At 73.7% G+C, this 55,254-nt stretch carries 52 protein-coding genes and 2 pseudogenes (1 of these 54 only partly in view); 26 read left to right on the top strand and 28 right to left on the bottom strand.

Annotation, left to right across the window (positions count from 1 at the left end; genetic code table 11):
- Positions 1-562, bottom strand: partial view of a DMT family transporter gene (locus tag IE245_RS07410; RefSeq protein WP_189945938.1) — the 5' portion only. Its footprint begins 374 nt before the window's first position; 562 of the gene's 936 nt are visible here — the first part of the coding sequence; its start codon is at positions 560-562; its stop codon lies off the left edge, out of view.
- A gap of 115 nt (positions 563-677) precedes the next feature.
- Positions 678-1,289, bottom strand: a complete 612-nt coding sequence (locus IE245_RS07405) for a dihydrofolate reductase family protein (RefSeq protein WP_189945937.1) — start codon at positions 1,287-1,289, stop codon at positions 678-680.
- A 185-nt stretch (positions 1,290-1,474) separates the two neighbouring features.
- On the opposite strand from IE245_RS07405, the gene IE245_RS07400 reads away from it, so the two are divergent.
- Positions 1,475-2,221 carry an SDR family oxidoreductase gene (locus tag IE245_RS07400; RefSeq protein WP_189945936.1) on the top strand — a complete coding sequence of 249 codons (747 nt, stop codon included), beginning with the start codon at positions 1,475-1,477 and terminating at the stop codon, positions 2,219-2,221.
- 313 nt (positions 2,222-2,534) lie between these two features.
- Here the strand turns inward: IE245_RS07400 and alc are convergent, their stop codons facing one another.
- Together alc and allB are read right to left on the bottom strand one after the other, a co-directional pair.
- Positions 2,535-3,650, bottom strand: a complete 1,116-nt coding sequence (gene alc / locus IE245_RS07395; RefSeq protein WP_189945935.1) for an allantoicase — start codon at positions 3,648-3,650, stop codon at positions 2,535-2,537.
- Positions 3,651-3,653: 3 nt separating this feature from the next.
- Positions 3,654-4,991, bottom strand: a complete 1,338-nt coding sequence (allB, locus tag IE245_RS07390) for an allantoinase AllB (protein ID WP_189945934.1) — start codon at positions 4,989-4,991, stop codon at positions 3,654-3,656.
- 326 nt (positions 4,992-5,317) lie between these two features.
- Here allB and IE245_RS07385 point away from each other — a divergent pair, with 326 nt between their 5' ends.
- Complete coding sequence (locus tag IE245_RS07385) at positions 5,318-6,124, top strand: IclR family transcriptional regulator (protein WP_189945933.1); 807 nt, start codon at positions 5,318-5,320, stop codon at positions 6,122-6,124.
- 63 nt (positions 6,125-6,187) lie between these two features.
- Here IE245_RS07385 and IE245_RS07380 read toward each other — a convergent pair whose 3' ends face one another.
- Together IE245_RS07380 and IE245_RS07375 are read right to left on the bottom strand one after the other, a co-directional pair.
- Positions 6,188-6,868 (bottom strand): ABC transporter ATP-binding protein, encoded by a 681-nt coding sequence (locus IE245_RS07380; protein WP_189945932.1) that lies wholly within the window; start codon positions 6,866-6,868, stop codon positions 6,188-6,190.
- Positions 6,865-7,941, bottom strand: coding sequence for an ABC transporter permease (locus IE245_RS07375; protein ID WP_189945931.1), 1,077 nt, complete (start codon positions 7,939-7,941; stop codon positions 6,865-6,867). Before IE245_RS07375 ends, IE245_RS07380 begins: the two co-directional genes overlap by 4 nt.
- A 112-nt stretch (positions 7,942-8,053) precedes the next feature.
- Here IE245_RS07375 and IE245_RS07370 point away from each other — a divergent pair, with 112 nt between their 5' ends.
- Together IE245_RS07370 and IE245_RS07365 are read left to right on the top strand one after the other, a co-directional pair.
- Positions 8,054-9,214 carry a sensor histidine kinase gene (locus IE245_RS07370; RefSeq protein WP_189945930.1) on the top strand — a complete coding sequence of 387 codons (1,161 nt, stop codon included), beginning with the start codon at positions 8,054-8,056 and terminating at the stop codon, positions 9,212-9,214.
- On the top strand, positions 9,211-9,837 hold the full coding sequence (locus IE245_RS07365) for a response regulator (RefSeq protein WP_189945929.1): 627 nt from the start codon (positions 9,211-9,213) through the stop codon (positions 9,835-9,837). Before IE245_RS07370 ends, IE245_RS07365 begins: the two co-directional genes overlap by 4 nt.
- Positions 9,838-9,867: 30 nt before the next feature.
- Here the strand turns inward: IE245_RS07365 and IE245_RS07360 are convergent, their stop codons facing one another.
- The gene (locus IE245_RS07360; RefSeq protein WP_229851128.1) at positions 9,868-10,179 is read right to left on the bottom strand and encodes a DUF5955 family protein; all 312 of its coding nucleotides are present in this window, start codon (positions 10,177-10,179) and stop codon (positions 9,868-9,870) included.
- 180 nt (positions 10,180-10,359) lie between these two features.
- Here IE245_RS07360 and IE245_RS07355 point away from each other — a divergent pair, with 180 nt between their 5' ends.
- From IE245_RS07355 to IE245_RS07345, 3 genes are all read left to right on the top strand, one after another.
- The gene (locus IE245_RS07355) at positions 10,360-10,995 is read left to right on the top strand and encodes a nucleotidyltransferase family protein (protein WP_229851127.1); all 636 of its coding nucleotides are present in this window, start codon (positions 10,360-10,362) and stop codon (positions 10,993-10,995) included.
- A gap of 252 nt (positions 10,996-11,247) precedes the next feature.
- Positions 11,248-12,879 carry a malate synthase A gene (aceB, locus tag IE245_RS07350; RefSeq protein ID WP_189945926.1) on the top strand — a complete coding sequence of 544 codons (1,632 nt, stop codon included), beginning with the start codon at positions 11,248-11,250 and terminating at the stop codon, positions 12,877-12,879.
- Between the two features lie 202 nt (positions 12,880-13,081).
- Positions 13,082-14,227 carry a GDSL-type esterase/lipase family protein gene (locus IE245_RS07345; RefSeq protein WP_189945925.1) on the top strand — a complete coding sequence of 382 codons (1,146 nt, stop codon included), beginning with the start codon at positions 13,082-13,084 and terminating at the stop codon, positions 14,225-14,227.
- Positions 14,228-14,233: 6 nt separating this feature from the next.
- On the opposite strand, the gene IE245_RS07340 is transcribed toward IE245_RS07345, so the two are convergent.
- The 3 genes from IE245_RS07340 to IE245_RS07330 all read right to left on the bottom strand — a co-directional run bounded on the left by IE245_RS07340 (position 14,234) and on the right by IE245_RS07330 (position 19,110).
- Entirely contained in the window at positions 14,234-16,051 is a 1,818-nt protein-coding gene (locus IE245_RS07340) for a hypothetical protein (RefSeq protein ID WP_189945924.1), read from the bottom strand.
- A gap of 88 nt (positions 16,052-16,139) precedes the next feature.
- Positions 16,140-18,050, bottom strand: coding sequence for a hypothetical protein (locus IE245_RS07335; RefSeq protein WP_189945923.1), 1,911 nt, complete (start codon positions 18,048-18,050; stop codon positions 16,140-16,142).
- Between the two features lie 124 nt (positions 18,051-18,174).
- Positions 18,175-19,110: a fibronectin type III domain-containing protein gene (locus tag IE245_RS07330; protein WP_229851126.1), complete on the bottom strand. Its 936-nt coding sequence runs from the start codon at positions 19,108-19,110 to the stop codon at positions 18,175-18,177.
- 159 nt (positions 19,111-19,269) lie between these two features.
- Here IE245_RS07330 and IE245_RS07325 point away from each other — a divergent pair, with 159 nt between their 5' ends.
- On the top strand, positions 19,270-19,869 hold the full coding sequence (locus tag IE245_RS07325) for a hypothetical protein (protein WP_189945921.1): 600 nt from the start codon (positions 19,270-19,272) through the stop codon (positions 19,867-19,869).
- Positions 19,870-19,958: 89 nt separating this feature from the next.
- Here the strand turns inward: IE245_RS07325 and IE245_RS07320 are convergent, their stop codons facing one another.
- The 8 genes from IE245_RS07320 to IE245_RS07285 form a co-directional block, all read right to left on the bottom strand.
- Positions 19,959-21,308 (bottom strand): nucleobase:cation symporter-2 family protein, encoded by a 1,350-nt coding sequence (locus IE245_RS07320; RefSeq protein WP_229851144.1) that lies wholly within the window; start codon positions 21,306-21,308, stop codon positions 19,959-19,961.
- A gap of 396 nt (positions 21,309-21,704) precedes the next feature.
- Entirely contained in the window at positions 21,705-23,093 is a 1,389-nt protein-coding gene (locus IE245_RS07315; protein WP_189945919.1) for an 8-oxoguanine deaminase, read from the bottom strand.
- A 48-nt stretch (positions 23,094-23,141) separates the two neighbouring features.
- A complete protein-coding gene (locus IE245_RS07310) occupies positions 23,142-24,560 on the bottom strand; it encodes a nucleobase:cation symporter-2 family protein (RefSeq protein ID WP_189945918.1) in 1,419 nt (472 codons plus the stop codon).
- A 92-nt stretch (positions 24,561-24,652) separates the two neighbouring features.
- Positions 24,653-25,576 (bottom strand): factor-independent urate hydroxylase, encoded by a 924-nt coding sequence (pucL, locus tag IE245_RS07305; RefSeq protein ID WP_189945917.1) that lies wholly within the window; start codon positions 25,574-25,576, stop codon positions 24,653-24,655.
- 5 nt (positions 25,577-25,581) lie between these two features.
- Positions 25,582-25,989: a hydroxyisourate hydrolase gene (uraH, locus tag IE245_RS07300; protein ID WP_189945916.1), complete on the bottom strand. Its 408-nt coding sequence runs from the start codon at positions 25,987-25,989 to the stop codon at positions 25,582-25,584.
- A complete protein-coding gene (uraD, locus tag IE245_RS07295; RefSeq protein WP_189945915.1) occupies positions 25,986-26,501 on the bottom strand; it encodes a 2-oxo-4-hydroxy-4-carboxy-5-ureidoimidazoline decarboxylase in 516 nt (171 codons plus the stop codon). Before uraD ends, uraH begins: the two co-directional genes overlap by 4 nt.
- Positions 26,502-26,656: 155 nt before the next feature.
- Positions 26,657-26,977 carry a helix-turn-helix domain-containing protein gene (locus IE245_RS07290; protein ID WP_189946141.1) on the bottom strand — a complete coding sequence of 107 codons (321 nt, stop codon included), beginning with the start codon at positions 26,975-26,977 and terminating at the stop codon, positions 26,657-26,659.
- Between the two features lie 44 nt (positions 26,978-27,021).
- Positions 27,022-27,282, bottom strand: a complete 261-nt coding sequence (locus tag IE245_RS07285) for a YkoF family thiamine-binding protein (RefSeq protein ID WP_189946140.1) — start codon at positions 27,280-27,282, stop codon at positions 27,022-27,024.
- Positions 27,283-27,422: 140 nt separating this feature from the next.
- On the opposite strand from IE245_RS07285, the gene IE245_RS07280 reads away from it, so the two are divergent.
- From IE245_RS07280 to IE245_RS07265, 4 genes are all read left to right on the top strand, one after another.
- A complete protein-coding gene (locus IE245_RS07280; RefSeq protein WP_189945914.1) occupies positions 27,423-28,256 on the top strand; it encodes a TIM barrel protein in 834 nt (277 codons plus the stop codon).
- 47 nt (positions 28,257-28,303) lie between these two features.
- Positions 28,304-29,194, top strand: a complete 891-nt coding sequence (locus IE245_RS07275) for a 2-hydroxy-3-oxopropionate reductase (RefSeq protein ID WP_189945913.1) — start codon at positions 28,304-28,306, stop codon at positions 29,192-29,194.
- A 193-nt stretch (positions 29,195-29,387) separates the two neighbouring features.
- Entirely contained in the window at positions 29,388-30,845 is a 1,458-nt protein-coding gene (locus tag IE245_RS07270) for a catalase (RefSeq protein ID WP_189945912.1), read from the top strand.
- Between the two features lie 486 nt (positions 30,846-31,331).
- The gene (locus IE245_RS07265) at positions 31,332-31,997 is read left to right on the top strand and encodes an HNH endonuclease family protein (RefSeq protein ID WP_189945911.1); all 666 of its coding nucleotides are present in this window, start codon (positions 31,332-31,334) and stop codon (positions 31,995-31,997) included.
- On the opposite strand, the gene IE245_RS07260 is transcribed toward IE245_RS07265, so the two are convergent.
- Positions 31,933-33,165, bottom strand: a complete 1,233-nt coding sequence (locus tag IE245_RS07260; protein WP_189945910.1) for an MFS transporter — start codon at positions 33,163-33,165, stop codon at positions 31,933-31,935. The two genes, IE245_RS07265 and IE245_RS07260, sit on opposite strands and share 65 nt — an antisense overlap.
- 125 nt (positions 33,166-33,290) lie before the next feature.
- Here IE245_RS07260 and IE245_RS07255 point away from each other — a divergent pair, with 125 nt between their 5' ends.
- Positions 33,291-34,283, top strand: coding sequence for an ArsR/SmtB family transcription factor (locus IE245_RS07255; RefSeq protein ID WP_189945909.1), 993 nt, complete (start codon positions 33,291-33,293; stop codon positions 34,281-34,283).
- Here the strand turns inward: IE245_RS07255 and IE245_RS07250 are convergent.
- Entirely contained in the window at positions 34,280-34,681 is a 402-nt protein-coding gene (locus IE245_RS07250) for a hypothetical protein (protein ID WP_189945908.1), read from the bottom strand. The two genes, IE245_RS07255 and IE245_RS07250, sit on opposite strands and share 4 nt — an antisense overlap.
- A gap of 153 nt (positions 34,682-34,834) precedes the next feature.
- Positions 34,835-36,622: a glyoxylate carboligase gene (gcl, locus tag IE245_RS07245; RefSeq protein WP_189945907.1), complete on the bottom strand. Its 1,788-nt coding sequence runs from the start codon at positions 36,620-36,622 to the stop codon at positions 34,835-34,837.
- A gap of 265 nt (positions 36,623-36,887) precedes the next feature.
- Here gcl and IE245_RS37910 point away from each other — a divergent pair, with 265 nt between their 5' ends.
- From IE245_RS37910 to IE245_RS07230, 3 genes are all read left to right on the top strand, one after another.
- Complete coding sequence (locus IE245_RS37910) at positions 36,888-37,961, top strand: hypothetical protein (RefSeq protein ID WP_373305289.1); 1,074 nt, start codon at positions 36,888-36,890, stop codon at positions 37,959-37,961.
- Between the two features lie 92 nt (positions 37,962-38,053).
- Positions 38,054-38,815 (top strand): TIGR04222 domain-containing membrane protein, encoded by a 762-nt coding sequence (locus tag IE245_RS07235; protein ID WP_189945906.1) that lies wholly within the window; start codon positions 38,054-38,056, stop codon positions 38,813-38,815.
- A gap of 19 nt (positions 38,816-38,834) precedes the next feature.
- Positions 38,835-39,380 (top strand): GNAT family N-acetyltransferase, encoded by a 546-nt coding sequence (locus IE245_RS07230; RefSeq protein WP_189945905.1) that lies wholly within the window; start codon positions 38,835-38,837, stop codon positions 39,378-39,380.
- On the opposite strand, the gene IE245_RS07225 is transcribed toward IE245_RS07230, so the two are convergent.
- Positions 39,377-40,972, bottom strand: coding sequence for an AMP-binding protein (locus tag IE245_RS07225; RefSeq protein ID WP_189945904.1), 1,596 nt, complete (start codon positions 40,970-40,972; stop codon positions 39,377-39,379). The genes IE245_RS07230 and IE245_RS07225 overlap by 4 nt on opposite strands.
- Positions 40,973-41,078: 106 nt before the next feature.
- Positions 41,079-42,620, bottom strand: coding sequence for an AMP-binding protein (locus IE245_RS07220; RefSeq protein ID WP_189945903.1), 1,542 nt, complete (start codon positions 42,618-42,620; stop codon positions 41,079-41,081).
- A gap of 306 nt (positions 42,621-42,926) precedes the next feature.
- Here IE245_RS07220 and IE245_RS07215 point away from each other — a divergent pair, with 306 nt between their 5' ends.
- Complete coding sequence (locus IE245_RS07215; RefSeq protein ID WP_189945902.1) at positions 42,927-43,766, top strand: helix-turn-helix transcriptional regulator; 840 nt, start codon at positions 42,927-42,929, stop codon at positions 43,764-43,766.
- 80 nt (positions 43,767-43,846) lie between these two features.
- On the opposite strand, the gene IE245_RS07210 is transcribed toward IE245_RS07215, so the two are convergent.
- Entirely contained in the window at positions 43,847-44,950 is a 1,104-nt protein-coding gene (locus IE245_RS07210; protein WP_189945901.1) for a winged helix DNA-binding domain-containing protein, read from the bottom strand.
- Between the two features lie 246 nt (positions 44,951-45,196).
- Between IE245_RS07210 and IE245_RS07205 the strand changes: the two genes are divergently transcribed.
- The 3 genes from IE245_RS07205 (at position 45,197) to IE245_RS07195 (ending at position 47,600) form a co-directional block, all read left to right on the top strand.
- Positions 45,197-46,303, top strand: a complete 1,107-nt coding sequence (locus tag IE245_RS07205; RefSeq protein WP_189945900.1) for a magnesium and cobalt transport protein CorA — start codon at positions 45,197-45,199, stop codon at positions 46,301-46,303.
- 401 nt (positions 46,304-46,704) lie between these two features.
- On the top strand, positions 46,705-46,917 hold the full coding sequence (locus IE245_RS07200) for a hypothetical protein (RefSeq protein WP_189945899.1): 213 nt from the start codon (positions 46,705-46,707) through the stop codon (positions 46,915-46,917).
- Positions 46,914-47,600, top strand: a complete 687-nt coding sequence (locus IE245_RS07195; protein ID WP_189945898.1) for a restriction endonuclease — start codon at positions 46,914-46,916, stop codon at positions 47,598-47,600. Before IE245_RS07200 ends, IE245_RS07195 begins: the two co-directional genes overlap by 4 nt.
- A gap of 131 nt (positions 47,601-47,731) precedes the next feature.
- On the opposite strand, the pseudogene IE245_RS36740 reads toward IE245_RS07195, so the two are convergent.
- Positions 47,732-47,830: pseudogene (locus IE245_RS36740) on the bottom strand (integrase); the annotation flags it as partial.
- A 139-nt stretch (positions 47,831-47,969) separates the two neighbouring features.
- Between IE245_RS36740 and IE245_RS07190 the strand changes: the two are divergent.
- The 3 genes and pseudogenes from IE245_RS07190 to IE245_RS07180 form a co-directional block, all read left to right on the top strand.
- Positions 47,970-48,248: pseudogene (locus IE245_RS07190) on the top strand (serine hydrolase domain-containing protein); the annotation flags it as partial.
- Between the two features lie 163 nt (positions 48,249-48,411).
- Positions 48,412-48,996 (top strand): hypothetical protein, encoded by a 585-nt coding sequence (locus IE245_RS07185; RefSeq protein WP_189945897.1) that lies wholly within the window; start codon positions 48,412-48,414, stop codon positions 48,994-48,996.
- Positions 48,993-49,694: a hypothetical protein gene (locus IE245_RS07180; RefSeq protein ID WP_189945896.1), complete on the top strand. Its 702-nt coding sequence runs from the start codon at positions 48,993-48,995 to the stop codon at positions 49,692-49,694. The genes IE245_RS07185 and IE245_RS07180 overlap by 4 nt, the downstream gene beginning before the upstream one ends.
- A 66-nt stretch (positions 49,695-49,760) precedes the next feature.
- Here IE245_RS07180 and IE245_RS07175 read toward each other — a convergent pair whose 3' ends face one another.
- A complete protein-coding gene (locus IE245_RS07175) occupies positions 49,761-50,600 on the bottom strand; it encodes an alpha/beta fold hydrolase (RefSeq protein ID WP_189945895.1) in 840 nt (279 codons plus the stop codon).
- A 72-nt stretch (positions 50,601-50,672) separates the two neighbouring features.
- Here IE245_RS07175 and IE245_RS07170 point away from each other — a divergent pair, with 72 nt between their 5' ends.
- The 3 genes from IE245_RS07170 (at position 50,673) to IE245_RS07160 (ending at position 54,015) form a co-directional block, all read left to right on the top strand.
- Positions 50,673-51,623, top strand: a complete 951-nt coding sequence (locus tag IE245_RS07170; protein WP_189945894.1) for a GlxA family transcriptional regulator — start codon at positions 50,673-50,675, stop codon at positions 51,621-51,623.
- A gap of 136 nt (positions 51,624-51,759) precedes the next feature.
- Positions 51,760-52,650: a DUF8832 domain-containing protein gene (locus tag IE245_RS07165; protein WP_229851125.1), complete on the top strand. Its 891-nt coding sequence runs from the start codon at positions 51,760-51,762 to the stop codon at positions 52,648-52,650.
- A gap of 105 nt (positions 52,651-52,755) precedes the next feature.
- Positions 52,756-54,015, top strand: a complete 1,260-nt coding sequence (locus tag IE245_RS07160) for an MFS transporter (protein WP_189945893.1) — start codon at positions 52,756-52,758, stop codon at positions 54,013-54,015.
- 53 nt (positions 54,016-54,068) lie between these two features.
- Here the strand turns inward: IE245_RS07160 and IE245_RS07155 are convergent, their stop codons facing one another.
- Positions 54,069-54,635: a DM13 domain-containing protein gene (locus tag IE245_RS07155; protein WP_229851124.1), complete on the bottom strand. Its 567-nt coding sequence runs from the start codon at positions 54,633-54,635 to the stop codon at positions 54,069-54,071.
- 112 nt (positions 54,636-54,747) lie between these two features.
- Positions 54,748-55,254 (bottom strand): RICIN domain-containing protein (locus tag IE245_RS36735; RefSeq protein ID WP_229851123.1); only part of this gene is annotated, 507 nt, incomplete at its 5' end.

Raw genomic sequence — 55,254 nt, 5'->3', positions numbered from 1 at the left:
TCACGGCCTTCGTCCTGGCCATGGCGAGGACGTGCACGGTCCTGGCGAGGGCCGCCAGGAGGATCAGCAGGTCGCCGGTGGACGGCGCGGTGAACCCGGCGCCCTGGGTGAGCAGCACGACGCCGCCGACGGAGAGGGCGGCGGCGCCGAGGAAGCCCCGCGACGGCGCCGTCCGGGTGACGGCGGCCTCGGCGAGCGGGGTGAGGATCATGGTGAGGCTGATGATCAGTCCCGCGTTGGTGGCGGAGGTGTGGACGACGCCGTACGTCTCCAGGAGGAAGATCCCGGCGAGGATCAGCCCGAGCAGCCCGGCCCCTCGCCACTGCGCGCCGGTGAGCGCCCGCAGGCCCTTCCACCCGGCGGCGACGAGGACGGGCACGACGAGCGCGAAGCGCAGTACGAGGACGGCGACGACGGTGTGGCTCGTGGTGATGCCCTTGGCCGCGAGGTAGCTGCCGCCCCAGAAGACGGCGACGAGCAGCAGCGGCAGGTCGGTGAGCCAGGCGCGGCGGGTCCCGAAGGGGACGGTGACGGCGGGCGCCGGGGCGGACGGAGCGGCCATGTCGGACCGGGTCTCCCACTCTTCCGAAGGGGTGGAGACGTCGGCGGCTCGCACACGGGAGGCTCACCGTACCCGGCACCGCCCGTGGTGACTACATCTTTCTCCCTCCCCCTCCTCAGGCGTAACTGCCGTACGTGGGGCGGCCGGCGCGCTCGTACGTGTGGAGGGCGACGCCCTTGCCGGTGACGGTCGACTCGGTGAGCCGGAAGGCGGTCGGCCGGGCGCCTTCGGCGAAGAGCCGGAAGCCGGTGCCGAGGACCACGGGGAAGACGTGCAGGTGGAGGGTGTCGATGAGGTCGTGGGCGAGGAGGGTGCGGGCGAGGCCCCCGCTGCCGTGCATCTGGATCTCGCCGTCGAGGCGCTCCTTCAGCGCGGTCACCTCCTCGACGGCGTCGCCGCGCAGCAGGGTCGTGCCGTTCCAGTCGGCGGAGTCGAGGGTGGTGGAGACGACGTACTTGGGCAGCGCGTTGAGCCTGCTCGCGACGGGGTCGGCGGGGTCGTCGTGCTTCGGCCAGTACCCGGCGAAGATGTCGTAGGTGCGGCGGCCGAGGAGGAAGGCGGCGGGCCGGGTGAAGATCTCCTCGATGCGGCGGAGGAAGGTCTCGTCGCCGAAGGGCACGGACCAGCCGCCGTGCTCGAAGCCGCCGCTGCGGTCCTCGTCGGGGCCGCCGGGGGCCTGGTACACGCCGTCGAGGGTGAGGAACTGGGTCAGGCTGAGAGTGGCCATGGCGGTCGCCTTTCGGGAGTGCGGGGACGTCGTGCCCCATGCGTATCGACCGGGCGCGGATCCGAAACTCATCGGTCCGCGCCGCGCCGCCGAGGACGGCGTCCGATGGCCGCCGGTGCGGGCGTCCCGCCCCGGGTTTCCTTGAGTCCGCAACCGGTTGTGACGATCGAGGAGGCGACGGAACGATGTCCACGACGAGGATGGACGGGACGGCGGCACTGGTGACGGGCGGCAGCCGCGGGATCGGCGCGGCGACGGCGGTCCGGCTCGCCCGGGAGGGCGCGGACGTGGCCTTCACCTACGTACGGGACGAGGCGGCGGCGGAGGAGGTCGCGGCCCGCATCGAGGCGACCGGCCGCCGGGCGCTGCCGCTGCGCGCCGACGCGGCGGACCCGGGGGACGCGGCGGGGGCGGTGCACCGGGCGGCGGACGGCCTCGGCCGCCTGGACGTCCTCGTGAACAACGTCGGCGTCGGCGTCCTCGGCCCGCTGGCCGAGCTGACGCTCGCGGACGTCGACCGGGTGCTCGCGGTGAACGTCCGGGCGACCTTCCTCGCCTCCCAGGCGGCGGCGGAACGCCTCCCGGACGGCGGCCGCATCATCACGATCGGCACCTGCATGACCCAGCGGGTCGCCGGCCCCGGCGGCACGCTGTACACCCTGAGCAAGTCGGCCCTGGTGGGCCTGAACCGGGCCCTGGCCCGGGAACTGGGCGCCCGCGGCATCACCGCGAACCTCGTCCACCCGGGTCCGGTCGACACCGACCTCAACCCGGCGGACGGCCCGTACGCGGCCGGCCAGACGGCCCTGACGGCCGTGGGCCGCTTCGGCACCCCGGACGAGATCGCCGCCGCCGTCGCCTACCTGGCGGGCCCGGAGACCCGCTACGTCACGGGCGCCGAACTTTCGGTGGACGGCGGCCACGCGGCCTGACGCGGAACGACGCGCGACGGGCCCGACCCGACGGGCGGGACCGGCGCGTGAGCCGAAGGGGGCGCGCCGGGGGAACGGCCCCGAGCGCGCGCGGGCCCGGGAGGAACGAACGGGCCGGGCACGGTCGGGGCCGTGAGCCCGGCTTTCAGCGCCCGGAGGCGAACCGAGCCGCGAGAAAGGGGTTCGCGAGGGCGCACCGGTGCTGTCGGGTCGGTGCGCCCTCGCGGGCCGGGCGGGGTGTCGTGCCCGCCCAGTTCTTGCCGGGGGCCGGTCGGTGTCGGCCGGCTCGGCCCCCGGGGTCGTACGGGCCCGGTCAGCCGCCGAGTTCCTGGTGGCGGGCGGTGAGGCGGGTGGTGCCCGCCTCGGTGAGGGAGCCGTAGAGGCGGAGGCGGGAGATGCCGCCGTCCGGGTAGATGTCGATGCGCACGCGGGAGCCGACCGCCGGGGTGTCGAGGACGAAGCGGTGGTTGGTGTCGGGCTGGAGGCGGGTCCGGGGCAGGATCTCGGTCCAGTCCTCGGAGCCTTCGGCGGCGACGGAGAGCGCGGCCCAGCCGGCGCTGTTGCCCTTGAGGTACGCGGTGTCGATCTCGACGGCGCGGATCGCGGACTCGGCGACGAGGGAGTAGCGGATCCAGTCGTTGCCCTTGTCGCGGCGGCGGCGGGTCTCCCAGCCGTCGTCCATCTTGCGGGAGCGGCCGGGCTGGATGGTGTTGGTGGCCGGCGAGTAGAAGCGGTCGGAGGCGTCCTCGACCCGGCCGCCGTTCTCCAGGGCGGCGAGGTCGAAGGTGCCGAGGACGTTCAGCCACGCCGGGTCGGGGGCGACCTCGCCGTACACGCGGAGGCGGGCGATGCCGCCGTCGGGGTGCTGGTTGACGCGGAGGTGGGTGAAGCGCTGTTCGACGTCGACGGCGAAGCCGTTGGCGGCGTGGCCGCCGATGGCGGTGCGCGGGACGAGGGTGGTCCACTTCACGTCGTCGGCGAGGAGGTCCTCGGGCGAGGGCGAGCCGGGTACGGAGGTGGCCTCGACGGAGACGGCCTGCGGGTAGTTGCCGCGGAAGTGGGCGGTGTCGACGACGATGCCGCGGATGACGCCGGGGGCGCCGAGCCGGACGAGGGCCCAGTCGTGGTCCTCGGCGGTGGGGTGCGGTTCGGCGGCGGAGACGCCGCGCCGGCGGCGGGTCTCCCAGCCGTCCATGATCTTGCCCTTGTGGCCGAAGTGCTCGGGGTCGAACTCGGCGGCCTCGGGCTTGAGGAGGTTCTCGCGCTCGGCGAAGAACTCGTCGTTCGCGGCGATGACGCCGGCGCCGAGGCGGCGGTCGGCGAGGTCCGCGTACTGCGTGAAGGGGAACTCGGCCGTGCGGTAGTCGGCGTACGGGTCACCGCCGCCGTAGGGGCTGGCGTCGCCGGTGAAGGAGGGTATGCCGGTCACGGGTCAGTTGTTCCTTTCGAGGAGACGGCCGGAGGGCTCGGCCAGGGTGCCGCCGTCGTTGATCCTGCGGCCGTGGAGCCAGGTGGACTTGACGACGCCGTGGAGGGTCTTGCCGGCGTAGGCGGTGATGCGGTTGCGGTGCTGGAGCTCGGCCGGGTCGACGGTGAAGGTCGCGTCGGGGTCGAGGACGGCGAAGTCGGCGTCGCGCCCGGCCTCGATGGCGCCCTTGCGGTCGAGGCCGGCGAGGCGGGCGGGGCCCTCGGACATCCAGCGGACGACGTCGGTGAGGTCGAAGCCGCGGCGGCGGGCCTCGGTCCAGATGGCGGGCAGGCCGAGCTGGAGGGAGGAGATGCCGCCCCAGGCGGAGGAGAAGTCCGGCGTCTTGAGGTCGGCGGTGGACGGCGAGTGGTCGGAGACGATGCAGTCGATGACGCCGTCGGCGAGTCCCTGCCACAGCGCGTCCTGGTTGACGGCCTCGCGGATGGGCGGGCAGCACTTGAACTCGGTGGCCCCGTCCGGGATCTCCTCGGCGGTGAGGGTGAGGAAGTGGGGGCAGGACTCGACGCTGACCTTGACGCCCTCGGCCTTGGCGGCGGCGATGAGCGGCAGCGCGTCGGAGGAGGAGAGGTGGAGGACGTGGACGCGGGCGCCGAGGCGGCGGGCCTGGTCGATGAGGTTCGTGATCGCGGTGTTCTCGGCGTCGCGGGGCCGGGAGGCGAGGAAGTCGGCGTACTGGGACGAGGACTTCTGCGGGGCGGCGGCGAGGTGGTGGGGGTCCTCGGCGTGGACGATCATCAGCCCGTCGAAGCCGGCGATCTCGGCGAGGGAGCGGGCCAGCTGCTCCTGGTCGAGCTCGGGGAACTCCTCGACACCGGAGGGCGACAGGAAGCACTTGAAGCCGTAGACGCCGGCGTCGTGCAGGGGGCGGAGGTCCTTGACGTTGTCGGGCAGGGCGCCGCCCCAGAAGCCGACGTCGACGTGGGCCTTGGGGCGGGCGACGTCCTGCTTGACGCGCAGGTTCTCGACCGTGGTGGTCGGCGGCAGCGAGTTGAGCGGCATGTCGACGATGGTGGTGATGCCACCGGCGGCGGCCGCGCGGGTGGCGGTCCAGAAGCCTTCCCACTCGGTGCGGCCGGGGTCGTTCACATGGACGTGGGAGTCGACGAGGCCGGGGAGGACGACGTCGTCGCCGACGTCCTCCAGGACAGCTCCGGCGGGCACCTCGGCGTCGTACGGCAGGACCGCCGCGATCGTTCCGCCCGAGACGGCGATGGCCGCCGGCCGTGTGCCCTCCGGGGTGATCACCCGAGTCGAGCGCAGTACCAGGTTGACGTCCACCATGCCCCTTTCCGTTCCGCTTCCGGGAAGCAGGAATTCAACGAACTGTTGAAGGAGTGTGCGGCCGGGACGACATGTCGTCAAGAGTGGGCCCCCGTGGGTCGCGCCCGGCCGCACCCACTTAGATGTTTCCACAAAGTGGAATCAATATTTCGTACAGTAGAAGGTAGCTCCGCACAGGCGGGGTGGTCCAGACCCACGCCGAGCAGCCGCAGACAACGGACAAACACCCCGCTGACCGGCCGGTTCGCCGGGCCCCGCACACTGTGCCCGGCCCGGCGGCCCGGTAGGCTGCTGACTTGCCCGCCTGCCCCGAAAGGACCGTTGACGTGCCGACGTCCAGCGCCAGCACCACCGACGCCGCCAAGCCCGCCACGAGCGGGGGCGTCCAGTCCCTCGAGCGCGCCTTCGACCTTCTGGAACGGATGGCCGACGCGGGGGGCGAGGTCGGGCTCAGCGAGCTGTCCGCGAGCAGCGGGCTTCCGCTGCCGACCATCCACCGCCTGATGCGCACCCTGGTCGCCTGCGGCTACGTCCGCCAGCAGCCGAACCGGCGGTACGCGCTCGGCCCCCGGCTCATCCGCCTCGGCGAGTCCGCCTCCCGCCTCCTCGGCACCTGGGCCCGGCCCTACCTGGCGCGGCTCGTCGAGGAGACCGGCGAGACGGCGAACATGGCGCTCCTCGACGGCGACGAGATCGTGTACGTCGCGCAGGTGCCGTCCAAGCACTCCATGCGCATGTTCACCGAGGTCGGACGGCGGGTGCTGCCGCACTCCACCGGTGTCGGCAAGGCGCTCCTCGCGCACACGCCGGACGAGGAGGTGCGGGCGCTGCTCGCCCGCACCGGCATGCCGGCGGCGACCGAGAAGACCATCACCACGGCGGACGGCTTCCTCGCGGCGCTCGCGGACGTGCGGGAGACGGGGTACGCCGTCGACGACAACGAGCAGGAGATAGGGGTCCGCTGCCTCGCGGTCTCGGTCCCCGACTCGCCCACGGCGGCGGCGATCTCCATCTCGGGCCCGGCGGGCCGGGTCACCGAGGCGGCGACGGAGAGGATCGTGCCCATCCTCCAGCAGGTGGCCCGCGAACTCTCCACGGCCCTCGCCAACACCACGGGCAACGGCCAGGCGTAACGCCGCCGCCGTCCCGTCGTGGGCGATCGCCCACGACGGGACGCATGCCCGCACGGGGGCGCGTCAGGCCCGGCCGGCCACGGTCAGGCGGCCGTCCTGGACCGTCGTCACCGTGTCGGCGACGGACAGGTGGGCCCGGTCGTGGGTCACCAGGACCGTCGCCGTGCCCCGGTCGCGGGTCAGCGTGGCGAGCAGTGCCACGACCGCCGCCCCCCGCTCGTGGTCCAGCGCGCTCGTGGGTTCGTCGACCAGCAGCAGCGCCGGCTCGTTCATCAGGGCCCGTGCGATGTTGACGCGCTGGCGCTGCCCGCCGGAGAGCTGGTGGGGGCGGCGGGCGGCGCGGTCCGCGAGGCCGACCGCGTCGAGGAGTTCCATGGCCCGTTCGCGTACCGAGGCCGGCGGGCGTCCGGACAGGTGCGCCATGACCTGGAGCTGTTCGACCGCCGTCAGCGAGGGCAGCAGGTTCGGCTGCTGGAAGACGATCCCGATGGAGGTGCGGCGGAGCTCCGCCCGCGCGGCCGCGTCGAGTCCTGCCGTGTCCGTGCCCGCGACGACGACCCGGCCCCGGTCGGGGGCGACGAGGGTCGCGGCGACGGCGAGCAGGCTGGACTTGCCGGACCCGGAGGGGCCGACGACGGCCGTGAGGCGGCCGGCCGGGACGGTGAGGGAGACCTCGTCGAGGGCGGTGAGCCGCCCGTCGCCGTCCGGGTAGGTCAGGGTCACGGCATCGAGGGCGAGGCTCATCGGACGCTCCCGAGCGCGGTGAGGGGGTCGACGGCGGTGATCCGCCGGATGGACAGGGCGGAGCCGATCGCGCCGAGCACGATGATCACGCCGGCCGGGCCGAGGACGGTCAGCGGCGAGAGGACGAAGGGGACGTCGCCGCCGGAGACCAGCGCGCCGATGCCGAGGGCGAGGCCGGTGCCGAGCAGGGTGCCCGCCACCAGCATCAGCACCGCCTGGCCGAGCGCGTCGCGCAGCAGGTACGGGGTGGAGGCGCCGAGCGCCTTCAGGACGGCGACGTCACCGCTGCGCTGGATGGTCCACACCGTGAAGAAGGCCCCTATGACCAGCGCGGAGATCGCGAAGAGGAAGCCGCGCATGAGCTGGAGGGAGCCGTTCTCGGCCTGGTAGGACCCTATGGCGGTGAGCGCGCCGTCGACGGTCCGCGCCTCCGTGCCGGCCGCCGCGTCGCCGGCCGCCCAGTCGGCGCCGTCGCCGCGCAGCACGACGACCGTCGCCCGCTCCCCCGCCGTCGTGCCGCCCTGCCCGAGCTCCTGCCAGTCGTCGAGGGAGGTCCAGACGACGGGCGTGTGGCTGTACGAGGCGTCGCCCGCGACCGCCGAGACGCGGGCCTCCAGCGGACCGAGCCGGACCGTGTCCCCGGGGCGCGCGTCCAGTTCCTCCGCCGCCGACCCGGACAGGACGGCCTCGCCGGGCGCCACGGCGCCGGGCGCGAGCCCGTCGCCGGGCCGGGTGCCGAAGGCGGAGACGGCGGCGGTCCGCTCGCCCGCGACCGCGTTGAGGGTCCGGATGCCGAGCGGTGCCGCCGCGGTCACTCCGGGCCGCCGCGCCCAGCCGGTCCACTGCTCCTCCGTCACCGTCGAGTTGGTGAAGGAGACCGACTGCCCGGCGGGCGGGGCGGCGAAGGCGACACGGTCGGCGGGCAGGCCGGTGATCGCGGAGACGTTCTCCCGCGCGAGTCCGGCCGTCAGCCCGGAAAGGAGCCCCACGAGCAGGGTGATCAGCACGATCACCGCGCCCATGAGGGCGAACCGCCCCTTGGCGAATCTCAGGTCTCTCCATGCCACGAACATGGGACCCAGCCTGGTGCCCGCGCCCGGTCGCGGGCATCGCGCCACGGATGGCTCCCCCATCAAACTTTTGGTTGACCCGGTGGCCCCCGCCGCTGTCTACGCTGGTGGGGTCATGGATCCACGCAGTCTGACCCCCGTCCTCCGCGCCCTCCGGCTCTGTCTGCACCTGCTGGTGGCGGGGCTCCTCGTCCTGGCGGCGGTGCGCGACCGCTCGACCGCGGGCACGGTCCTGGCGGCCGTCACGGGCGCCGTGTACGCGGCCGGGGCCTGGCTCCCCTCCGTACGGCGCTCGCAGCGGGCGGCGGCCGGCTGGCTCGCGGTCCTCGCGCTGTCCTGGCTGGCGCTGCTGTGCGCGACGCCGGACGCGCTGTGGCTGGCGTTCCCGCTGTACTTCCTGCAGCTGCACCTGCTGCCGGCCCGCTGGGCGCTGCCGGCGGTGGCGCTGACGGCGGGCGCGGCGGTCCTCTCGTACGTGGGTCACGGCGCGGCCCTGAACCCCGGGGTCTTCATCGGGCCGTTGCTGGGCGCCGCGGTGGCGGTGGCGACGGTCCTCGGCTACCAGGCGCTGTACCGGGAGAGCGAGGGGCGGCGGCACCTGATCGAGGAGCTGATCACGACCCGGGCGGAGCTGGCGGCGGCGGAGCGGCACGCGGGGACGCTGGCCGAGCGGGAGCGGCTGGCCCGGGAGATCCACGACACGCTGGCGCAGGGGCTGTCGTCGATCCAGCTGCTGCTGCGGGCGGCGGAGCGGGCGCTGCCGGAGGGGTCCCCGGCGGCCGGACACATCGACCGGGCGCGGCGGGCGGCGCAGGAGAACCTCGCGGAGGCGCGCCGTTTCGTGCGGGCGCTGACGCCGCCGGATCTGGAGCGGGGTTCGCTGGCGGCGGCCCTGGAACGGCTGTGCGAGCCGGGCGCGGGACCGCGGGTGCGGTTCTCGGTGAGCGGGACGCCGGTGGAGCTGCCGACGCCGTACGAGGTGGCGCTGCTGCGGATCGCGCAGTCGGCGCTGGGGAACACGGTGCGGCACGCCTCGGCGTCCCGGGCGGAGATCACCTTGTCGTTCATGGACGCGTCGGTGACCCTGGACGTGGTCGACGACGGCCGGGGCTTCGACCCGGCCTCCGTGCGCCCGTCCTCGGACGGCGGTTTCGGGCTTCCGGCGATGCGCTCGCGGGCGGAGTCGCTGGGCGGCACGTTCACGGTCGAGTCGGGCCCCGGCCAGGGCACCGCCGTCGCCGTCTCCCTCCCCCTCCCCGCCGGAGCCGCCGCGTGACCGTCCGACTTCTCCTCGCCGACGACCACCCGGTGGTCCGGGCGGGGCTGCGCGCCGTGCTCGACACCGAGCCGGACTTCACGGTGGTCGGCGAGGCGGCGACGGCGGAGCGGGCGGTGGCGCTCGCGGCGGCCGGGGGCGTGGACGTGGTCCTGATGGACCTCCAGTTCGGCGCGGGCATGCACGGTTCGGAGGCGACGGCGGCGATCGCGGCCGTGCCGGGCGGGCCGCGGGTGCTGGTGCTGACGACGTACGACACGGACGCCGACATCCTGGCGGCGGTGGAGGCCGGGGCCTCGGGCTATCTGCTGAAGGACGCGCCGCCGGAGGAGCTGGCGGCGGCGGTGCGGACGGCGGCGGCCGGCCAGTCGGCGCTGGCCCCGGCGGTGGCGCACCGGCTGATGGACCGGATGCGGACGCCGGCGGAGGCGCTGACGAAGCGGGAGCTGGAGGTGCTCCAGCTGGTCGGCGAGGGGCTGTCGAACCAGCAGATCAGCAAGGTGCTGTTCCTCAGCCAGGCGACGGTGAAGTCCCATCTGGTGCACGTCTTCGCGAAGCTGGGCGTGGACTCGCGGACGGCGGCGGTGGCGGCGGCCCGCGAGCGGCGGCTGATCCGGCGGTAGCGCGTACGCCCGCCGGCTCGCGCGCGCCGGTCAGCGCGGGGACGGCGGGCCGGGCGGGCCGAACAGCTCGACGGCGTTGCGGACGCCGGTGAGCGCCTGGGAGAGGGCGCTGACGGAGCCGAGCGAGCCGGCCACGAGGAGCAGGCTGCGGCGCAGCCGCCACACCTCGGGGGTGCCGCCGGCGGCCATGGCGTCGAGCGCGGCGAGTTCGTCCTCGGCGATCTCGCGGTCGGCGAAGTCCACCCGGTGTCCGGCCAGTTCGCGCCGGAGCCGGGCCACGGCGGACCGCAGTCCGGCCACCCTCGGGTCCACTGCCTCGCCGGTCACTCGCCTCTGCCCCACGCTCCGCACCACGGTCTCCCCCCACGCCGAGACGTCCGTCCAGGTGCCCCGGGACGGCGGTCGGGCGCCCGGAGTGCGGACAGTTAACTCCCCGGCCGCCCGGCGGGGAAGAGGCGGTGCGGCGCATTCATGCGACCGTGTCATTCCGTGTCATGCGGTATGCAGTCCTCCATGACTCCCATGACTCCCACGACTCCCCTGACTCCTGAGACCCGGAGGACGCCCGTCGTCGCCGGGCTGCTGCTCGCGGCCGGAGGCGGCCGCCGGCTCGGCGGGCGGCCGAAGGCGCTGCTGCCGTACCGGGGCCGGCCGCTGGTCGAGAACGCGGTGCGGGTGCTGCGCGAGGGCGGCTGCCCGGTGGTGCACGTGGTGCTCGGCGCCTCGGCGGAGCTCGTCCGGGAGCGGGCCGGACTGGCGGGGTGCGTGGTGGTGGAGAACCCGGAGTGGGCCGACGGGATGGGTTCCTCGCTGCGGGTGGGACTCGCCTCGCTGGCGGCGGATCCGCGCGGGGTGGACGCGGCGCTGGTGTCGCTGGTGGACCAGCCGGGGATCGGCGCGGCGGCGGTGGCGAGGGTGCGGGGGGCGTACCGGGGGCGGGACGCGCTGGCGGCGGCCTCGTACGACGGGAAGCGGGGGCATCCGGTGCTGTTCGGGGCGGACCGGTGGGCCGGGATCGCGGCGGGCGCGGAGGGCGACCGGGGCGCGCGGGCGTACCTGGCGGCGCACCGGGAGGCGGTGGCGCTGGTGGAGTGCGGGGACGTGGCGGAGCCCTTCGACATCGACACGGAGGCGGATCTGTACCGGCTCGACGGGTGAAGGGGACCCGGGGCGGGCACCTGGAGTGAGGGGGCTGGCACCCGGAGCCATGATCTGTCGACCCGAAGAATCTCGACATCAACAAACGATTGAACTTCCACCATGAGGAAACTAATATCCACTGCATAGAAGCGCCTCACCCCTTGCGAGGGCGCTCGCGGCCGTATCTCGGCATCGCGGCACTCCGTGCCGTCCGTGACGCCCGGCGGCCGCCAGGCACCGCCCGTAGTCCGCTGAAGGAAGTGACAGTTCATGTCCGCACCAGCGCCGTCCCCCCTGGTCGTCGTCGACGCCGAGCCCCTGCCGCGCCAGGAGGAGGTGCTGACGGAGGCGGCCCTCGCCTTCGTCGCCGAGCTCCACCGCCGCTTCACCCCGCGCCGGGACGAGCTGCTCGCCCGCCGCGCCGAGCGCCGCGCCGAGATCGCCCGCACCTCCACCCTCGACTTCCTGCCGGAGACCGCGGCGATCCGCGCCGACGACTCCTGGAAGGTCGCGCCGGCCCCGGCGGCCCTGAACGACCGCCGCGTCGAGATCACCGGTCCGACCGACCGCAAGATGACGATCAACGCGCTCAACTCCGGCGCGAAGGTGTGGCTCGCGGACTTCGAGGACGCCTCGGCCCCCACCTGGGAGAACGTGGTCCTCGGCCAGGTCAACCTGATCGACGCCTACACCCGGAACATCGACTTCACCGACGCCCGCACCGGCAAGTCGTACGCCCTGCGGCCCGCCGAGGAGCTCGCCACCGTCGTCATGCGGCCGCGCGGCTGGCACCTGGAGGAGCGTCACCTCGCCTTCGAGGGACGCCCGGTGCCCGGCGCGCTCGTCGACTTCGGCCTGTACTTCTTCCACAACGCGCGGCGCCTGATCGACCTCGGCAAGGGCCCGTACTTCTACCTGCCGAAGACCGAGTCGCACCTGGAGGCCCGCCTCTGGAACGACATCTTCGTCTTCGCCCAGGACTACGTCGGCATCCCGCAGGGCACCGTCCGCGCCACCGTCCTCATCGAGACGATCACGGCCGCTTACGAGATGGAGGAGATCCTCTACGAGCTCCGCGACCACGCCGCCGGCCTCAACGCGGGCCGCTGGGACTACCTCTTCTCCATCGTCAAGAACTTCCGTGACGGCGGGCGGAAGTTCGTCCTCCCGGACCGCAACGCGGTCACGATGACGGCCCCGTTCATGCGCGCGTACACCGAACTCCTCGTCCGCACCTGCCACAAGCGCGGCGCGCACGCGATCGGCGGCATGGCGGCCTTCATCCCGTCCCGCAAGGACGCCGAGGTCAACAAGGTCGCCTTCGAGAAGGTCAAGGCCGACAAGGACCGCGAGGCCGGCGACGGCTTCGACGGCTCCTGGGTCGCCCACCCCGACCTGGTCCCGATCGCCATGGCCTCCTTCGACGCCGTCCTGGGCGACAGGCCGAACCAGAAGGACCGCCTCCGCGAGGACGTCTCCGTGGCGCCCGGCGACCTCATCGCCATCGACTCGCTCGACGCCAGGCCCACCTACGAGGGCCTGCGCAACGCGATCCAGGTCGGCATCCGCTACATCGAGGCGTGGCTGCGCGGTCTCGGCGCCGTCGCCATCTTCAACCTGATGGAGGACGCGGCCACCGCCGAGATCTCCCGCTCGCAGATCTGGCAGTGGATCAACGCCGGGGTCGAGTTCGAGCACGCCGGGGAAACGGTGAAGGCCACCCCGGAACTGGCCCGAGAGGTCGCCGCCGAGGAACTCGCCGCCCTCCGCGCCGACATCGGCGACGAGGCCTTCGCGGCCGGCAAGTGGCAGCAGGCCCACGACCTCCTCCTCCACGTCTCCCTCGACGCGGACTACGCGGACTTCCTCACCCTCCCCGCGTACGAGCAGCTCGTCGGCTGATCTCCGACGCACCCCCGTACAGGGCCCGGCCCCCCGGTGAACGCACAGCTCCGGGGCCCGGGCCCTGTCGTGTCACAGGGGAAGTGACGCAACCGAGACATGCGGCTACCTAGCGGTAACAAGTCGGCGCGTGCGAGATTCCGCCATGCCACCGGCCGGCGGCTGTCCCCCACGTCACCGCGTACCGCAGGAGCACACAGCCATGCCCTCGCCCCCCCACCGCGCGCTGCGCGCACTCCTGGCACTGTGTACCGCCGCCGGACTGGCCACCGCCGCCGCCCCCGCCGCCCAGGCGTCCCCCGGCAGCGGCCCCACCGCCGTCGTCGCCATGGGCGACAGCTACATCTCCGGCGAGGCCGGCCGCTGGCTCGGCAACAGCCTCACGAACACCGGCGGCCGCGACGGCACCGACCGCGCCTGGACGGGCAGCGGCCACGACCCCTCCCGGGTGTACGGCTCCACCGCCGGCGGCTGCCACCGCTCGGACGTCTCCGAGGTCAGGAGCGCCGGACCGGTCGCGAGCTCCCTGATCAACCTGGCCTGCTCCGGGGCGACCACCGAGAACGTCTTCCGCGCCGCCCAGGGCGGCCGGGCGTACAAGGGAGAGGCCCCCCAGGCCGACCGGCTGGCCGCCGTCGCCGCCTCCCACGACGTGGAGCTCATCGCCCTGTCGATCGGCGGCAACGACCTCGGCTTCGCCGACATCATCACCACCTGCGCCACCGACTACATCGTCTGGTACTCCTACTGCCACGACGACCAGCAGGCCGAGGTCGACGCCCGGATCGACGCCGTGATGGCCTCGGTCGGCAAGGCCGTCGACGAGGTCCGCGCGGTCATGACCGGCGCGGGCTACACGGCCTCCGACTACCGGATCGTGCTCCAGTCCTACCCCTCGCCGCTCCCCCGCGCCGCCGAGAACCGCTACTCCGAGAGCGGCTGGTCGCGCACGAACACCGGCGGCTGCCCGTTCTGGAACAAGGACTCCGACTGGGCGCGGGACTCCCTCGTCCCGCAGCTCTCCGGGCGGCTGCGGCAGGTCGCCGTGGCGAAGGGCGCGCAGTTCCTCGACCTGCAAGGCGCCCTCCAGGGGCGCGAGGTGTGCGCGAAGGCCAGCCGTCAGGTGACGGCGTCCCTGCCGCCGTCGGGGGCGTCCAGCGAGTGGGCGCGGTGGATCGACAGCCAGTCCACCCAGGGGCTCGTCCAGGAGTCCATGCACCCCAACGCGTACGGCCAGCAGGCCCTCGGGCGCTGCCTGGCGCTGATCCACGCCGTCCCGTCGGGCCACCGCGCCTGCCGGAACACGGCGGGCGCGGGCCCCTCGGGGATGTACCTCACGACGGGCTGACGCACCTCACGGCAGCCTGATGCCCAGCGGGCCGAGGACGCGTTCCGTGCCGTGCCGGTCGGCCTCGGCCATCATCCGGACGAGGGCGGCCGAGCCGCCCGGCCACTCGGCGGCCGCCGCGTCGAAGGCGGCCCGCCGGGACTCCAGCGGTCCCTTCTTCCCGGGCAGCCGGTCCAGCAGGTGCAGGGCGCGGGCGGAGGCCGGCACCTGCACCGGGTCGGCCTCCTCGCCGCGGGCGCGCAGCGCGTCCAGCGCGTGGGCGCCGACCACCGGGTCCCGGAGCGCGCCGCGCAGCGCGCCGGGCGGAGCGGTGGCGGTGTCGAGGAGCCCGAACAGGGCGCGCACGTCGGCCCCTTCGGCGGCGTGGGCGTGGACGGAGCCCAGCGCGGCCAGCAGCTCCGTCCAGGCGTCGGCGGTGTCCCCGCGGGCGTGCAGCCACGCGGCGAGCACGCGCGCGGCGGGCGCGTGCGGCCACCGCGCGGCGGCGGCCACCAGCTCCGCGGCCGGCCAGGCGACCGCCTCGGCCGTCGTGGGCGCGGCGACCCGGCGGGCCCGGAGGAGGTAGCGGACGGTGGCGGCGCCGCGCGGGGTGAGTCCGAAGGCGTCGCCGGAGCGCAGCACGAGGCCGGTGGCGGCCAGCCGGTCGGCGACGGCGGCGAGTTCGCGGGCGGGGCGCTCCAGGCGGGCCCGGTCGTCCTCGCCGAGTCCGGTGGAACCGAGCAGCCGGACCAGCTCGGGCACGGGCGGGGTGACGTAGGCGCCGGTGGCGCCCTCCGGGACGGTGACGGGGACGTCCTCCAGGGCCGGGTCGACGGTCCAGTCCTCGTACTCGGCGGCGCGCCGGGCGACCGAGTCGGCGGCGCAGCCGCGCTGGTAGAGCGCGTACAGCAGGTGCGGGGCCTCGCCGCCGTAGGGCTCGTGCTCCTCCTCGGCCAGCTCCTCGACGGCGCCGAGCAGGGCGTCGGCGTCCCGCTCGACGTCGTCCGCCGCCGCGGGCCCGGCGACCGGCTCGGCGGCGACGGGCGGCGGGACGGGGATCGAGGGGTCGCCGTAGTAGTCCATGTGCTCGTCGAGGAGGGCGTCGGCGAGGACGAGGTGCGGGAAGTCGTCGGGGCCGGGCGCGAAGCGGGCGTAGGCGCCGGCGAGCTGGTCGGCGAGGCCGGCCGCGGTCCAGCGGTCGAGGAGCGCGGCGGCGACCCGGCCGACGCCCTCGGCCACGGCGTGGTCCGTGAGGAGCGGCCCGGCGGCGGACGGCTCCTCGGCGTCCCGGACGTAGGCGCGGGCGACGGCCTCGGCGAGCACGGTGTCCGCGAGCGCGGTACGGCCCATGAGGTCGGCGCGGAGGACCCCGTCGGGCAGCGGCGCGCCGTCGAGGGCGCCGATCCGCCGCCGTACGTCCTCGGCGTCCGCGAGGTCGGTGCCGACGGTCCGCAGCAGCGAGGCGTACCACCGGTACCAGGTGAGGTTCCCGGGGTCGGCCATGGCGCGCTCGAAGTCCCCGGCGCTCTCCTCGACGACGGCCGCGATCCGCTCGCGCAGCCCGTCGTCGAACCGCCCGGCGAGCTCGCCGACGACCGCCCGGTAGCCGGCCAGCTCGCCGGGGGCGACGTGGACGAAGGCGGGCAGGTCCTCGACGAGGAGGCGCCGCACCAGCTCCGGCGTGGGCTCGGGCAGCCCGCCGGCCCGGTCGGCGCCGCGCAGCGAGAGGAGGCCGAGGACGACCTCGGCGGCCCGGCGGAACGCGGGGTCACGGTGCTCCGGCCTGCCGTCGAGCAGCTCCAGGAACCTGTCCAGCCCGGTATTGGTGAGAACGGTCTCGGCCACGGTTCCAGGGTAGTTCGGGGGCACCGGTAACGGCCTGAGGGACACCCCCGGGCGGGGGCGGGCCTCCGTCCGTGCCGGGCCGTCCTCCTCAGCCGGAGCGGCCGTCGCCCCGGGCGTCCCCGGTGGTCCTCGGTCGTGCTCCTCCGGTACGGGTCCGCCGGCGTCGTCCCGGAGCGCCCCGCCGCCGGTCCGACAGCGCCGCGCGGATCTCCTCGGCCTGCCGCAGGGCGTCGCGGGGCACCGGGCGGCCGTCGGCGAGACGGCCGGCGAGGCGGGCCCGGCGCTCCGGGTCCGCGAGGGCGTCCGGTGCGAGCCGTTCCGCCGTCCGGGCGATGTCCAGGGCTTGCCGCAGGGCGAGGGTGCCGGGGCCTGGGGCGGTACCGGGGTCGGCATCGGGTGCGTACCGGCCGAGGAGCTCGCGGTGACGGTCCTCGGCGTGGGGGCCGTCGGCGCGGGCGGCGAGGTCCCGGGCGCGGGCGAGGAGTTCGCCGGCGGCCGCCTGCCCCGGGGCGGCGTCGGGGAGGGGTGCGCCGATCCCGGACGGCTCGGTGTCGAGCCCCTGGTACCAGGGGCCGAGCAGCAGCCGGTCGGCCCCGGCCCGTGCGTGAAGGGCCTCGGTCGCCAGACGGGCCTCGCGTACCGCGTCGAGGACGGTCCGCGCCTCCTCCAGGGTGGGGGCGTGCGGGGGGTCGTCGTCGCCCCGGCCGGCCGCCGCGACGGCGTCGAGGAGCTCCATGGCCGCGGCGAGCGGGGCCAGGTGGGCGCCCGCCCAGCGGGCCGCCCGGCCGAGCGGCTGCCCGGCGAGCTCCTCCGCGCGGTCCGCGAGCCGCGGCCCGCGCAGGACCGCCCGCCAGTCGGCCAGCGCGTCCCGCACCGCGGCGACGTGGCCGGTCAGTTCGGGGGCGGGGGTGCGGCCGTCGGCGAGCTGCCCGGCGAGGAGGCCGCGGCGCCGCGGGTCGGCCAGAGTGTCGGGCGCGAGGCGGTGGAGTGCCTCGGCGTGGCCGAGCGCTGCGTCGAGGACCGTCGGGTCGGCGAGCACCGGCGTCGCGTACCGGCCGAGCAGCGCGCCGTGGACGCGGACGAGCGAGCGCAGCCGGTCGTGGGCGGCGCTCCAGGCGAGGGCCAGGGGCAGCTTGTCGTACAGGTCGCGGCGCCAGGTCCCGGCGGTGGTGAAGGCGCTGATGATCTTGCGGTCGGCGCGCACGGCGCTCGAGAGCGCGCCGCCGAGGCCGCGTGCTCCCTCGGTCAGCCGGCGGGCGACGTCGGAGAGTTCGGGAAGGGTGACGATCTCGGGGCGGAAGGTGGCGGTGGCGGCCGCCTCCGTCTCGGCGAGACGGCGGGTGGCGTCGGCGAGCTCGGCGCGGGCCGCGCGGACCCGCGGCAGCGCCTCCGGGTCGAGCCAGTGCTCCGGCGCCCGGTGGGGGCCCGTGCCCAGGCCGGCGAGGGAGACCAGCTCCTCGGCCTCCCGGACGGTCCGGGGCGCGTCGCGGCCCAGGAGTGCCGCGAGGGCGGAGGCGTGCGCGTCGGCCTTCTCCAGACGGGCCGCGAGGCCGGAGAGCCACTGGGCGAGGTCGGCGGCCCGGGCGCGGGTGAGCGGGGCGAGGCCGAGGCCCTCGGGACGCAGCGCGGCGAGCGCCCGCTCGTCTGCGGGCGGCTTCCCGGTGAGGGCCGGGGGCAGCGCGGTCCAGCGGGGGCCCGCCGCGGCGGCGGCCCGCTCCCGGGCCGCCAGGGCCTCGGCGCGGCGGGCGAGGAAGGCGCGGAGGGCGTCGGCGGTGACGCGTACCGCCGCGTCCTCGGCCGCCTCGGGGCCGCCGGGGGCGAGCCAGCGGTCGAGGGGGCGGTGGTCCGCACCGGCCGCGGCCACGAGTGCGCAGAGCTCCTCGGCGGCGGCGCCCCGAGGCGCGGTCAGGCCGAACGCGCGGGCGACGGCGTCCAGGGCCGGGATCGCCTCGAACCCTTTCAGGTCTTCGCCGCCGCCGGAGGCGATCGGGTTCGTCACGCTGGTCCTCGTCGTCCGCTCTCGATGGCCCCGGCCGTGCCGGCCCACCGCCCCGCCCTGATCACACGATCCTATGACCCGTCGCCCCGGCGGGTGGGGGACGGCCCCGCGACCGACGGGCGGCTCAGCGGACGGTGACGGCCCGTGGGGCGGAGAAGTCGCCCCAGGTGCCGTCGGGGAGGCGGGCGCGGAGGGTGAGGGTGTAGGTGGTGCCGGGTTTCGCCTGGGCGGGGAAGGTGTAGGTGGCGCGGCCGGCGGGCGGGGCGGCGCCCCAGACGATGGTGGTGGCGAAGCGGCCGTCGATGTGGAGTTCGTGGTGGGTGACGGGACCTCCGGTCTCCGGCGGGGTCCAGGTGAGGGTGATCTCGCCGTCGGCGGAGGTGGCGGCGAGGGCGCGCGGGGAGGTGTTGGGGGGCGCGCCGGGGGCGGGGGCGGTGGTGAGCTCGGCCGGGGGGCTGTCCGGGGAGGAGTTCTCGGCGGCGTCGCGGGCGCGCAGGGTGAGGGAGTAGGCGGTGCCGGGGCGCAGGCCGGTGAGGCGGGCGGTGGTGGCGGTGCCGGGGGCGGTGTGGATGCGGACGCCGGCCTGGTGGACGTCGTAGGCGGTGACGCGGGTGTCGTCGCGGGCGGGGGTCCAGGTGAGGACGGCGGCGGTGGTGCCGTCGGGGGTGGCGCGCAGCGTGCGGGGGGCGGTGGGGGGTTCGCGGTCCTCGGTGGTGGCGCGCAGGGTGGTGGTGGCGACGGCGGGGGCGGCGGGCGAGGTGTTGCCGGCGGCGTCGCGGGCGACGACGGCGAAGGTGTGGCGGCTGCCGGGGGCGAGGCCGGTGATGTCGGTCATGAGGGTGGTGGCGGGGAGGTCCTTGACCGGGCGGCCGTCCTGGAGGACCTGGTAGCCGGTGACGGCCCGGTCGTCGGTGGCGGCCTCCCACATGACGTGGACGGTGGTGGAGCTGCCGGAGGCCGCGGTGAGGCCGGTGGGGGTGGTGGGCGGGGTGGAGTCCGCCGGGCCGGCGCCGGAGCAGGCGGTGAGGACGGTGGCGGCGATGAGTGCGAGTGCGGTCAACAGGCTTGTGGCGAGCGGGCGTTGCACGGGCCGGCCTCCGTCCGTCGGAATGGTCCAGACCTATATCGCACGCGAGTCGGGCGGTTGGCAAGGGGGCGTTGTCAGTGGGGTCCGCTTCACTGGGACCGTTACTCTCCGTAGTCGAGGTGTGGGGGGATCATGACGGACCGTTGGCTCTACGTGTCGCCGGCCGGGGTGCGGCGGCGCGGCTGGAGCGACGTGATGATCCGGGAGCTGCTGGGGCTTCCGGACGTGCAGGGCCGCGATCCGCGGCGGTACGCGATCATGCCGCTGCGGCTGTACCTGCTGGCACGGGTGGAGGCCGTGGAGCGGACGCCCGAGTTCGTGGCGGCCTCCTCGTCCCTGGCCGCGTCGGGACGGAGCGGCGCCGTCGGGGCGCTGGCCGAGGGCCGGCGGGCGGCCGTCCTCGCGGCGATCCGGGCCGAGCCGCTCCTGGTGCCGAGGCTGCCGGCGGCCGAGCTGGAGCGGCGGGCGGCCCGCCACCGGCGGCTGATGACGGCGTGCGGGGCGGGCGGCGGGGGCGGCGGGGCCTCCCCCGGTGCGCCGGCGCGGTGGCAGGTGGGCTATCTGCGGCAGACGCTGGCGCGGTACGAGACGCTGCTCGACGGGCTGTACGGCGACACGGGCCGCCGCGAGGCCGAGCGGCTGCTGCGGCGCAGGCAGTACGAGGCGATCGCCGCCGCGTATCCGGCCCTTGCGCCCGAGTGCGCCCGGCGGATCGCCCTGGAGTCGCGGTGAGGGCGCCGGACGGCACGCCGCCGCCCCGGGCCCCGCGCGGTGCGCGGGGGCCGGGGCGGGCGGGGCGGGTGGCGCGGGCCCCGCGGTGGCTAGTGGACGTGGGCCGCCTTGGCGGTGCGGGTCTCGGAGATCTCGTCGCCCGGTTCCATCGGCGCGGTCACCTCGTCGTCGTCCGCGCGCCGGCCGAAGTGGTTGAAGACCACGTTGAGCAGGACGGCGGCGACGCAGCCGGTGGAGATGCCGGAGTCCAGGATGATCTGCGCGGTCTCCGGGAAGGCGTGGTAGAAGTCCGGCTTGGTGATCGGGATGATGCCGACCGCCAGCGAGACGGCGACGATGAGGACGTTGTTGTCCTTCTCCAGGCCGGCCTTGACCAGGGTCTGGATGCCGCTGGCCGCGACCGAGCCGAAGAGGACGACGCCGGCGCCGCCGAGGACCGGGCGGGGCACCACCGAGATGAGCGAGGCCATCATCGGCGAGAGGCCCATCAGGACCAGGATGCCGCCGCCGCAGGCGACGACGAAGCGGCTGCGGATCCGGGTCATGGCGACCAGGCCGACGTTCTGCGCGAAGGCGCTGCACATGAAGCCGTTGAAGAACGGGCTGATCGCCGAGCCGAGGGTGTCGGCGCGCAGACCGGCCGCGATGGTCTTCTCGTCGGCGGGCCGCTCGACGATCTCGCCGAGGGCCAGCATGTCGGCGGTGGACTCGGTCATCGAGACCAGCATGACCACGCACATGGAGATGATCGCGGCGAGCGCGAACTGCGGGGCGCCGAAGTGGAAGGGGGTCGGGAAGCCGACGACGTCCGCCTCGGTCACCGGGGAGAAGTCGGTGACGCCGAAGGGTATGGCGATCAGGGTGCCGAGGACCAGGCCGACGAGGACCGCGATCTGCTTCAGGAAGCCGCGGGTGAAGCGGCGCAGCAGCAGGACGATCGCGAGGGTGACGGCGGCCAGGGCGAGGAACTTGCCCGAACCGTAGTCCTTCGCCGCCGGGTTGGGTCCTTGTGCCCAGCCGAAGGCGACCGGCAGCAGCGAGATGCCGATGAGGGTGATGACGGTGCCGGTGACCACCGGCGGGAAGAAGCGCACGAGGCGGGAGAACCACGGCGCGGCGAGGAAGCCGAGCAGACCGGCGACGATGATCGCGCCGAAGATGATCGGCAGGGCGTCGGCCTTGTCCTCGGTCGTGTCGATGATGGCGATCATCGGGGCCACGCCCGCGAAGGTGACGCCGTTGACGAAGGGCAGCTTGGCGCCGATCTTCCAGACGCCGAGGGTCTGGAGAAAGGTGGCGAGGCCGGCGGTGAAGAGGCTGGCGCCGGTCAGGAAGGTCAGTTCGGTGCCGGAGAGGCCGACGGCCGCTCCGACGATCAGGGGCGGGGCCACCACGCCCGCGTACATGGCGGCCACGTGCTGGAGGCCGCTGGTGAACATCTTCAGAGGAGGCAGGGTCTCGTCGACCGGATGCCTGGTCCGGTCTCCGGGGTCGGTGGTGCCTGCGTCTTGTGCATTGCGAACCTGGGGCTCGTCGGCCACGGCGGTTCCTCCGGTCGGGTACACGTCGGCGGTGACGCGGGTGTCAGGGAGGTGGTGCGATGCGGTGCGAAGTGCAGGAGGTGCGGCTCGGTGCGGGGCGGTGCGGTGCGCCGGAGGAAGGGGTGCGGCGCGGGGACGGGACGCCCGGTGGGGGGACGGGCGGATGTGGCCGTCCCGGGCGGCGCCGTACGACGGGTGCGTACGGCGCCGCCCGGTCGGGCTGCCGCGGACCCCGCTCGGGTCCGCGGCGACCGGTCGGGGGCCGTCCCCCCCGACCGGACTCCGGGGGGAGGGTCAGCCCTGGGCCGCGATGCGGGCCAGGCGCTGGGCCTCCGTGCGCGCGTCGCGCGCGATGGCGTCCTCGTCGACGGTGAGCAGCCGGTTGTTCTCGACGATCTGCTTGCCGTTGACGAAGGACGCGGTGACCGGGGCCGCCGCGCCGAAGACGATGGCGGTGACCGGGTCGGCGATCGAGGAGTGGCCGAGGCCGTCGATCTTCCAGAGGACGAAGTCGGCGAGCTTGCCGGCCTCCAGCGAGCCGATGTTGTCGGCCCGGCCGAGGACCTGCGCGCCGCCGTAGGTGCCGAGGCGCAGGGCCTGGCGGGCGTTGAGCGCGGCCTCGCGGTGGGCGCCGAGGCGGTTGATCAGGAGGGCGTTGCGGAGCTCGGTGTGGAGCTCGCCGGACTCGTTGGAGGCGGTGCCGTCGACGCCGAGGCCGACCGGGACGCCCGCCTTCAGCATGTCGGGGACGCGGGCGATGCCGGCGGCGAGGCGCGCGTTCGACGACGGGCAGTGGGCGACACCGGTCTTCGTGCGGGCGAAGGCGGCGATGTCGGAGTCGTTCATGTGGACGCAGTGCGCCATCCACACGTCCTCGCCGAGGAAGCCGGTCGACTCGAAGTAGTCGGTCGGGCCCATGCCGAAGAGCTCGTGGCAGAACTTCTCCTCCTCCACGGTCTCCGAGCCGTGGGTGTGCATGCGCACGCCGAGGCGGCGGCCGAGCGCGGCGCCCTCGCGGAGCAGCTCGGTGGAGATGGAGAAGGGCGAGCAGGGGGCGACGGCGACCTGGGTCATCGCGTCGAAGGAGGCGTCGTGGAACTTCTTGACGGTCTCCTCGGTCGCGGCGAGCGCGCCCTCGGTGGTCTCGACGGCGAAGTCCGGCGGCAGGCCGCCGTCCTTCTCGCTGCGGTCCATGGAGCCGCGGGCCAGGGTGAAGCGCACGCCCATCTCGGAGGCGGCGCCGATGATGGCGCCGGAGAGGTCGCCGGAGCCCTTCGGGAAGACGTAGTGGTGGTCCATGGCGGTGGTGACGCCGCCGCGGGCCATCATGGCGAGCGAGCCCTGGGCGGCGACGCGCACCATCTGCTCGTCGATGCGGGCCCAGGTCGGGTAGAGCGCGACCAGCCAGTCGAAGAGGTTGTGGTCGGTGGCCAGGCCCCGGGTGATCCACTGGTAGAAGTGGTGGTGGGTGTTGACCAGGCCGGGGGTGACCAGGTGGCCGGTGGCGTCGATCCGCCGGACCACGTTCTCCAGGTTCTCGGGGGCCTTGCCGGCGCCGAGGGACTCGATCCTGTTGTCGGCGACGACGAGGTACCCGGAGGCGTACTCGGTGTCGTTCGCGTCGACGGTGGCGATCGCCGCGTTCTCGATGACGATGCGCTGGGCTGCCGAAGGTGCTGCCATGGCGGTGCTTCCTTCATTCCTCATGGGTGGGGTGGGCACGGCAGGACCCTAGGAGGATTTGAGTGCCGGGGCCGTCTGACGGCTCCGGGTGCCGAGATGATGGAAGAACAGGTTCAGCAGGACGGCGACGAGCGCGCCCGCGCTGATGCCGGAGCCGAGCACGGTCTGTGCCCAGGCGGGGAAGCCGGCGTAGAAGGTGGGAGCGGCGAGCGGGATGATGCCCGCGCCGAGCGCGACGGCGACCAGGATGATGTTGGAGCTGTCGTCGAGGCCGGCCTCGGAGAGGGTCCGGATGCCGCTGACCGCGATCGAGCCGAAGAGGACGATGCCGGCGCCGCCGAGGACGGGCATCGGGACCATGGAGACGACCGCGCCGAGGACCGGAAAGGCGCCGAGCACCAGGAGGGCGCCGCCGGCGACGGCGACCACGTAGCGGGAGCGGACCCGGGTGAGCGAGACGACGCCGACGTTCTGCGCGAAGGCGGAGGTGGGGAAGCCGCCGAAGACGGGGCCGAGCAGGGTGGCGATGCCGTCGGTGCGCAGGCCCCGGGTGATGGTCCCCCCGTCGCTGGGGCGCTCGCAGATCTCGCCGAGGGCGAGCATGCCGGCGCTGGACTCGGTCATGAGGACCAGCATCACGATGCACAGGGAGAGGATCGCGGCGGGCTGGAACTCGGGGGCGCCGAAGGCGAAGGGGGAGGGCAGGGCGGCGACGGGCGCCTCGCGCAGGGCGGAGAAGTCCGCCATGCCGAAGGGGATCGCGGCGAGGGTGCCGATGAGCAGGCCGAGGAGCAGGGCGATCTGCTTGACGAAGCCGCGGCCGAAGCGCTGGAAGAGCAGGACGACGACCAGGGTGAAGCCGGCGAGGGCGAGGTACTTCATGGCGCCGAAGTCGGCGGCGGTCTTGTCGCCGCCCTGGGCCCAGCTGACGGGCACCGGCATCAGGGTGACGCCGATCAGGGTGATGACGACGCCGGTGACGAGCGGCGGGAAGAAGCGCAGGAGCCGGCCGAAGAAGGGGCCGACGGCGAGGCAGAAGACGCCGGCGACCATGACCGCGCCGTAGATGGCGGGGAGTTGGTGTCCGGGGGCGCTCGTCTCGGCGATGGCCAGCATGGGCGCGATGCCCGCGGAGGAGGCCGCGTTGACGAACGGGAGCCGGTTGCCGGCGAAGTTCCGGATGCCGAGGGTCTGCAGGATGGTGGCGAGACCGGCGATCAGGAGGCTGGCGGCGATGAGCCGGGTCATCCCGGCCGCGTCCAGGCCGACGGCCTGGCCGATGATGAGCGGAGGGGTGACGACGCCGGCGTACATGGCGGCGATGTGCTGGAGTGCCGCGGGGACGAGCCGCGAGGCGGGGAGCTTCTCGTCGACCGGATGGCAGGCGGCCTGGGCAGGGGCCTCGGTGGTCGACGGGGTGGAACACGGGCCTTCGGCGGTCGCCGGCCCCTGTGCGGGCAGTGCCATGCTGGGTTCCCTCCGGTCTGGTGCCGGTCCCCGCCCGACTGCGGGCGGGCGGGGACCGGTTCACTCAGTGCCGCTCAGAGATGTGGTGCCACTCAGAGGTTGGTCATGTCGACCGGGATGAGCGCCTCGGCGCCGTCGCGCAGGACCGTGGCCTCGATGAGGCCGTACATGCGGTCCGCGGCGTAGTAGACCTCGTTGTCGTTCTTGAGCCCGAAGGGCTCCAGGTCCACCAGGAAGTGGTGCTTGTTGGGGAGCGAGAAGCGGACCTCGTCGATCTCCGCGCGGTGGTTGATGATCCGCGTGGCCATCTGGTAGAGCGTCTGCTGGAGGGAGTACGAGTAGGTCTCCGCGAACGCCTCGAGCATGTGCTTCTTGGTCTGCTCGTAGGACCGCTCCCAGTTGGGCATGCGCTGCTCGTCGTCGGTCCAGTTGAACCGCCAGCGGCCGGACACCTGGGTTGCCAGGATGCGGTCGTACGCCTCCTGGAGGGTGGTGTACTGGTCCTTGATGTAGCCCCAGAACTCCGAGTTGGTGGAGTTCATGACGACGAGGTCCTTGAGGCCGGAGATGACCTCCCACTTCTCGCCGTCGTAGGTGATCTGGGTGACGCGGGTCTCCTGGCCCTTGCGGGCGAAGGAGTGGTTGACCTCGTCGGCGCCGATGAACTTGGAGTTGGCGTCCGAGGAGGCGATGCGCTCCCAGGCGTACTCCTCGATCCGGATCCGGGCCCGCTTGATCGGCTCCTGGCTCGTCACGAAGTGGCGGGCGAGGTGGATGCCGAACTGCTCGGCGGACTCGATGCCGTACTCCTTGGCGAACGCGAAGACGGTGTTCTTCGTCGTGTCGGTGGGGAGGCAGTTGGCGTTGGAGCCGGTGAGGTGGACGTCGCTGAGGTCGCCGGAGAGGGCGACGGAGACGTTCAGGTCCTTGATGTGGTGGGTGGCGCCGTCCCGCGTGATCTTGACGACGCGGTTCTCTGCTTTGCCGTACTGGTTCTGGCCGAGAATCGTGGGCATGTCTGCTAGCTCCCTCGGTAAACGGAGTAGCCGAACGGGTTGAGCAGCAGCGGTACGTGGTAGTGCTCGCCCGGCTCGACGGCGAACGTGATCGCCACCTCCGGGAAGAAAGCACCGGCCGGACCGCTGTCCCGATTCGCGGGGGCGTCCTGCTGCGCCTCGGCTTGCTGGTTCTGCTTGCTCAGGAAGTACGCCTCGGTCTCGAAGTCGAGGCGTACGTGGGTGGTGCCGACCGGCATGGCCGGAAGGTCCTTGCACCGTCCGTCGGCGTCGGTGGCCGAGCCGCCGAGCGCGACCCAGGCGGCGTCGGAGCCGGCGCGGGCGGCGAGGGTGATCGCCACGCCCTCCGCGGGGCGTCCGATGCTGGTGTCCAGGATGTGGGTGGACACCGAGGCCGTGGTGTCGGTGCTCATGCGGCGCTCTCTTCCTCTACGAGACGGGTGAGCCGGATGCGGTTGATCTTGCCCAGTTCGGCGCGGACGATCTCCCGCTCCTGCTCGGGCGAGTTGCCGATCCGCTCCTTGACCGCGTCGCGCATCTGCTCGCCGGTCCTGCCGGTGGCGCAGATGAGGAAGACGTGGCCGAAACGGTCCTGGTAGGCCAGGTTCAGTTCGAGCATCTCGGCCTTGAGCTCGGCGGAGGAGCCGGCCATCCCGCTCTGCTCGCGGGTGGAGGTGGCATCCCCTTCCTTCGGACGACCGATCGGCGGGTGGCCCGCCATCGCCTCGGCCAGGTCCTCGGCGGTCAGCTCGGCCATGGCGGCGTCGCTGGCGAGGAAGAGGGCTTCGGCGGTGGTGTACGGGCGCTGGGCGAGGATCTTGCTCCCCCACGCCGAGCTGGAGCACACCTCGTGGAGCGCGGCGAGAGCCTCGCTGTCCGCCGAGGTGTTGAACCGGGTGAGGCCCGGTGTCGTACCTGAAGTCACGGGAAGCCTCCGTGGCTGTTTTTCGCTGTGCGTCGGACGGGCTGCGGATAGCTAACGCCCTCGACAACACGACGTCAACACTTTGTTGAAAACTCGGTGACACAAAAGCCGTCGTCCCGACATGCGGACGACGGCTTGTGGCCATTCTTGATCAACTAGGCGTTCTTGGAGGCGTTTTCCCTGTTCAGGTAGTTGTAGACGGTGAAGCGGCTGACACCCAGTGCACCGGCCACCGTCTCCACTCCATGACGCACGGAGAAGGCGCCGCGCGCCTCCAGGAGCCGGACGACCTCCTGCTTGGCCTTGCGGTCCAGCTCGGCCAGCGGCACCCCGTGCCGGCGCTCCATCGCCGCGAGGATGCGGTCCAGGGAGTCCGACAGCTGGGGCAGCCGTACGGCGAGGACGTCCTCGCCGTCCCAGGACAGCACGATGTCGTCGGCCGCGGCCTGCGCCGGTTCCAGCACTTCCGCGCCCATCGCGTCGACCAGCGGCTTCACCGCCGCCGCCAAGGGATGCTCGGTCACTTGTCGTCCTCCCCGCCCTCACCGATCACGTTGACCTGGAGCGAGACCCGGGTGGCACCGGCACCGAGCGCCTTGCGCAGCAGCTCGTCGACGGCGGTGAGGACGGCGTCGGCGCCGCCTTCCGCGGTGTTGCCGAAGGGGCCGACATCGACGGCGTCCAGTTCGGCCGACTGGATGACCTCACGAGCCACGACCGCGTGGGCCGGCGCCTCGTCGAGGTCGAACGGCTCGGTCGTGAACTCCACTCTCAAACGCACCATGCCCCCACGCTACGGCCCCGACCAGGGCCTGGGGAGCCCCGAAGTCGGAGGGAGCCCTTGACAAGCCGGGCACTCCACTTGCAACATTCCGTCAGACAGAAAACGACTTCCGCAATACGGAAGGAGCGCCGCCCCTCATGGGATACACGGACCAGCGCTTCGATGTGAACCTGTCGATCCTCTTCACGGAACTCCCGCTCCTGGAGCGCCCCGCGGCCGCCGCCGCGGCCGGCTTCACCGCGGTCGAGCTGTGGTGGCCCTGGATCGACACCGCCACCCCCGAGCAGAGCGAGCTCGACGCCCTCAAGAAGGCCCTTGAGGACGCCGGCACCCAGCTGGTGGGCCTGAACTTCTACGCCGGACAGCTCCCCGGCCCGGACCGCGGCGCGGTCTCGGTCCCGGGCGAGGAGTCCGACCGCTTCAAGGCCAACATCGACGTCGCCGCGGACTTCGCCGCCTCGGTCGGCTGCAAGGCGCTCAACGCGCTCTACGGCAACCGCGTGGAGGGCGTCGACCCGGAGGCCCAGGACGCCCTCGCCCTGGAGAACCTGGTCCTGGCCGCCCGCGCCGCCGACCGCGTCGGCGCGATCCTGCTGATCGAGACCCTGAACAAGCCGGAGTCGCCGCTCTACCCGCTGGTGAGCGCCCCCTCCGCGATCGAGGTCGTCGACAAGGTGAACGAGGCCACGGGGCTCGGCAACGCCAAGTTCCTCCTCGACATCTACCACCTGGCCATGAACGGCGAGGACGTCGGCGCCGTCATCGCGCGGTACGCGGACAAGACCGGCCACGTCCAGATCGCGGACATGCCGGGCCGCGGCGCCCCGGGCACCGGCGAACTCCCGCTGGAGCAGCTGCTCGACGAGCTGAAGAAGGCCGGTTACGACGGCTTCGTGGGCCTGGAGTACAAGGCCGCAGACGCCGCCGCGTCCTTCGAATGGCTGCCCGCCGAGGCCCGCCCGGCCAACTGACGCAGGCCCCCTCCCCGTACCACCTTGTTTTGAGAGGCACCCTCACCATGAGCACTCTTCCGAAGATCGCGTGGATCGGCCTCGGCATCATGGGCTCCCCCATGTCCGAGAACCTGATCAAGGCCGGTTACTCGGTCACCGGCTTCACCCTGGAGCAGGACAAGCTGGACCGCCTGGCCAAGGCCGGCGGCACCTCGGCCTCCTCCATCGCCGAGGCCGTCAAGGACGCCGACGTGATCATCACGATGGTGCCCGCCTCCCCGCAGGTCGAGGCGATCTCCTACGGCCCCGAGGGCATCCTGGAGAACGCCAAGCAGGGCGCGCTGGTCATCGACATGTCGTCGATCACCCCGCAGACCTCCGTCGACCTGGCCAAGAACGCCAAGGAGAAGGGCATCCGCGTCATCGACGCCCCCGTCTCCGGCGGCGAGGCCGGCGCCATCGAAGCCGTGCTCTCCATCATGGTCGGCGGCGAGCAGGCCGACTTCGACGAGGCCCTCCCGATCCTGGAGGCCCTCGGCAAGACCATCGTCCTGTGCGGCCCGCACGGCTCCGGCCAGACGGTCAAGGCGGCCAACCAGCTCATCGTCGCCGTGAACATCCAGGCGTGCGCCGAGGCCGTGGTCTTCCTGGAGAAGTCCGGCGTGGACCTCACCGCCGCCCTCGACGTCCTCAACGGCGGTCTGGCCGGCTCGACCGTGCTGACCCGCAAGAAGGACAACTTCCTGAACCGGGACTTCAAGCCCGGCTTCCGGATCGACCTGCACCACAAGGACATGGGCATCGTGACCGACGCCGCCCGCAACGTCGGCGCGGCCCTCCCGGTCGGCGCCGTGGTCGCCCAGCTCGTCGCCTCGCTGCGCGCGCAGGGTGACGGCGGCCTGGACCACTCGGCCCTGCTCCGCGCCGTCGAGCGCCTCTCCGGCGCCCAGGTCTGATCCGACGCCCCGGATCCCGGGGCCCCAGATTTCCGGTCGGCGGCGGTGCTGACACCTGTCCTGTCGCGCCCAGGCGCCGCCGCCGACCGGAACACCACACTTCATTTTCAACAAACTGTTGACGCCGTGTTTCGAGCGAACTTACGCTCCACGCCATCGTCATCAGCAGGTTCTCCTGTACGGAAAGGCCACCATGTCGAAGCGCGTGCTTACGACCGAGTCCGGCGCCCCCGTCGCCGACAACCAGAACTCCGCCACCGCCGGCGTCGGTGGCCCTCTCCTCCTCCAGGACCAGCACCTGCTGGAGAAGCTCGCGCGCTTCAACCGTGAGCGGATCCCGGAGCGCGTGGTGCACGCCCGCGGCTCCGGCGCGTACGGCTACTTCGAGGTGACCGACGACGTCACCGGCTTCACCAAGGCCGACTTCCTCTCCGAGGTGGGCAAGAAGACGGAGCTGTTCATCCGCTTCTCCACCGTGGCCGACTCGCTCGGCGGCGCGGACGCGGTCCGCGACCCGCGCGGCTTCGCGGTGAAGTTCTACACCGCCGAGGGCAACTACGACCTCGTCGGCAACAACACCCCGGTGTTCTTCATCAAGGACCCGATCAAGTTCCCCGACTTCATCCACTCCCAGAAGCGCGACCCCTTCACGGGCAAGCAGGAGCCGGACAACGTCTGGGACTTCTGGGCCCACGCCCCCGAGGCCACCCACCAGATCACCTGGCTCATGGGCGACCGCGGCATCCCGGCCTCGTACCGTCACATGAACGGCTACGGCTCGCACACCTACCAGTGGACGAACGAGGCGGGCGAGGCCTTCTTCGTGAAGTACCACTTCAAGACGAACCAGGGCATCCGCTCCCTCTCCGCCGAGCAGGCCGCCGAGCTCGTCGGCAAGGACGCCAACTCGCACCAGACGGACCTGCTCCAGGCCATCGAGCGCGGCGTGAGCCCCTCCTGGACCCTGTACGTGCAGGTCATGCCGGCCGCCGAGGCCGCCGACTACCGCTTCAACCCGTTCGACCTCACCAAGGTGTGGCCGCACGCCGACTACCCGCTCCAGCGCGTCGGCCGGATGGTCCTCGACCGCAACCCGGACAACGTCTTCGCCGAGGTCGAGCAGGCCGCGTTCTCCCCGAACAACTTCGTCCCGGGCATCGGCCCCTCGCCGGACAAGATGCTCCAGGGCCGCCTCTTCGCCTACGCGGACGCCCACCGCTACCGCCTCGGCGTCAACCACACCCAGCTCCCGGTGAACGCCCCCAAGGCGACCGTCGCCGAGAACTACGGCCGCGACGGCGCCATGGCGACCCGCAACGGCTCGCGGTACGACAAGAACTACGAGCCCAACTCCTACCAGGGCCCGGCCCAGACCGACGTGCCGCTCTCCGCGCCGCTCGCGATCCACGGCTGGACCGGCACCCACGCCGCCCCGCAGCACACCAAGGACGACGACTTCTTCCAGGCCGGCGAGCTGTACCGCCTGATGTCGGAGGACGAGAAGTCCCGTCTGATCGCCAACATCGCCGGCGGTCTCTCCCAGGTGTCCCGCGAGGACGTCATCGAGAAGAACATCGCCCACTTCGCCGCCGCCGACGCCGAGTACGGCAAGCGCGTCGAGGAGGCCGTCCGCGCCCTGCGCGAGGACTAGTCGTCTCGGATCACCAGACCGCGTACGGCATCTGACGGGAGGTCAATGCCGTACGCCGTCCGGAACACCGGCCCGGATGAGGGGTGGCCGGTGTTCATGGACAGCGTGAGGACCGCGGCGGCTGCGAGCCAGTGCGGTGGCCAGGACGCCCGGCCCCCCTTCCAGACCTGAAGGAAGGGACCGGCCGGAGCGTCCGCCGGAGCCGCCGCGGTCCCAACGCCCTCCCCCCGCGGAGAGCTCCCCGCACCCGGGAGCACACGGACTCCGCCCGGCGGCACGAACGTCCTGTCGCGCCGGCCTCGCACCGCCGGGCGGTCACCGACGAGAGCGCGGAACCAGGTTTACGGTCCCTGGTTCCGCGCTCTTTTCCATGCCCCGGCACGGGGCACAGCGCATCGTTTCTGCGGTGAAGATCCGCACCCGCACGGGTGAGCGCACCGCGATTCGCCGCCCGGACGCCCCGGCCGTGGCGCTATCCACCCGTACGTGATCAAGAACCTGATGCGCGGGCTCGTCCCGCTCGCCCTCGTCCTGTCCCCGCTCGCCGCCCCCGCGCCCACCGCCTCCGCGGGCGTCCAGCTCTTCCCCGACGCGCTCGCCGAGCTCACCGAGGCCACCGAGGACCCGGCCGGATACAAGGAGTCGGCCTTCCCGCACTGGGACGAGGGCCTCGACGCGGCCGACGGCTGCGACACCCGCGCCGAGGTGCTCCTCGTGGAGGCCGTCGAGGCGCCCGCGACCGGGTCCGGCTGCGCCCTCACCGGCGGCCGGTGGACCTCCTACTACGACGGGCAGAGCGTCACCGACCCGGCCCTGCTCCGTGTCGACCACCTCGTCCCGCTGGAGGAGGCGTGGGCCTCCGGGGCGTCCGGCTGGACGGCGGAGCGGCGGGCGAGGTACGCCAACGACCAGGGGGCCGCGGCCACCCTGGTCGCCGTGACCGCCCGCAGCCAGAAGGCGAAGGCCGGCCAGGACCCGGCCGCGTGGGTCCCCGACGGCAACGCCGCCTACTGCCGCTACGTCGGCGAGTGGGTCGGCACCAAGCTGCGCTGGGGACTCTCCGTCGACAAGGACGAGATGGAGGCGCTCAAGCTGTTCGGCGACGGCCCGTGCGAGGACACGGTCGTGCAGCGCTCGACAGCCCCGCGGTGAGCGCGGCGGTGACGGCGAGCGAGGCCCCCGCCAGCAGGGCCATCGCCGTCGCCGGCGAGGTGAGCTGCGCCAGCCCGCCCGCCAGGGCCGCCGCCAGGCCCTGGCAGGCGAGCATCCCGGAGCCGTGCAGGCCGAGCGCGTGTCCGCTCGACTCCTCCGGGACCAGCGCCAGCAGCCGCTCCTGGTACAGCAGGCTCGCGCCGTAGCCGACCGCGGAGACGGCGACGGCCGCGCCCGCCAGGACCGGCGGCAGCCCCGTACCGAGCGCGAAGAGCAGGTACGGGGCCGCCAGCAGGCCCTGGAGGGGCGCGGCGAGCCGCCCCCGCAGCCGCGGCGGCACGAACCGCCCGACGACCGTGTCCCCGGCGAGCATGCCGGCGGCGGCGCAGGCGAAGAGCAGCGCGGCGCGGTCGGGGGCGTACGGGACGAAGAGCGCCTCGCAGCCGACGACCAGGCCGTTGGGCACCCAGAGCGCGAGGTAGAGCAGGCGGCGGTGGCGGTCGGCGAGCAGCCGGCCGTTGGTCCGCCAGGTCTCGGCGGCCGAGGCGCGGCCGGAGGCGCGCGGCGGGCGGGCGGTGAGTCCGAAGCGGTAGGTGAGCCCGGCGAGGAGGTAGAGGGCGGCGCCGGCGAGGAGGGTGCCGCGCGGGGAGAGCACGGCGAGGAGCACCCCGCCGGTGGCGAAGCCGGCGATCTGGAAGACGCCCACGGCCATGTTCACCACGGACCGGCCGATGAGGTACCGCTCGCGCGGCAGGATCTCGCCGAGGAGGCCGTACCGCACTCCCCCGCCGAGCGACCCGACGACGCCGAGCACGGCGAGGAGCACGAAGGCGGCGCCCAGCGGCATCCCGGGCACGGCCTGGGCGGCCGTGCCCGCCGCGAACACGCCGGCGACGACGGCGAGCGCGGTACGCGGCGGCAGCCGGTCGGCGGCGGAGAGCAGCGTGGTGGCCCCGATCAGCTGGGCGAGCGAGGGCCCGAACATCGCGAGCGCGCTCAGCAGCGGCGAACCGGTCGCGTCGAAGACGAGTGTGGCGAGCCCGAGCCCGGCGACCGTCTGGGCGGCGGTCTGCGCGGAACCGGCGAGGAAGAGGGGCGTGAACCCGGGGGTGCGGAACAGGTCGCGGTAGCCCGCCGTGGCGGGCGCCTCGGAGGTGGAGAGGGGCATGCCGGGGATTGTGGGGAGGCGGGGGCGGGCGCCGGTACTGTTTCGCGGGACCGCGAAACAGTGGGCGCCGGGCGGGGCGGCCGGAGACGCTGGGCCGGGGCGACGAGCGGAGGCGGGGGCCGGGCATGGGGTGGTGGCGGATCGGGGCGGACGCGCTCGCGGGCGGCCGGTTCGTGGTGTCGCCGCTCGCCGAGACCGTCGCCTCGCTGAAGGCGCTGCACACCGGGCGGGCCGGGCACCCGGGCGAGCGGCGGTGGCTGGCGGAGCACCTGCCGGCCTACCGGGCCCGGCTGGCGGCCGAGCCGCTGGACGGGCTGCTGGTCCGGGCGGCGATCAGCCCGACCTGGAACGCGGACTTCCTCACGCCCACCCCGCTGGGCGAGGGCGAGCGTTCCTTCGAGGAGGAGGTGGCGGTGGTCCGGGCCACCGGGCAGTCGGCCGCCCTGGCCGACCTGGCGGTCTCGGTCGGCGGCCCGGTGCCGGAGCCGCTGGCCTCGGCGCGCGATCTGCCGGGGCGCCTCGCGGAGTTGCTGACCTGGGTGTGGCGGGAGACGGTGCTGCCGGAATGGCCGCGGCGGCGCCGGGTGCTGGAGGCCGACGTGGCGGCCAGGACCGCGCGCCTCGCGCGGGACGGCTGGGCGGCGGCGCTCGACGAGCTGTGCCCGGGGAGGACGCGGTGGCTGGGGAACGGCCGCCTCCAGGTCAACGCCCGTGACTACCCGCCGCGTTCGGTCGAGGGCGGCCGGCTGCTGCTCGTACCGGTGACGCCGGTGACGGGCTGGGTGTCCTGGGACGCGGAGCGGCCCGGCGAGGAGCGGTACGCGATCGTCTACGCCTGCGCGGGGGTCCTCGCCGACGGCACCGGTCCGGCGGTGCCGGAGGCGCTGGGCGCGCTCCTCGGGACGGCCCGTGCCGGGGTCCTGCTGCGCCTCGAAGCCCCGCTCTCCACGAGCCAGTTGGTGGCGCTGACGGGTCAGGGCCTCGGCTCGATGGGACGCCATCTGAAGGTGCTGCACGACGCGGGCCTGGTGCGCCGGAGGAGGGCCGGCCGGTCGGTGCTGTACGACTGGACGGAGGCCGGCGCCGTGCTCGTACGGGCGCAGCGGGCCGCCCCTTAGAAGCCGGCCCAGGCGCGCAGGCGCTCGCCGAGGACGACGGCGTGGGGCAGTCCGGCGAGGACGGTGGGGTCGGCGTCCACGCCCTGGCGGGCGAGGATCCCGGCGAGGGCGGCCCAGTGGCCGGCGGCGGCCTGCTCCTGCGTCTCCTCCCCGTAGGGCTCGTCCGGGCCGACGACCGTGCGGGCGTCGTCCTCCACGGACGCGCGGGTGAGGTGGGCCCGGATGTCGCCGTCGCCCAGGGCGCTCTCGCTCCAGCCGCGGTCGTCGAGGAGGACCAGGCGGCGTCCGTCGGGGAGTTCGGCTTCCAGGCGGGCGGAGACCGACAGCTGCCGGTCGGTGGTGTGGGCCTCGTCGAGCTCGACGTGGGTGACGAGGCGGGTGGGGGTGGCGGGGGTCATGGGTCCACGGTAGACGCCGTGTGCCCGGCCGGATGGAGCCGGCCGGGCACGCGGTGACGGGGACGGGAGCGTCCCGGGTGGGCCCGCCCGCCTCCGTCACGTGGACGACGGGTGCGGGCGGGAGCCGGGGGCGGGCCCGGAGGGGCCCGGCGGTCAGACCGCGAGCGGCTTGATCGCCGTGGGGGCGTGGCCGGGCTCGGTGGCCAGCTCCTCGAACTCGGTGACGTCGCTCATGTCGACGGTCTTGCTCATCGCGATGTTGGTGATGCGCTCCAGGATCGCCTCGACGACGACCGGGACCCGGTACTCGACGGCCATCTTCTTGGCCTGCTCCAGGGCCTCGCCCAGCTTCTCCGGGTCCTCGACGCGGATCGCCTTGACGCCGAGGCCCTCGGCGACCTTGACGTGGTCGACGCCGTAGACGCCGATCTCGGGGGTGTTGATGTTCTCGAACTCGAGGTTGACCTCGAAGTTGATGCCGAGACCGCCCTGCGCCTGCCGGATGAGACCGAGGTAGGCGTTGTTCACGAGGACGTGGACGTAGGGGACCTTGTGCTGGGCGGCGACCGCCAGCTCCTCGATCATGAACTGGAAGTCGTAGTCGCCGGAGAGCGCGACGACCGGGGTCTCCGGGTCGGCGGTGGCGGCGCCGATGGCGGCGGGGATGGTCCAGCCGAGCGGGCCGGCCTGGCCGCAGTTGATCCAGTGGCGCGGCTTGTAGACGTGGAGGAACTGCGCGGCGGCGATCTGGGAGAGGCCGATGGTGGTGACGTACCGGGTCTCCGGGCCGAAGGCCTTGTTCATCTCCTCGTAGACGCGCTGCGGCTTGATCGGGACGTTGTCGAAGTGCGTCCGGCGCTGGAGGGTGGCCTTGCGGTCCTGCGCGGAGGCGGCCCAGGAGGTGAAGTCGGGGAGCTTGCCCTCGGCCTTCCACTCCTTGGCGATGGCGACGAAGAGCTCCAGGGCGGCCTTGGCGTCGGAGGCGACGCCGTAGTCCGGGGCGAAGATCTTGCCGAGCTGGGTGGGCTCGATGTCGACGTGGACGAACTTCCGGCCCTTGGTGTACGCGTCGAGGTTGTAGCCGGTGTGGCGGTTGGCCCAGCGGTTGCCGATGCCGATGACGACGTCGGACTCCAGGAAGGTCGCGTTGCCGTAGCGGTGCGCGGTCTGGACGCCGACCATGCCGGCGGCGAGCTCGTGGTCGTCCGGGATGGTGCCCCAGCCCATGAGGGTGGAGATGACCGGGATGTTCGTCAGTTCGGCGAACTCGACGAGGAGGTCGGAGGCGTCGGCGTTGATGATGCCGCCGCCGGCGACGATCAGCGGGCGCTCGGCCTCCAGGAGGAAGGAGAGCGCCTTCTCGGCCTGGGCGCGGGTGGCCGTCGGCTTGTAGACGGGCAGCGGCTCGTAGGTCTCGGGGTCGAACTCGATCTCGGTGAGCTGGACGTCGATCGGCAGGTCGATGAGGACCGGGCCGGGACGGCCGGAGCGCATCAGGTGGAAGGCCTGCTGGAAGACGCCGGGGACCTGCGCGGCCTCCAGGACGGTGGTGGCCTTCTTGGTGACGGGCGCGGCGATCGAGGCGATGTCGACGGCCTGGAAGTCCTCCTTGTGGAGCTTCGAGACCGGGGCCTGGCCGGTGATGCACAGGATCGGGATGGAGTCGGCGATCGCCGAGTACAGGCCGGTGATCATGTCGGTGCCCGCGGGGCCGGAGGTGCCGATGCAGACACCGATGTTGCCGGCCTTGGCGCGGGTGTAGCCCTCCGCCATGTGGGAGGCGCCCTCGACGTGGCGGGCCAGGGTGTGGCTGATGCCGCCGACGTTCTTGAGCTCGCGGTAGAAGGGGTTGATCGCCGCGCCGGGCACGCCGAAGGCGTTGGTGACGCCTTCGCGCTTGAGGATCTCAACGGCCGCTGCGGCGGCGGTCATACGAGGCATGGGAGTGCTCCTGCTCGGCCGGTCGGTCGCAGGTTCCGGGCGGGCCGCCCGTCCCTGTTTCCGTAATGCGGAAGAACTGTTCTGCTATACGGAAGCAATGTAAGTGGGGCTCGGGAAGCCGTCAAGGGAGCGCCCACCAGACGGGCACCCGAGCGGGCCCCCACCGGCCCCCGGCGGGCGTCGAAAGGCCGCCTCGATGGCCGAAGTCGCTCCCCCACGCGGCCGGATGGGTGGACCATGGGCACACGGGAAGAGGGGGTTCGGTGTGGGTGAGTCGGTGTCGGTGCGCTGCCCTGAGTGCCTGCGGAGCCATGTGTACGCGGCGTCCGTCTTCCCCTGCGCCTGCGGGACCCCCGTCGCCCCGCCCCTGGTCCCGGACACGACCGCCGAAGCGGTCCGGCACCGGACCTGGCAGGACGAGTGGGTGACCGTGCGCTGCGGCGCCTGCGGCCGCGAGGGCGAGTGGCCCCGCCCGGAGCTGGGCTGCGCCTGCGGGGCGGTCCTGAGGATCCCGGTGGCACCCGCCCCCGGCGGGCAGGGACACGGCACCGGGCAGGGGCACGGCACCGACGAGGCGTACGGCTCCGACGAGGCGTACGGCTCCGACGAGGCGTACGGCTCCAAGGGGGACGGCTCCGACGAGGCGTACGGCTCCGACGAGGGGTACGGCTCCAAGGGGGACGGCTCCGACGAGGCGTACGGCTCCGAGGGGGACGGACCCGTCCCGCACGTACCCGACGGCTCCGCCGGCCCCGGGTCCCTTCCGTACGCACCGGACGGCGTCGGCGACGGGCCCGTGGCCGACGGCTCGGGCCTCTTCGCCACCCCGGACGACGAGGCCCGCGGGGAGCCCGGGCCCGTCTCGGACTGGTTCGGCGCCCCGCCCCGGTCCTTCGCCGAGCGGTACCCGGCGCACATCCCGCCCCCGCCGACCGTGCCGAGCCCCTCCCCCGGGCGGGGCGTCTACCGGCCGGTGACGATCCGGACGGCGCGGGACGCGGTCGCCGCGGCGGCCACGTACCTGCACTGGCTCGGCTTCCGGGAGATCGTGCAGCCGGAGGACAAGCGCTCCCCCGGCGTGGACCTGCGCGGCCCCGGGCTCGTCGCCCAGGTCGACCCCAGCACCCGGCCGGCCGGACTGCGGGCCGTGGAGTGCCTGTGGCTGAACGGTCTCAGCGCCTCCTCCGTGAGCGTCTTCTTCTCGCTCGCCGGCTACACCCCCGAGGCCCGCTCCCGCGCCGCCGAGATAAGGCTCCCGCTCTTCGTCCTCGACCTCACCGGCACCCCGCAGCCCGTGAACGACGCCGCCGACGAACTGACGTCCGGCGGCGCCGTCTGATCCCTCGCGGGCCGATCGGGCATACGGATCCGGCCATCCACGCGTGAGGATCACGCTCCCCCGGGCAGAACCCTCCTGGGGGGGTGGACGGCATGGGAACGGGGACGGGGTGGTTCATGGCGGCGGCCTGCGCCGCTTGGGCCGAGGTGCTGGTCGCGGCGGTGCTGCTGCGCGTCCGGGGCGGGAGCGGCGGCGGCACCGCCCCGCCCGGCCCCGAGGCGCTGGCGCTGCTGCGCGGCGGACGGCAGGCCGCCGTGACGGTCGCGCTCGTCGCGCTGCACCAGCGCGGAGCGGTCGCGGCGGGACGTAAACACACGGTTCGGGCCAACGGCGGGCCGGGGCGCACCCGGGACCCGGTCCAGCTCGGCGTGCACCGCTCGCTGCGCAACGCCCTTCCGCCGCGCGCGCTCGCGGTGCGTCCCGAGGCGCGCCGGGCGGTGGACGCGCTGTGCGCCGACCTGGGGCGGGCGGGGCTGCTGCGCCCGCCGGGGCGGCGGCGCACGGCCCGGCTGCTGCTCGCGGCGGCGCCCGCCACGCTCGCGGCCGGGCTGCTGATCGCGGGCGCCGGGGCGCAGGACGGCCCGGGGCCCGTGCTCGTCCTCGCCGCCGGGGTGCCGGTGCTCCCGGCCGTGCTCGCGCTGCTGCGGCTGCCGCCGGCCACCCGGGCCGCCCGGCGACTCCTCGCCGACCTGCGGGAGCGGCATCCGCTGCCGGCGCACCGGCGGGAGGTGACGGACGGGCGGCTCGTCCAGCTGTACGTGGCGCTGTACGGCGATCCGGCGCTCGCGCTGTTCCTGCCGCGCTTCGCCAGGGACGGGGGGCTGCTCGGCCACCGGACCCCCGACGGGCGGTGAGGCCGGGCCATACTGTCGTATGCGCATCCGAGCGGCCGCACCGGCCGAACTCCCGCTGCTCCGGTCCATCGAGCGCGCGGCGGGCGAACCCTTCCGCACCCTCGGAATGGCGGCGGTCGCCGACGACGAGCCCCTCCCCCTCGACGTCCTGGAGGGGTATCGCGCGGCGGGCCGGGCCTGGGTGGCGGTCGACGGGGCCGACCGTCCCGTCGCCTATCTGATCGCGGACGCGGTCGACGGCGCCGCCCACATCGAGCAGGTCTCCGTCCATCCGGAGGCCGCCCGCCGGGGCGTCGGCCGGGCCCTGATCGAGCACCTGGCCGAGGCCGCCCGGAAGGAGGGCCTGACGGCCCTCACCCTGACGACCTTCGCCGAAGTGCCCTGGAACGCCCCGTACTACGCCCGCCTGGGCTTCCGCCCGCTCACCGACGCCGACCCCGCCCTCACCGAGGGCCTGCGGGAGATCAGCCGCGCCGAGGCCGCCCACGGCCTGGCGGCCTGGCCGCGCGTCTGCATGCGCAGGGAGCTGGCGCAGGGGTCGGGCAGGACCTCGGACAGGGCCTAACTGCCGTAGCGCTCGCGGAGGTCCACCTTGCGGACCTTGCCGCTGACCGTCATCGGGAACTCGGTGAGGATCTCGACTCGGCGCGGGACCTTGTAGTGGGCGAGGCGGTCGCGGCAGAAGGCGGCGAGTTCGTCGGGGGTGGGCGGGTCGGCCGGGTCGCGCGGGATCACGCAGGCCAGGATCTCCTCGCCGTAGCGCTCGTCGGGGACGCCGACGACCTGCACGTCGGCGACCTTGGGGTGGGCGTGGAGGAACTCCTCGATCTCGCGCGGGTAGATGTTCTCGCCACCGCGGATGATCATGTCCTTGATGCGGCCGACGATCCGCACGTAGCCGTCCTCGCGCATCACCGCCAGGTCGCCGGTGTGCATCCAGCGGCCCGCGTCGACGACCTCGGCGGTCTTCTCCGGCTCGTCCCAGTAGCCGAGCATCACGCTGTAGCCACGGGTGCACAGTTCGCCGGCGGTGCCGCGCGGGACGGTGAGGCCGGTGGCCGGGTCGACGACCTTCACCTCGATGTGCGGCAGGACCCGGCCGACGGTGCCGGTGCGCCGCTCCAGGTCGTCGTCGCGGCGGGTCTGGGTGGAGACCGGCGAGGTCTCCGTCATGCCGTAACAGATCGACACCTCCGCCATGTTCATCTCGGTGACCACCCGCTTCATCACCTCCACCGGGCACGGCGAGCCCGCCATGATGCCGGTGCGGAGGGACGAGAGGTCGTACGCGGCGAAGTCCGGCAGGTTCAGCTCGGCGATGAACATGGTCGGCACGCCGTAGAGGGAGGTGCAGCGCTCCTCCTGGACGGCGCGGAGGGTGGCCGCGGGGTCGAAGGACGGGGCCGGGATCACGATGCAGGCGCCGTGCGAGGTGGCCGCGAGGTTGCCCATCACCATGCCGAAGCAGTGGTAGAAGGGCACCGGCACGCAGATCCTGTCCTCCTCCGTGTAGGCGATCATCTCGCCCACGAAGTAGCCGTTGTTGAGGATGTTGTGGTGGGAGAGCGTGGCGCCCTTCGGGAAGCCGGTGGTGCCCGAGGTGTACTGGACGTTGACCGGCTCGTCGGCGGAGAGCGGCTCGGGGACGAGCCCGCCGGAGGGGCGGGCCGCGAAGGCGTCCCAGGTCGGGTCGCCGAAGTACACCGCCTCCCGCAGCTCCGGGCACGCGCCCCGCACCTCCTCGACCATCGCCCGGTAGTCGCTGGTCTTGTGGGTGAGCGAGGCGAAGAGCAGCGAGATGCCCGACTGGCGCAGCACGAAGGCGAGTTCATGGGCGCGATAGGCCGGGTTGATGGTGACCATGACGGCGCCGACGCGGGCGGTGGCGTACTGGACGAGGACCCACTCGGCGCGGTTCACCGCCCAGATCCCGACCCGGTCGCCCTTGCGGACGCCGCTGCCGAGCAGGGCGCCGGCGATCCGGTCGACGTCGGCGCCGAACTCGGCGTAGGTCCAGCGCCGCCCCTCGGCGAGGTCGACCAGGGCCTCCCGGCCGGGCCAGGCGGCGACGGCCCGGTCGAGGTCGGCTCCGATGGTGTCGCCAAGCAGCGGGGTGTCCGCCACCCCGTGCGCGTACGAGAGCTCCGTGACGGTCATGCCGGGTCCCTTCGGTGGTGTGCGTCGGTGTCGGCGCGGGCCCCTCGGGCGGCGGTGCGGGGCCCGGGTCCGCGCGCGCCTCGCGGACCCGGGGCGGCGGACGGCGTCAGTTCACGCCGCGGTCGAGGCCGTCCCAGTAGGGCTCGCGGAGCTTGAACTTCTGGATCTTGCCGGTGGCGGTGCGCGGGATGTCCCCGCGGAACTCCACGCTCGTCGGCGCCTTGTAGCCGGCCATCCGCTCCTTGCAGTGCGCGATGATCTCCGCCTCCGAGACCGTCGCGCCCGGCGCGGTGACGACGAGCGCCTTGATCGTCTCGCCCCACTTCTCGTCCGGGACGCCGATCACGGCCACCTCGGCGACGGCCGGGTGCCGGAAGATCACGTCCTCGACCTCGATCGACGAGACGTTCTCGCCGCCGGTGATGATGACGTCCTTCTTCCGGTCCGAGATCGTCAGGTGGCCGTCCTCCTCGTCGAAGGTGCCGCCGTCGCCGGTGTGGAACCAGCCGTCCTCCAGGGCGGCCGCGGTCTCCTCGGGCTTCTCCCAGTACCCGTCGAGGACCGTGTTGGAGCGGGCCAGCACCTCGCCCGTGCCGGACAGCTCCAGCTTCACGCCGAGCGCGGGCAGCCCGGCCCGGGACAGCTTCCGGGCCCGCTCCTCCGCCGGCAGGTGCGCGTCCCGTGGACGGAGGCGGTTGAAGGTCAGCAGCGGCGAGGTCTCCGTCAGGCCGTAGATCTGGGTGAACTCCCAGCCCAGTTCCTCCTCGACCCGCTGGATCAGCCGGCTCGGCGGCGGCGCGCCCGCGCACACGATCCGCACCCGGTCGCGGCCCGGCACCGGGCCCTCCCGGTCGGCCGCCGCGTCCACGACCGCCTTCCACACGGCGGGCGCCCCGCACATCAGGGTGACGCCGTGCTCGTCGACCCGGCGCAGGATCTCCGCGCCGTCGACCTTCCGCAGCACCACCTGCTTCACGCCGAGCCCGGCCATCACGTACGGCATGCCCCAGCCGTTGCAGTGGAACATCGGCAGCGTGTGCAGGTAGACGTCCCGCTCCCACACGCGCGTGTGCAGGCCGAAGGTCAGGCCGTTGACCCAGATGTTGCGGTGCGTCAGCCGCACGCCCTTGGGGCGGGCCGTCGTGCCCGAGGTGTAGTTGATGGTCGCCGTGGCGTCCTCGTCGGGCGCCGACCACGGGCGCGGCTCGACCCCGAACCGCATGAGACCGGTGTCCGTCGCCTCCCCGAGCACGAAGCGGTGCCGCGTCCTGACCCCCGCCAGGGCGGCGTCGAGCTCCGGGTCGACGAGCAGCACCGACGCGCCGCTCTGCTCCACGACGTACGCGACCTCCTCCGGCTTCAGCCGGAAGTTGACCGGCACGCAGATCCGTCCGCTCATCGGCAGCGCGAACAGCAGCTCCAGGAGGCGGGCGGAGTTGTGGCTCGCCACCGCCACCCGCTCGCCCTCCCGTACGCCCAGCGCGTCGAACCCCGCCTGCCAGGCCCGCACCCGCTCGGCGAAGGTCCCGTAGGTCGTCGTGGGAACGGCCCTCGCGGGCTGGTCCGGCTCGTCCACCACCGCCACGCCCTCGCGGAAGCCGAGCTCGGCCCGCTCCAGGAAGTCGGTGATCGTCATCGGTACACGCATCGGTGTCGCCTCTTCGCGGATAGGGGCCGGCCCCCCGGCGTCGCCGGTGGTGCCGACCGTTGGACCCGAACGCCTCACGCGCCATCCAAACAGAGGAACCGGTCTCCGTCAGGACGGTGCCGGGGCGCCCCGCGCGGCCCCGGTGCCGGCCTCCCGGACCGGGAGGGCCCGGGCGGCACGGAACTCCTCGGTGGCGCCGGCGGCCTTCACGCGTTCTCCTCGTTGCGGGACGGGGTCCGCCCATCGTGTAATCGGTCCCCCGGGTCCCACTACCCCCGTTCGGGGGTGAAGGAGGGGTGTTCTTCCGTGTCCGAGCGGATCGAGGAGGCGGAGCTGCGCGCCGCGCTGGTACGGCTGCGGCGCGGCAGCGGGCTGCCCGTGGTCTTCGGCGGCCTCGTGCCGGACGGCGGCCGGCCGCTGCGGATCGCCGAACTGCACGGGGCGGTCACCCCGGCGCTCCAGGGCCTGGTGGTCTCCCCCGGCAACGGCCTGGGCGGCAAGTGCCTGGCACTGGCCCGCCCGTGCGCGGTCACCGACTACCCGGCGGCCCGGCACATCACCCACGAGTACGACCTGCCGGTGTCGGCGGAGGGCCTGCGCTCGGTGATCGCGGTGCCGGTGGTCGTCCGGCGGCGGGTCCGCGGAGTGCTGTACGGGGCGCTGCGGGACGCGCTGCCGCTCGGCGACCGGGTCTTCGACGCGGCGGTGACGGCGGCCCGGGACGTGGAGCAGGCGCTGGTGGTCCGCGACGAGCTGAGCCGCCTCGCCGGGGAGCCGGAGCCTCCGCGCCCCGCCGGCGGGCCCGGCCCGGCGTGGGAGGAGGTCCGGCGCGCCCACGGCGAGCTGCGGGCCCTCGCCCCGCGGCTCGCGGACGAGGAGCTGCGGGCCCGGCTGCTCGCCGTCTGCGGCCGTCTGGAGTCGGCGGCCGGCACCCCGGCGCCGCTGCCTGGCGTGACGCTGACACCGCGCGAGACGGACGTCCTGGCGGCGGTGGCCTCCGGCGCGACGAACGCGACGGCGGCCCGGCGCCTCGGCCTGCGCCCCGAGACGGTCAAGGGCTATCTGCGCTCGGCGATGCGGAAGCTGGGCGCGCACACCCGCTTGGAGGCGGTGGTGGCGGCCCGCCGGGCGGGCGCGCTGCCGTAGCCCGGCTGGGCACGGCCCGCACCGGCGCGTCCCGGGACGGCCCGGGACGGCCCGGAGAGAGACGAGGCGGCCGCGGCGCCTCACCCCACCCGGAGGACGAGGTCGTACGCGTCGCCGTCGGGGACGGTGAGGCGCAGGATCCTCTCGGCCTCGTCCGTGAGGGCGGCCCGGTCGGCGCGCGCGAGCCGCCCGAAGGGCTCGACGGTCAGGGTCGTGCGCCCCTTGGCCTCCTCCAGGAACCAGAGCCCGGCGAGCACCCCGTCGAGGAGGAGGACGCGGTGGGCCTGGTTGCCGGTCCAGGTGCGCCCCTTCAGCTCGGCGGGGACGACCCGGGTCCGGTCGGCGTGGGAGAGGAGCAGGTTGTCGAACTCGGGCAGGAGGCGCGGCGGGGCCGGGGTGTCCTCGTCGGGCCGGGGCGCGTCGGGCAGGTCGAAGAGCTCGGTGCCGTGCGCGTCGCGCAGGACGAGGAGCCGGGGCCGCAGCCGCTCGAAGGCGGGCCGCAGCCGGGTGAGTCCGCACCAGGTCTGCATGTCCTTGACGGAGGCGGGCCCGAAGGCGCCGAGGTAGCGCAGCACGGTCTCGTCGATCCCGGCCGCCTCCCCGTCGCCCCCGCCGAACCACTCCCGGGTGGTGGTCAGCGCGACCTGCCCGCCGCGCCGCCACAGCCCGCGCGGGGTGACCTGCACCATCGGCAGCAGGCAGCGCGCGGCGACCGAGAGCGCCAGGGGATCGGCGTCCGGCCACTCCCTCAGCAGCCGCTCCCGCAGCTCCTTCGGCGTCCGGGCCCGCTCCTCGACGTACGCGGACGCCAGGGCGGCGAGCCGGTCGAGGTCGACGCCGACGAGCCCCTTCCGGAACGCCCTCAGCTCCCGCTCGACGGCCCCCGCCTGGACGAGCCGCCGCAGGCCGACGGCGTCCCGGGCGGTGTGGGTGTGCACGGTCGACCGCAGGGAGACGATGCGCGCGACCGCCCGGGACTCCATCAGGCCGGAGAGCTCCTCGGGCCGGAATCCGCCGAGCCGCGCGGCGAGGGCGTAGTACGGGGGCTTGGTGTTCTGCGCCTGAAGCCCCACCAGGTGCCGCACGGCCTCCTCGGCCCCGAGCTCCGAGGGCCGGAGCAGCAGCTGGCGGGCGAGGGTCGCGCGGCCCAGGGCGCGGGGCGAGAGCACGGGAAGCGAGTCCATGCGGGGACGCTACCGCCCGTCGAGGACGGTTCCCGTCCTCCATCGCCGGAGGAAGGGGCGTGGGACGGGGCGGCCGGGGCGGGCGGGCAGGACCACCGGGGCGACGGGCTCCCGGCGGCCCCCGGCGCCCCCGGCGCCCCCGGCGACACCATTCCCACCCATATATCCTGATGAACGCCTCCTCCCCGGCCGCGGTCCGGCCGGAAGGACGCGGAGGCCCAGCAGCAGTCGACGGAGGTACGCATCGTGTCCGACCGCCGCCCCCGCGCGGCCTGGCGCCGCCGGCCGGAGCCCGCGCGGTCGCCCGTGGCCCCGGAGCCCCCCGGCGAGGAGCCGAGCGTGATCCAGGCGACGCTGTACCGGGAGGGCCGCAAGGTGTCGTCGCCGGCGACGCTGGCGGAGACCTACCGGCAGCTGCGGGAACACCCGGACGGCATGGCGTGGATCGGCCTGCACCGCCCGACCGAGGAGGAACTCCACTCGCTGGCGGCGGAGTTCGACCTCCACGAGCTCGCCGTCGAGGACGCCCTGGAGGCCCACCAGCGCCCGAAGCTGGAGCGGTACGGCGACACCCTCTTCGTCGTCCTGCGCGCGGCCCGCTACCTGGACGCGCAGGAGGAGGTCGACTTCGGCGAGCTGCACGTCTTCGTCGGCCCGGACTTCCTCATCTCCGTCCGGCACGGCGCGGCCCCGGACCTGTCGGCGGTCCGCCGCCGCATGGAGGAGAACCCGGACCTGCTGGCCCTCGGCCCGGAGGCCGTCCTCTACGCCATCCTGGACGCGGTCGTGGACGGCTACGCCCCGGTCGTCGCCGGCGTCCAGAACGACGTCGACGAGATCGAGACCGAGGTCTTCGGCGGCGACCCGGCCGTCTCCCGCCGCATCTACGAACTCTCCCGCGAGATGGTCGAGTTCCAGCGCGCCACCCGCCCCCTCGTCGGCATGCTCCACGGCCTGATGGCCGGCTTCGCGAAGTACGGCACCGACGAGGAGCTCCAGCGCTACCTCCGCGACGTCGCCGACCACGTCACCCACACCAGCGAACGCGTCGACGGCTTCCGTCAGGCCCTCACGGAGATCCTCACGGTCAACGCGACCCTGGTCACCCAGCAGCAGAACGCGGAGATGCGCGCGCTGGCGGAGGCCGGCTTCGAACAGAACGAGGAGATCAAGAAGATCTCCTCGTGGGCCGCCATCCTCTTCGCCCCCACGCTGGTGGGAACGATCTACGGCATGAACTTCGACCACATGCCGGAGCTGCACTGGGCGGGCGGGTATCCGTTCGCGGTGCTGCTGATGGCGGTGGTCTGCACGAGCCTGTACGTCATCTTCAAGCGCAAGGACTGGCTGTAGCCACCCACCCCGGCACCTTGATCCACTTGGCATGAGCGAATCTTAGAGGTCCCCCTCAAAGGCCCCCTGGGGAGAATCCGGGGAGAACGCGCGGGAGACGGCCGGTCGAGCATGGCATCTCCGTCCCACCGAGGGGGCGCCGCCCGGCGCAGTGGCCGTTGACCGCGCTCCGCGTGAACAGGCCATGTGACGCGCCCCGCATTTCCGCAGCATGGCACACACCCATGAGGCTTCGGCGCAGGCCAGAGATCCGCAAGAGTGGGCAGACACTCACGCGAGCGTGGCCGACTCGCCCCCTTGCCACCTGCTCGATCATGACGATGCATCAGCTTCTGTCGGTGGGCACCGCTACAACCGATCTGGAGGTCCGCACGGTGCGGGCCGATGGGGAGGGATGCACCATGCCGAAGGTTCCGGACGGGTACGTGCGCGTACGGGCCCATCTCCGGCGCAAGCCGGGGCCCAAGCCCGCCAAGAGCCTGAGCGCGTGGGCCGTGGCCGGCCTGTGCGCGGTGGTGTGGCTCTGGGGCCAGGTCTTCGGGTTCGATGACGACTCCACCGCACAGAAGCCTGCACCAAAGCCCGCCGTCTCCGCGCCGGCGGGCGGGCAGTGACGCCCCGGCCCCGACGCAAGCTCCGATGGCGGCCGCGTGGCACCACGGACGTTCTGGGTGCGGCAGCCGTCGCCCTCGCGCTCGCCGTCGCACTGGCGCAAGCCGCGGCGCACCTGGCGGCCAAGGCCGCCGAGTCCTGGCCTCTGCCGCTCCTGGCCTGCCTTGCCGGCACCGCCGTCCTGGCCGGCCTCCGTGTACGGGACCGCCTCCGGCGCCGCGCGGACGGCGAGAGGCTGGCCCGCCTGCGCATCACCTTGCCGGAGTTGGACACGATGGGCGACCAGGAGTTCGAGTACGCATTGCGCGACCTCCTCGTACGCGACGGCTGGGTGGCCAGGAAGGTGGGCGGCGGCGGGGACCAGGCCGCGGACGTGATCGGCGTCCGGCCGCCGCTCGGGCGGATCGTGGTGCAGGCGAAGCACACCCGCGTCGGCGGCAAGGTCGGCTCATCGGTGATGTACCAGGTGAAGGGCACCGCGGGACCCGCCCACAGGGCGGACCACGCGGTCGTCGTCACCAACGGCACGTTCACCCGCGACGCCATGACCTGGGGCGACCGCCACGGTGTGCGGTGGGTGGACCGTGACCGGCTGCACCGCTGGGCACACGAGGGCGAAGCGTTGCACGAACTGCTCGGGCTGCCCGCCAGACGCTCCCGCCTGCCCCGGCGTCGAGCGGCCTGAAGCACGGCGCTCGCCCCGCCGACGAGAACGGGTGGCACAGCGCGTGCCGCGCCCCCCGTTCTCAGGTGAGGGCGAAGTTTTCCGGGACGTACGCGGGGGCCGCCCCAAGCAGCGCGTCGACCGCCGCACGCTCCTTGCCGGCGGGCGAGGGTGACCACGGACTCACCGGCTTCGAGGATGACCGAGGCGTACGTGTGCCGGAGGACGTGGAAGCCGTCCTTGCGGGACGCCTTCCAGCGCCCGCCTCGCCTTCGGCCAGGACTGGGGCGGCCCCGTATCCGTCCACGCCGACGGCTCCGTCTTCGCCCTGCGACTGCTGCCGGGACAGACGAGGAGCCACGTCCGGGCTCCGTCCGCCGACACGGGAAGCCGCCGGAGGCCGGCTTCGGCGCCGAGTGGATCGCCCGCTCCCTCACCGCGCAGACCGGCGGCCTCCGGCCCGAGCGCGGCCTGTTCCGGCACCCGGCCCCCGGCGCCACCGTCGAGCAGGACGTCTGGGTCCGCTACGGCTTCACCGGCACCGGCATGCGGATCTTCCCCACCCAGGACCGGTGGGCGGTGCCGCTGACCGACAAGCTCTCCTGCACCCGCGACCGTCAACCGCCGACCGGCATCCGCAACGCCTTCCGCCAGGAGGCATTCGCCTGACGTCCCCTCGGGTGTGCATCGTCAGGGCGCGAGACCGGGAAAGACCCATTCGGTAGATCGGGCGTGTCGGCAGCAGGCCGATCCACACAAGCCGATTACGCAGAGTTACGATGCGCGAGCGAGAAGTCGCCGCCACCGAAAGGCTTCCATGCTTCGCCTCAGCATGCTCACCGCCACCGCAGCCCTCCTGTTCTGCGGAACTCCCGCATACGCCGCAGACGAGCCGGACAAACTGACCATCATGTCGGACGAGCAGTACCAAGAGATGCTCGACAGGCATGAGCTGCGGCCCGCGCCTGCCCATTCGACGCCTCGAACCACCGACAGCACCGTCGCGGCTGCGGGCCCCAGCTGGGCCGCGGTGAAATTCAACAGCAAGGACAAGAGCGGCAGGGTCGTGCCGACTCGCGCGGGAAACAGCGCACTGGGCTGGAAGCACTTCTCCGGGCGGCACAACATCACCGACCCTGATGTCATCAAGCAGATCATCAACAACACCGGCAGCCCGACGAAGAACAAAGAGCAGCCGAACCGGCTCGTCTACGACGGGGCCCTCGTCAAAACCAGCAGCAATCCTTTCGTTCTCCCCCGCAAGATCGCCAACATTCGCATCATCGTCCAGTACCACTGGCGGACAGCGGACAAGCAGTACTCGCTCACCGACAAGAAGGCGAAGATCGGGGTCATCACGGCCTACTGCCGCAATGTCGCCCGCAACCGGTGCCCCGACGGGGTCAACCAGACGTGAGCGAGGACCTGCTCCCCGAAGGAGACTCAGAAGGCCTGGCCGACCTCCACCGCGTCCTGGTACGTCGGCTGATCCGCTTCACGGCGCCGCCTCTCTCCGGCGCGGCCGGCGCGGTTCTCGTGCGGGGCTGCCTGCCTCCACCAGAACGACAGGGCGTCACCCGAGTCGTCTTGTGGGACGGCCACGCGCTGGAGAGCTCCGTGGCGTACGACCTCCCCCTGACCTGTCCAGAGGACGGCAACATCCCCTGGTCCCATCTGATCGGAGCTTTCCGCCGGGTCCTCTCCTCTCCGCCCTCCCCCGCCGGCACCGACCCCACGGGCATCCCGCTCGCCGATGCCCGCTCACGCGTCCTCGAAGCCCTCGACTCGGTGACGTTCGACACCGGAGACGCCCTCCACGCCGCCGCCTCCATGCTCCAGCCCCCTGACGAGCCCGAGGGCGGCGGCCGTCTGCTGCTGGACGGCTTCTTGCTGCAGGACCGCGCCACCGCACGCCTGTACGTCACCGCGCCCGGCATCGTCGGCTCTCTCGGGTTGGACGTGTCCCTCTGCGACGAGAGCGGTCGCGTACGTGTCGGCAATACCGCCCTCATGGCTGCACTGCCCTCGCTCGTCCCCGACGAGCTCGACCACAACCGCTCCCCCGCCCAAGACCCTTACGCTCCCGCAGGCGTCTACGACTTCACCCACTGGTAAGAGGCGCGCACGAACGCGCGTGCGGGGGCGATCGACGCGGGCCTTTCCGCCCGCGGGTGGGCGGGTTCACGCGGTGAAGAAGCCGGCGAGGGCGCGGGCGACGCGGGCGGGGGCGTTCTCCATGGGGATGTGGCCCGCGGCCGGGACGCGCACGAGGGTGGTGTTCGGGATCTCGGAGGCGAAGCGTTCGGCGTAGCCGAGCCGTTGGAAGGTGTCGTCCTCGCCCCAGACCAGCAGCTTGGGCGTCGCGTTCCGCCGGAGGGCGGGGAGGAGGTCGCGGGTGTAGCGGTGGTCGGCCGCGCCCGCCAGGGCCATCCAGGAGCGGCGGACCCGCGCGTCGGTCCACGGATCCAGGTAGTCCGCGATCAGGTCCTCCGTGGCGGCGGCGGCCAGGGCTCGGGTGACGGCGTGCCGGCGGGCGGTGAGGATCTCGTCGGCGGTGGTCGCGGCGACGACCGCCGGGTCCCGGAAGCGTGCCACGCCCGACACCGGCCAGGAGTCGTAGGTGACCGAGTTGACGAGGGCCAGCCGGGACACGTCCAGCCGGTCGTGGACGAGGAGGTGCTGCGCGACGGCGCCGCCGATGTCGTGGCCCGCGACGGCGACCGGACCGGAGAGGCCCAGGGCGGAGGCGAAGCGCGCCACCCAGTCCGCGAGGGCGGGGACCGTGCCCGTCTCCAGGGTGAGTTCGCCCCCGGAGCGTCCGAGGCCGGGGAGGTCGACCGCGAGGGGGCGCAGCCCCGCGGCGGCCAGGCGGTCCATCACCGGAAGCCAGACGCGGCTCCAGTAGGTGCCGTGGAGCAGGAGCACGGCCGGGCCGTCCCGTTCCACGGTCAGGTAGGCGGCCGGCGCGCCGTCGACCTCGGTCACGGCCCTCAGCACGGCTGATGCGGTGGTCTCGTCCATGGGCCCCACTGTGGCCGGGGGCGGGCCGTCCGGCCGAGAGTCCCGGATGACACCCTCAGGTACTTTCCTGCCATGTCGCTTCACCGTGTGGTGGCCCTGCTCACCCCGCCGCAGTCGCCCTTCGAGCTGGCCTGCGCGTTCGAGGTCTTCGGCATCGCCCCGCCGGACGCGCCGGCCCGCTACGACTTCCGGGTCTGCGCCGAGCGTCCGGGGCTCCTTCCGACCGGTGCCGGCTACACGATGCTCGTCGAGGAGGGGCTGTCCGCCCTGCGGGAGGCGGACACCGTGGTCGTCCCCGGCCGGCAGCCGCCCGACGCGCCCGTGTCGCCGGACGTCGTCGCGGCACTGCGGGGCGCCCACCGGCGCGGGGCGAGGATCGTCGCGATCTGCACCGGGGCGTTCGTCGTCGCCCGGGCGGGACTGCTCGACGGCCGCCGGGCCACCACCCACTGGCGCAGCGCCGACCGGTTCGCCGCCGCCTTTCCCGAGGTGCGGGTGGACCCGGACGTGCTCTTCGTGGACCACGGCGACGTGGCGACGAGCGCCGGGACCGGTGCGGGCATCGACCTGTGCCTGCACCTGGTGCGTTCCGACCACGGGGCCGCGTACGCCTCGCGGATCGCACGGCGCATGGTCCTGCCGCCGCACCGGGAGGGCAGCCAGCTCCAGTACGCCGTGCCGCCCGCGCCGGCCAGGGCGGACGAGTCGATCGCGCCCCTGCTGGAGTGGGCCGCCTCCCGCCTCGGCACCCGGCTGACCCTCGACGACCTCGCCGAGCGCGCCGGCCTGTCCAGCCGGTCCCTCTCCCGGCGGTTCGCCGAACAGCTCGGCACCAGCCCGGGCCAGTGGCTGCTGGGCCGGCGCCTCGACGCGGCACGGATCCTCCTGGAGGAGACGGACCTGCCGGTGGAAGCCGTCGCCGCCCGGGTCGGGCTCGCCTCGGCGGTGAATCTGCGGCGCCGCTTCCGGGCGCGGTTCGGCACGACGCCCGGCGCCTACCGGCGGACCTTCGGCACGTCCTGACGGAGGACGAGGACCGACAAGATCCCCGCCTGGGATTTCCACCCTTCCGGAATACCCCCAGGGGGTATATGGTTCTGATCATCGTCCAGAGCGGACGGCGCGCCGACCCCGCGCATCACCCCTGAGGAGACACGTCATGAACGACCACACCGGCCACCACGGTCACGGCGCCCACGACGCCCACGGCGGACAGGGCGGACAGGGCGGACAGGGAGATCACGGCGGACACGGCCGGCCCGGCGGGCTGGAGGTCTCCGTGGACGGGTACACCCTCGACGTCGACGCGACGATCCTCGCCGCCGGCCCGCGCCGGCCCGTCGGATTCCGGGTGATCGGGCCCGACGGGCGGCCGGTGACCGATTTCGTCGCCGAGCACGAGAAGGAGCTGCACTTCATCGCCGTCCGGCGGGACACGGCCGGCTTCCAGCACGTGCACCCCGTGCGGGACGAGAAGGGCGGCTGGAGCACCGAGCTGGACCTGGAAGCCGGGGACTGGCGCTTCTTCGCCGACATCCACCCGGCCGGCCACGACGGCGCCCTGACGCTGGGGATCGACGTCGCGGTCGCCGGGGCGTACGCCCCGCGCCCGCTCCCCGAGGCCACCCGGACCGCGCGGACCGGCGCGTACACCGTCACCCTCGACGGCGTCCTCGTGCCCGGCGAGGCGAGCGAACTCACCCTCACCGTCCACCGCGACGACCGGCCCGTCACCGACCTGGAGCCCTACCTGGCCGCCTACGGACACCTCGTCGCCCTGCGCGTCGGCGACCTCGGTTACCTCCACGTCCACCCGGAGGGCCATCCCGGCGACGGGGTCACCGCCCCCGGGCCCGGAATCAGCTTCATGGCGGTCGCGCCCTCGGCCGGAACCTACCGCCTCTACCTGGACTTCCAGCACGACGGCGTCGTCCGCACCGCCGAGTTCACCGTGCACACCACGGAGGGCGCGCCCGCGCACGGCGACCACCGGCACCACGGACACGGCCAGCCGCACCCTGCGCACCCCGCCCACCCCACGCACCACTGACGGAAGAGCGGTCCCCATGCCCGACGACTCCCCCGCCTGTAGCCGCGGGGCGCGGCCCCCGCCCCGGGGCCGCCCCCCGCCGCATGGACACGGAAGGAACCCGCCATGCGCCTCTTCGCCCTCCGCGACTACCGCCGTCTGTTCGGCGCCCAGGTCATCGCCCTGTTCGGCACCGGGCTGACCACGGTGGCCCTCGGACTCCTCGCCTACGACCTCGCCGGCCCGCACGCCGGCGCGGTGCTCAGCACGGCCCTGACCGTCAAGATGGTCATGTACGTGGTCATCGCTCCCCTGGCCGCCGCGTACGTCGACCGGCTGCCCCGGAGGACCTTCCTCTTCGTCCTCGACGTGGTCCGCGGCGCGGTGGTCCTGGCCCTGCCGCTGGTCACCGAGGTCTGGCACGTCTACGTGCTGATCGGTCTGCTCCAGGCCGCCTCCGCGGCCTTCACCCCGACCTTCCAGGCCGTCATCCCCGACATCGTCACCGACGAGGCCGCGTACACGCGCGCCCTGTCGGCCTCCCAGGTGGCGTCCACCATGGAGAGCCTGCTGAGCCCCGTCCTGGCGGCGGTCGCCCTGACGTTCCTGAGCTTCGACCGCCTGTTCCTGGGCACCTCCGCCGGCTTCCTGCTCTCCGCCGCGCTCGTCCTGTCGACGCGCGTCCCCGACGCCCGCCCCAGCGGCCACGCGAAGGCGCGGGACAAGGCGGCGGCCGGGATCAGGACCTTCTTCGGCACGCCGCGGCTGCGCGGCGTCATGGCGCTCGACCTCGTGGTCGCCGCGGCCGGTTCGATCGTCGTCGTCCACACGGTCAACCACGTGCGGGACGGGCTCGGCGGCACGCAGTCGGACGTCGCCTGGGTGCTCGCCGCCTCCGGCACCGGCACCCTCCTGGCCGCCCTCGTCCTGCCCCGCGTCCTCGACCGGGTCGCCGCCCGCACCGTCATGACGGCCGGCGCCGGGGTCCTCACCGGCGGCACGGTGGCCGCCGTCGCGCTCACCTCCACCGGCCTCCTCACCTGGACCGCCACGGCCGTCGTCTGGAGCGCGATCGGGGTCGGCATGGCGCTGGTCCTCACGCCGACCGGCAAGGTCCTGCGCGCCTCGGTGACGCCGAACGCGATCCCCGAGGCGTTCGCGGCCCAGTTCTCGCTGTCGCACCTGGCCTGGCTGGTCACCTATCCCCTCGCGGGGTGGCTCGGCACCACCGCCGGCTTCGCCGTCACCTGGTCCGTGCTCGCGGTCCTCGCCGGGGCGGGACTGGCCGGCGCCCTCCTGCTGTGGCCGCGCCACGAAGGTCCGGGCACCACGGCCGACCTCACCGCGCCCGCACGGGACCGGTCCACCCTGGTCGAGGCCGCCTGATGCGCACACGGCCGGGGCCGGACTCGTGGAGTCCGGCCCCGGCCGTACGCGTGTCAGGCGCGGGCGAGGGCCGCGGCGCCGAAGGAGACGTCGAAGCGGTCGCACCAGATGCTGACGCTCGGGTACGCCGACCAGTCGACGCCGGCGGGCAGCGGGTAGTTCTGGTCCCCCTTGTTGCCCTTCAGCTTGGCGAGGTTGACGTACTTTCCGTCGTCGAAGACGGACCAGCCCGCCTTGCCCTCCTTCACGGGGGCGTCGCTCAGCCAGACGCGCAGGTCGGGGCCGTTGCTGGTGTCCAGGCCTTCGAGGCGGAGGGTGTGGGTGCCGTCGGCGAGCCGGACGATCTTCGCCGTGCCGGCGGTGGCGTGCTCGTGGCTGATGAAGCCGCCCTGCGCGACGGTCACCGGGCCCGCCGGGGACGGCGTGCCCGCCGCCGGCTCACCCGAAGCCGTCGCCGAAGCCGTCGCTGTCGCCGTCGCCGTCGCTGTCGCTGTCGCCGTCGGCAGCGCCTCGTTCACCGTCTCGTCCACCCACAGTGCCCAGGGCTTGAACCACACCAGCCCGGCCACCGCCACCACCAGGCCCGCGACGGCCACCGCGATCCACCGCCGCTTCCTCATGACGCGCTCCATGACGCCTCCCCTTCCCCGCGCTCCTCGCCGGTCTTCCGACATGCCCATGATGACCCACGTCCGCCCGGCCGTAGCCCCTGCCCGACAGGCCCGGCCCGGGTCAGCCGACCGTCCAGCGCTGGCGGGCGCTCCCGGTGTCCGGCTGCTGGGTGACCTGGGCTCCGTTGCCGGTGGACGCGGCGGTCAGGAGGAGGCCGCTGCGGACGGACGCGACGGTGGTGGTGCCGTCGGGGAGCGTGGTGAGGGTCCAGCGCTGGTGGGCGCCGCCGTGACAGGTCCACTGGACGACCCGGGCGCCGGCGGCGGTGGAGCCGCCCTCGACGTCGGCGCACTTGCCGGAGGAGAGGTTGCGCAGCTCGTGGCCGCCCTCGGGGTGCGGGGTGAGGGTCCACTTCTGGTTGGCACCGCCGTTCGGGGTCCAGAGGACGAGCCCGGTGCCGTTCGCGGTGCCGCTGTCCGGGTTGTCGAGGGCCTTGCCGCCGGTGGTGAGGGTGACCGTCCGGGGGGCTGCGCCGACCGGGGTGAGGGTGAGGGTCTGCTCGGCCGCCGTCCGGCCGGCGCCGACGGGGCTGCCGCTGGTGTCGGTCCAGCTGCGGGCCGGGGTGGT

Source organism: Streptomyces roseolus, assembly GCF_014649855.1.
Taxonomy (GTDB): Bacteria; Actinomycetota; Actinomycetes; order Streptomycetales; family Streptomycetaceae; genus Streptomyces; species Streptomyces roseolus.
The sequence above is the reverse complement of the archived record's forward strand: the minus strand, read 5'-3'. Positions and strand labels throughout refer to the sequence as shown.

What these genes read in the sequence shown, in the direction of transcription:
- IE245_RS07185 (WP_189945897.1), top strand. Translation starts at nt 48,412, where the DNA reads ATGCTCACCGCCACCGCAGCCCTCCTGTTCTGCGGAACTCCCGCATAC.
- uraH (WP_189945916.1), bottom strand. Translation starts at nt 25,989, where the DNA reads ATGAGCACCGACACCACGGCCTCGGTGTCCACCCACATCCTGGACACC.
- IE245_RS07220 (WP_189945903.1), bottom strand. Translation starts at nt 42,620, where the DNA reads ATGCGTGTACCGATGACGATCACCGACTTCCTGGAGCGGGCCGAGCTC.
- IE245_RS07210 (WP_189945901.1), bottom strand. Translation starts at nt 44,950, where the DNA reads ATGGACTCGCTTCCCGTGCTCTCGCCCCGCGCCCTGGGCCGCGCGACC.
- IE245_RS07380 (WP_189945932.1), bottom strand. Translation starts at nt 6,868, where the DNA reads ATGAGCCTCGCCCTCGATGCCGTGACCCTGACCTACCCGGACGGCGAC.
- IE245_RS07370 (WP_189945930.1), top strand. Translation starts at nt 8,054, where the DNA reads ATGGATCCACGCAGTCTGACCCCCGTCCTCCGCGCCCTCCGGCTCTGT.
- IE245_RS07280 (WP_189945914.1), top strand. Translation starts at nt 27,423, where the DNA reads ATGGGATACACGGACCAGCGCTTCGATGTGAACCTGTCGATCCTCTTC.
- IE245_RS07275 (WP_189945913.1), top strand. Translation starts at nt 28,304, where the DNA reads ATGAGCACTCTTCCGAAGATCGCGTGGATCGGCCTCGGCATCATGGGC.
- aceB (WP_189945926.1), top strand. Translation starts at nt 11,248, where the DNA reads ATGTCCGCACCAGCGCCGTCCCCCCTGGTCGTCGTCGACGCCGAGCCC.
- IE245_RS07325 (WP_189945921.1), top strand. Translation starts at nt 19,270, where the DNA reads ATGACGGACCGTTGGCTCTACGTGTCGCCGGCCGGGGTGCGGCGGCGC.
- IE245_RS07200 (WP_189945899.1), top strand. Translation starts at nt 46,705, where the DNA reads ATGCCGAAGGTTCCGGACGGGTACGTGCGCGTACGGGCCCATCTCCGG.
- IE245_RS07250 (WP_189945908.1), bottom strand. Translation starts at nt 34,681, where the DNA reads ATGACCCCCGCCACCCCCACCCGCCTCGTCACCCACGTCGAGCTCGAC.
- IE245_RS07230 (WP_189945905.1), top strand. Translation starts at nt 38,835, where the DNA reads ATGCGCATCCGAGCGGCCGCACCGGCCGAACTCCCGCTGCTCCGGTCC.
- IE245_RS07355 (WP_229851127.1), top strand. Translation starts at nt 10,360, where the DNA reads ATGACTCCCACGACTCCCCTGACTCCTGAGACCCGGAGGACGCCCGTC.
- IE245_RS07315 (WP_189945919.1), bottom strand. Translation starts at nt 23,093, where the DNA reads ATGGCAGCACCTTCGGCAGCCCAGCGCATCGTCATCGAGAACGCGGCG.
- gcl (WP_189945907.1), bottom strand. Translation starts at nt 36,622, where the DNA reads ATGCCTCGTATGACCGCCGCCGCAGCGGCCGTTGAGATCCTCAAGCGC.
- IE245_RS07260 (WP_189945910.1), bottom strand. Translation starts at nt 33,165, where the DNA reads ATGCCCCTCTCCACCTCCGAGGCGCCCGCCACGGCGGGCTACCGCGAC.
- IE245_RS07175 (WP_189945895.1), bottom strand. Translation starts at nt 50,600, where the DNA reads ATGGACGAGACCACCGCATCAGCCGTGCTGAGGGCCGTGACCGAGGTC.
- IE245_RS07160 (WP_189945893.1), top strand. Translation starts at nt 52,756, where the DNA reads ATGCGCCTCTTCGCCCTCCGCGACTACCGCCGTCTGTTCGGCGCCCAG.
- IE245_RS07235 (WP_189945906.1), top strand. Translation starts at nt 38,054, where the DNA reads ATGGGAACGGGGACGGGGTGGTTCATGGCGGCGGCCTGCGCCGCTTGG.
- IE245_RS07320 (WP_229851144.1), bottom strand. Translation starts at nt 21,308, where the DNA reads ATGTTCACCAGCGGCCTCCAGCACGTGGCCGCCATGTACGCGGGCGTG.
- IE245_RS07270 (WP_189945912.1), top strand. Translation starts at nt 29,388, where the DNA reads ATGTCGAAGCGCGTGCTTACGACCGAGTCCGGCGCCCCCGTCGCCGAC.
- IE245_RS07155 (WP_229851124.1), bottom strand. Translation starts at nt 54,635, where the DNA reads ATGAGGAAGCGGCGGTGGATCGCGGTGGCCGTCGCGGGCCTGGTGGTG.
- IE245_RS07255 (WP_189945909.1), top strand. Translation starts at nt 33,291, where the DNA reads ATGGGGTGGTGGCGGATCGGGGCGGACGCGCTCGCGGGCGGCCGGTTC.
- IE245_RS07165 (WP_229851125.1), top strand. Translation starts at nt 51,760, where the DNA reads ATGAACGACCACACCGGCCACCACGGTCACGGCGCCCACGACGCCCAC.
- IE245_RS07405 (WP_189945937.1), bottom strand. Translation starts at nt 1,289, where the DNA reads ATGGCCACTCTCAGCCTGACCCAGTTCCTCACCCTCGACGGCGTGTAC.
- IE245_RS07170 (WP_189945894.1), top strand. Translation starts at nt 50,673, where the DNA reads ATGTCGCTTCACCGTGTGGTGGCCCTGCTCACCCCGCCGCAGTCGCCC.
- IE245_RS07225 (WP_189945904.1), bottom strand. Translation starts at nt 40,972, where the DNA reads ATGACCGTCACGGAGCTCTCGTACGCGCACGGGGTGGCGGACACCCCG.
- pucL (WP_189945917.1), bottom strand. Translation starts at nt 25,576, where the DNA reads ATGCCCACGATTCTCGGCCAGAACCAGTACGGCAAAGCAGAGAACCGC.
- IE245_RS07400 (WP_189945936.1), top strand. Translation starts at nt 1,475, where the DNA reads ATGTCCACGACGAGGATGGACGGGACGGCGGCACTGGTGACGGGCGGC.
- IE245_RS07345 (WP_189945925.1), top strand. Translation starts at nt 13,082, where the DNA reads ATGCCCTCGCCCCCCCACCGCGCGCTGCGCGCACTCCTGGCACTGTGT.
- allB (WP_189945934.1), bottom strand. Translation starts at nt 4,991, where the DNA reads ATGGTGGACGTCAACCTGGTACTGCGCTCGACTCGGGTGATCACCCCG.
- IE245_RS07375 (WP_189945931.1), bottom strand. Translation starts at nt 7,941, where the DNA reads ATGTTCGTGGCATGGAGAGACCTGAGATTCGCCAAGGGGCGGTTCGCC.
- IE245_RS07290 (WP_189946141.1), bottom strand. Translation starts at nt 26,977, where the DNA reads ATGGGCGCGGAAGTGCTGGAACCGGCGCAGGCCGCGGCCGACGACATC.
- IE245_RS07310 (WP_189945918.1), bottom strand. Translation starts at nt 24,560, where the DNA reads ATGGCACTGCCCGCACAGGGGCCGGCGACCGCCGAAGGCCCGTGTTCC.